At 61.5% G+C, this 55,218-nt stretch carries 60 protein-coding genes and 1 other RNA gene (1 of these 61 only partly in view); 24 read left to right on the top strand and 37 right to left on the bottom strand.

Annotated features, from left to right (window positions below):
- The 16 genes from ftsZ to rsmI form a co-directional block, all read right to left on the bottom strand.
- On the bottom strand, positions 1-593 hold the 5' portion of the coding sequence (ftsZ, locus tag G5134_RS15350; RefSeq protein WP_005305686.1) for a cell division protein FtsZ. It extends 559 nt beyond the left edge of the window; the window shows 593 of its 1,152 coding nt (coding positions 1-593); the start codon lies at positions 591-593; the stop codon falls past the left edge of the window.
- A gap of 40 nt (positions 594-633) precedes the next feature.
- Entirely contained in the window at positions 634-1,893 is a 1,260-nt protein-coding gene (ftsA, locus tag G5134_RS15345; RefSeq protein WP_005305690.1) for a cell division protein FtsA, read from the bottom strand.
- Positions 1,874-2,626: a cell division protein FtsQ/DivIB gene (locus G5134_RS15340; RefSeq protein ID WP_005305694.1), complete on the bottom strand. Its 753-nt coding sequence runs from the start codon at positions 2,624-2,626 to the stop codon at positions 1,874-1,876. The genes ftsA and G5134_RS15340 overlap by 20 nt, the downstream gene beginning before the upstream one ends.
- Positions 2,627-2,723: 97 nt before the next feature.
- Complete coding sequence (gene murC, locus G5134_RS15335; RefSeq protein WP_010635950.1) at positions 2,724-4,178, bottom strand: UDP-N-acetylmuramate--L-alanine ligase; 1,455 nt, start codon at positions 4,176-4,178, stop codon at positions 2,724-2,726.
- A gap of 2 nt (positions 4,179-4,180) precedes the next feature.
- Complete coding sequence (gene murG / locus G5134_RS15330) at positions 4,181-5,260, bottom strand: undecaprenyldiphospho-muramoylpentapeptide beta-N-acetylglucosaminyltransferase (RefSeq protein WP_010635949.1); 1,080 nt, start codon at positions 5,258-5,260, stop codon at positions 4,181-4,183.
- Positions 5,260-6,441, bottom strand: a complete 1,182-nt coding sequence (gene ftsW / locus G5134_RS15325) for a cell division protein FtsW (protein ID WP_005305703.1) — start codon at positions 6,439-6,441, stop codon at positions 5,260-5,262. Before ftsW ends, murG begins: the two co-directional genes overlap by 1 nt.
- Positions 6,438-7,721, bottom strand: a complete 1,284-nt coding sequence (murD, locus tag G5134_RS15320) for a UDP-N-acetylmuramoyl-L-alanine--D-glutamate ligase (RefSeq protein ID WP_421232075.1) — start codon at positions 7,719-7,721, stop codon at positions 6,438-6,440. Before murD ends, ftsW begins: the two co-directional genes overlap by 4 nt.
- 3 nt (positions 7,722-7,724) lie before the next feature.
- On the bottom strand, positions 7,725-8,807 hold the full coding sequence (gene mraY / locus G5134_RS15315) for a phospho-N-acetylmuramoyl-pentapeptide-transferase (protein ID WP_005305710.1): 1,083 nt from the start codon (positions 8,805-8,807) through the stop codon (positions 7,725-7,727).
- Positions 8,801-10,156 carry a UDP-N-acetylmuramoyl-tripeptide--D-alanyl-D-alanine ligase gene (gene murF, locus G5134_RS15310; protein ID WP_065017276.1) on the bottom strand — a complete coding sequence of 452 codons (1,356 nt, stop codon included), beginning with the start codon at positions 10,154-10,156 and terminating at the stop codon, positions 8,801-8,803. Before murF ends, mraY begins: the two co-directional genes overlap by 7 nt.
- Entirely contained in the window at positions 10,153-11,637 is a 1,485-nt protein-coding gene (murE, locus tag G5134_RS15305; RefSeq protein WP_065017277.1) for a UDP-N-acetylmuramoyl-L-alanyl-D-glutamate--2,6-diaminopimelate ligase, read from the bottom strand. Before murE ends, murF begins: the two co-directional genes overlap by 4 nt.
- Complete coding sequence (locus G5134_RS15300) at positions 11,618-13,372, bottom strand: peptidoglycan glycosyltransferase FtsI (RefSeq protein ID WP_005305719.1); 1,755 nt, start codon at positions 13,370-13,372, stop codon at positions 11,618-11,620. The genes murE and G5134_RS15300 overlap by 20 nt, the downstream gene beginning before the upstream one ends.
- Positions 13,369-13,683 (bottom strand): cell division protein FtsL, encoded by a 315-nt coding sequence (ftsL, locus tag G5134_RS15295; RefSeq protein WP_005305726.1) that lies wholly within the window; start codon positions 13,681-13,683, stop codon positions 13,369-13,371. The genes G5134_RS15300 and ftsL overlap by 4 nt, the downstream gene beginning before the upstream one ends.
- A gap of 3 nt (positions 13,684-13,686) precedes the next feature.
- On the bottom strand, positions 13,687-14,625 hold the full coding sequence (gene rsmH / locus G5134_RS15290) for a 16S rRNA (cytosine(1402)-N(4))-methyltransferase RsmH (RefSeq protein ID WP_010635944.1): 939 nt from the start codon (positions 14,623-14,625) through the stop codon (positions 13,687-13,689).
- Positions 14,626-15,084 carry a division/cell wall cluster transcriptional repressor MraZ gene (gene mraZ, locus G5134_RS15285; RefSeq protein WP_005305730.1) on the bottom strand — a complete coding sequence of 153 codons (459 nt, stop codon included), beginning with the start codon at positions 15,082-15,084 and terminating at the stop codon, positions 14,626-14,628. It lies immediately after the preceding gene.
- A 447-nt stretch (positions 15,085-15,531) separates the two neighbouring features.
- An RNA gene (gene rnpB, locus G5134_RS15280) (RNase P RNA component class A) lies at positions 15,532-15,918 on the bottom strand.
- Positions 15,919-15,980: 62 nt separating this feature from the next.
- Positions 15,981-16,814 (bottom strand): 16S rRNA (cytidine(1402)-2'-O)-methyltransferase, encoded by an 834-nt coding sequence (rsmI, locus tag G5134_RS15275; RefSeq protein ID WP_017779751.1) that lies wholly within the window; start codon positions 16,812-16,814, stop codon positions 15,981-15,983.
- A gap of 79 nt (positions 16,815-16,893) precedes the next feature.
- Between rsmI and G5134_RS15270 the strand changes: the two genes are divergently transcribed.
- Genes G5134_RS15270 through dolP form a run of 4 tightly spaced genes read left to right on the top strand, consistent with a single transcriptional unit; the run spans position 16,894 to position 20,297 of the window.
- Positions 16,894-18,801 (top strand): penicillin-binding protein activator, encoded by a 1,908-nt coding sequence (locus G5134_RS15270; RefSeq protein ID WP_082969960.1) that lies wholly within the window; start codon positions 16,894-16,896, stop codon positions 18,799-18,801.
- Positions 18,743-19,114: a YraN family protein gene (locus G5134_RS15265; RefSeq protein WP_026140996.1), complete on the top strand. Its 372-nt coding sequence runs from the start codon at positions 18,743-18,745 to the stop codon at positions 19,112-19,114. Before G5134_RS15270 ends, G5134_RS15265 begins: the two co-directional genes overlap by 59 nt.
- 9 nt (positions 19,115-19,123) lie before the next feature.
- Complete coding sequence (locus tag G5134_RS15260) at positions 19,124-19,714, top strand: D-sedoheptulose-7-phosphate isomerase (RefSeq protein ID WP_005305871.1); 591 nt, start codon at positions 19,124-19,126, stop codon at positions 19,712-19,714.
- Between the two features lie 4 nt (positions 19,715-19,718).
- The gene (gene dolP / locus G5134_RS15255; RefSeq protein ID WP_005305875.1) at positions 19,719-20,297 is read left to right on the top strand and encodes a division/outer membrane stress-associated lipid-binding lipoprotein; all 579 of its coding nucleotides are present in this window, start codon (positions 19,719-19,721) and stop codon (positions 20,295-20,297) included.
- A 45-nt stretch (positions 20,298-20,342) separates the two neighbouring features.
- On the opposite strand, the gene G5134_RS15250 is transcribed toward dolP, so the two are convergent.
- From G5134_RS15250 to zapE, 8 genes are all read right to left on the bottom strand, one after another.
- The gene (locus G5134_RS15250; protein ID WP_017766408.1) at positions 20,343-20,768 is read right to left on the bottom strand and encodes a ClpXP protease specificity-enhancing factor; all 426 of its coding nucleotides are present in this window, start codon (positions 20,766-20,768) and stop codon (positions 20,343-20,345) included.
- On the bottom strand, positions 20,765-21,394 hold the full coding sequence (gene sspA / locus G5134_RS15245) for a stringent starvation protein SspA (protein WP_005305881.1): 630 nt from the start codon (positions 21,392-21,394) through the stop codon (positions 20,765-20,767). Before sspA ends, G5134_RS15250 begins: the two co-directional genes overlap by 4 nt.
- A gap of 87 nt (positions 21,395-21,481) precedes the next feature.
- Positions 21,482-22,216 carry a cytochrome c1 gene (locus G5134_RS15240; protein ID WP_010635938.1) on the bottom strand — a complete coding sequence of 245 codons (735 nt, stop codon included), beginning with the start codon at positions 22,214-22,216 and terminating at the stop codon, positions 21,482-21,484.
- Positions 22,213-23,430 carry a cytochrome b gene (locus tag G5134_RS15235; protein WP_005305888.1) on the bottom strand — a complete coding sequence of 406 codons (1,218 nt, stop codon included), beginning with the start codon at positions 23,428-23,430 and terminating at the stop codon, positions 22,213-22,215. The genes G5134_RS15240 and G5134_RS15235 overlap by 4 nt, the downstream gene beginning before the upstream one ends.
- A 2-nt stretch (positions 23,431-23,432) precedes the next feature.
- Positions 23,433-24,023: a ubiquinol-cytochrome c reductase iron-sulfur subunit gene (gene petA / locus G5134_RS15230; RefSeq protein ID WP_005305890.1), complete on the bottom strand. Its 591-nt coding sequence runs from the start codon at positions 24,021-24,023 to the stop codon at positions 23,433-23,435.
- A 295-nt stretch (positions 24,024-24,318) separates the two neighbouring features.
- Positions 24,319-24,711: a 30S ribosomal protein S9 gene (gene rpsI, locus G5134_RS15225; protein ID WP_005305893.1), complete on the bottom strand. Its 393-nt coding sequence runs from the start codon at positions 24,709-24,711 to the stop codon at positions 24,319-24,321.
- A gap of 15 nt (positions 24,712-24,726) precedes the next feature.
- On the bottom strand, positions 24,727-25,155 hold the full coding sequence (gene rplM, locus G5134_RS15220; RefSeq protein WP_005305895.1) for a 50S ribosomal protein L13: 429 nt from the start codon (positions 25,153-25,155) through the stop codon (positions 24,727-24,729).
- Between the two features lie 266 nt (positions 25,156-25,421).
- A complete protein-coding gene (gene zapE, locus G5134_RS15215; protein ID WP_065017280.1) occupies positions 25,422-26,516 on the bottom strand; it encodes a cell division protein ZapE in 1,095 nt (364 codons plus the stop codon).
- 140 nt (positions 26,517-26,656) lie between these two features.
- Here zapE and G5134_RS15210 point away from each other — a divergent pair, with 140 nt between their 5' ends.
- From G5134_RS15210 to G5134_RS15155, 12 genes are all read left to right on the top strand, one after another.
- Entirely contained in the window at positions 26,657-27,037 is a 381-nt protein-coding gene (locus G5134_RS15210; protein WP_005305902.1) for a YhcB family protein, read from the top strand.
- An 81-nt stretch (positions 27,038-27,118) separates the two neighbouring features.
- Complete coding sequence (locus G5134_RS15205) at positions 27,119-28,480, top strand: Do family serine endopeptidase (protein WP_005305907.1); 1,362 nt, start codon at positions 27,119-27,121, stop codon at positions 28,478-28,480.
- Between the two features lie 89 nt (positions 28,481-28,569).
- Positions 28,570-29,691: an outer membrane-stress sensor serine endopeptidase DegS gene (gene degS, locus G5134_RS15200; RefSeq protein WP_017779755.1), complete on the top strand. Its 1,122-nt coding sequence runs from the start codon at positions 28,570-28,572 to the stop codon at positions 29,689-29,691.
- 298 nt (positions 29,692-29,989) lie between these two features.
- Positions 29,990-30,352, top strand: coding sequence for a PRD domain-containing protein (locus G5134_RS15195; RefSeq protein WP_065017281.1), 363 nt, complete (start codon positions 29,990-29,992; stop codon positions 30,350-30,352).
- The gene (locus tag G5134_RS15190; protein WP_017779756.1) at positions 30,353-30,718 is read left to right on the top strand and encodes an SFCGS family glycine-rich protein; all 366 of its coding nucleotides are present in this window, start codon (positions 30,353-30,355) and stop codon (positions 30,716-30,718) included.
- Complete coding sequence (locus tag G5134_RS15185; RefSeq protein ID WP_065017282.1) at positions 30,718-31,014, top strand: DUF4312 family protein; 297 nt, start codon at positions 30,718-30,720, stop codon at positions 31,012-31,014. Before G5134_RS15190 ends, G5134_RS15185 begins: the two co-directional genes overlap by 1 nt.
- 40 nt (positions 31,015-31,054) lie before the next feature.
- A complete protein-coding gene (locus G5134_RS15180; protein ID WP_017784945.1) occupies positions 31,055-31,831 on the top strand; it encodes a DUF4311 domain-containing protein in 777 nt (258 codons plus the stop codon).
- Positions 31,832-31,842: 11 nt separating this feature from the next.
- On the top strand, positions 31,843-32,493 hold the full coding sequence (locus G5134_RS15175; RefSeq protein ID WP_017766404.1) for a DUF4310 family protein: 651 nt from the start codon (positions 31,843-31,845) through the stop codon (positions 32,491-32,493).
- 42 nt (positions 32,494-32,535) lie between these two features.
- Positions 32,536-33,675: an amidohydrolase/deacetylase family metallohydrolase gene (locus G5134_RS15170; protein ID WP_065017283.1), complete on the top strand. Its 1,140-nt coding sequence runs from the start codon at positions 32,536-32,538 to the stop codon at positions 33,673-33,675.
- Entirely contained in the window at positions 33,659-34,774 is a 1,116-nt protein-coding gene (locus G5134_RS15165) for a DgaE family pyridoxal phosphate-dependent ammonia lyase (protein WP_065017284.1), read from the top strand. The genes G5134_RS15170 and G5134_RS15165 overlap by 17 nt, the downstream gene beginning before the upstream one ends.
- A complete protein-coding gene (gene dagF / locus G5134_RS15160; protein WP_024943095.1) occupies positions 34,774-35,514 on the top strand; it encodes a 2-dehydro-3-deoxy-phosphogluconate aldolase in 741 nt (246 codons plus the stop codon). Before G5134_RS15165 ends, dagF begins: the two co-directional genes overlap by 1 nt.
- Before the next feature lie 104 nt (positions 35,515-35,618).
- Positions 35,619-37,523, top strand: coding sequence for a BglG family transcription antiterminator (locus G5134_RS15155; RefSeq protein WP_024943094.1), 1,905 nt, complete (start codon positions 35,619-35,621; stop codon positions 37,521-37,523).
- A 15-nt stretch (positions 37,524-37,538) separates the two neighbouring features.
- On the opposite strand, the gene npr is transcribed toward G5134_RS15155, so the two are convergent.
- The 10 genes from npr to G5134_RS15105 form a co-directional block, all read right to left on the bottom strand.
- A complete protein-coding gene (gene npr, locus G5134_RS15150) occupies positions 37,539-37,811 on the bottom strand; it encodes a PTS phosphocarrier protein NPr (protein WP_005305943.1) in 273 nt (90 codons plus the stop codon).
- 20 nt (positions 37,812-37,831) lie between these two features.
- Positions 37,832-38,698, bottom strand: a complete 867-nt coding sequence (gene rapZ / locus G5134_RS15145) for an RNase adapter RapZ (RefSeq protein WP_005305946.1) — start codon at positions 38,696-38,698, stop codon at positions 37,832-37,834.
- A gap of 42 nt (positions 38,699-38,740) precedes the next feature.
- Positions 38,741-39,187: a PTS IIA-like nitrogen regulatory protein PtsN gene (gene ptsN / locus G5134_RS15140; protein ID WP_005305951.1), complete on the bottom strand. Its 447-nt coding sequence runs from the start codon at positions 39,185-39,187 to the stop codon at positions 38,741-38,743.
- 2 nt (positions 39,188-39,189) lie between these two features.
- Entirely contained in the window at positions 39,190-39,477 is a 288-nt protein-coding gene (gene hpf / locus G5134_RS15135; protein WP_005305957.1) for a ribosome hibernation promoting factor, read from the bottom strand.
- 21 nt (positions 39,478-39,498) lie between these two features.
- On the bottom strand, positions 39,499-40,938 hold the full coding sequence (locus G5134_RS15130; RefSeq protein WP_017784940.1) for an RNA polymerase factor sigma-54: 1,440 nt from the start codon (positions 40,936-40,938) through the stop codon (positions 39,499-39,501).
- A gap of 65 nt (positions 40,939-41,003) precedes the next feature.
- Entirely contained in the window at positions 41,004-41,729 is a 726-nt protein-coding gene (gene lptB / locus G5134_RS15125) for an LPS export ABC transporter ATP-binding protein (protein ID WP_005305964.1), read from the bottom strand.
- A 3-nt stretch (positions 41,730-41,732) separates the two neighbouring features.
- Complete coding sequence (gene lptA / locus G5134_RS15120) at positions 41,733-42,260, bottom strand: lipopolysaccharide transport periplasmic protein LptA (protein ID WP_010635928.1); 528 nt, start codon at positions 42,258-42,260, stop codon at positions 41,733-41,735.
- Positions 42,247-42,807: an LPS export ABC transporter periplasmic protein LptC gene (lptC, locus tag G5134_RS15115; protein WP_024943092.1), complete on the bottom strand. Its 561-nt coding sequence runs from the start codon at positions 42,805-42,807 to the stop codon at positions 42,247-42,249. Before lptC ends, lptA begins: the two co-directional genes overlap by 14 nt.
- Entirely contained in the window at positions 42,804-43,358 is a 555-nt protein-coding gene (gene kdsC / locus G5134_RS15110) for a 3-deoxy-manno-octulosonate-8-phosphatase KdsC (RefSeq protein ID WP_017766397.1), read from the bottom strand. Before kdsC ends, lptC begins: the two co-directional genes overlap by 4 nt.
- The gene (locus G5134_RS15105) at positions 43,358-44,353 is read right to left on the bottom strand and encodes a KpsF/GutQ family sugar-phosphate isomerase (RefSeq protein ID WP_024943091.1); all 996 of its coding nucleotides are present in this window, start codon (positions 44,351-44,353) and stop codon (positions 43,358-43,360) included. The genes kdsC and G5134_RS15105 overlap by 1 nt, the downstream gene beginning before the upstream one ends.
- A gap of 207 nt (positions 44,354-44,560) precedes the next feature.
- Here G5134_RS15105 and mlaF point away from each other — a divergent pair, with 207 nt between their 5' ends.
- Genes mlaF through murA form a run of 7 tightly spaced genes read left to right on the top strand, consistent with a single transcriptional unit; the run spans position 44,561 to position 49,081 of the window.
- The gene (gene mlaF / locus G5134_RS15100) at positions 44,561-45,361 is read left to right on the top strand and encodes a phospholipid ABC transporter ATP-binding protein MlaF (RefSeq protein WP_005305979.1); all 801 of its coding nucleotides are present in this window, start codon (positions 44,561-44,563) and stop codon (positions 45,359-45,361) included.
- Positions 45,361-46,140 (top strand): lipid asymmetry maintenance ABC transporter permease subunit MlaE, encoded by a 780-nt coding sequence (gene mlaE, locus G5134_RS15095; protein ID WP_005305981.1) that lies wholly within the window; start codon positions 45,361-45,363, stop codon positions 46,138-46,140. The genes mlaF and mlaE overlap by 1 nt, the downstream gene beginning before the upstream one ends.
- 7 nt (positions 46,141-46,147) lie before the next feature.
- Entirely contained in the window at positions 46,148-46,639 is a 492-nt protein-coding gene (mlaD, locus tag G5134_RS15090; protein WP_005305985.1) for an outer membrane lipid asymmetry maintenance protein MlaD, read from the top strand.
- Positions 46,640-46,648: 9 nt separating this feature from the next.
- The gene (gene mlaC, locus G5134_RS15085) at positions 46,649-47,281 is read left to right on the top strand and encodes a phospholipid-binding protein MlaC (protein ID WP_005305988.1); all 633 of its coding nucleotides are present in this window, start codon (positions 46,649-46,651) and stop codon (positions 47,279-47,281) included.
- Positions 47,278-47,550 (top strand): STAS domain-containing protein, encoded by a 273-nt coding sequence (locus tag G5134_RS15080; RefSeq protein ID WP_005305991.1) that lies wholly within the window; start codon positions 47,278-47,280, stop codon positions 47,548-47,550. The genes mlaC and G5134_RS15080 overlap by 4 nt, the downstream gene beginning before the upstream one ends.
- Positions 47,550-47,807: a BolA family iron metabolism protein IbaG gene (gene ibaG / locus G5134_RS15075; RefSeq protein ID WP_005306001.1), complete on the top strand. Its 258-nt coding sequence runs from the start codon at positions 47,550-47,552 to the stop codon at positions 47,805-47,807. The genes G5134_RS15080 and ibaG overlap by 1 nt, the downstream gene beginning before the upstream one ends.
- 17 nt (positions 47,808-47,824) lie before the next feature.
- Positions 47,825-49,081, top strand: a complete 1,257-nt coding sequence (gene murA / locus G5134_RS15070; RefSeq protein ID WP_065017285.1) for a UDP-N-acetylglucosamine 1-carboxyvinyltransferase — start codon at positions 47,825-47,827, stop codon at positions 49,079-49,081.
- 88 nt (positions 49,082-49,169) lie between these two features.
- On the opposite strand, the gene pmbA is transcribed toward murA, so the two are convergent.
- Positions 49,170-50,513, bottom strand: coding sequence for a metalloprotease PmbA (gene pmbA / locus G5134_RS15065; RefSeq protein WP_065017286.1), 1,344 nt, complete (start codon positions 50,511-50,513; stop codon positions 49,170-49,172).
- Between the two features lie 113 nt (positions 50,514-50,626).
- On the opposite strand from pmbA, the gene yjgA reads away from it, so the two are divergent.
- Positions 50,627-51,151 (top strand): ribosome biogenesis factor YjgA, encoded by a 525-nt coding sequence (gene yjgA / locus G5134_RS15060; protein ID WP_010635921.1) that lies wholly within the window; start codon positions 50,627-50,629, stop codon positions 51,149-51,151.
- Between the two features lie 85 nt (positions 51,152-51,236).
- Here yjgA and G5134_RS15055 read toward each other — a convergent pair whose 3' ends face one another.
- Both G5134_RS15055 and tmaR read right to left on the bottom strand, forming a co-directional pair.
- Positions 51,237-54,320, bottom strand: coding sequence for a transglycosylase domain-containing protein (locus G5134_RS15055; protein ID WP_065017287.1), 3,084 nt, complete (start codon positions 54,318-54,320; stop codon positions 51,237-51,239).
- A 216-nt stretch (positions 54,321-54,536) separates the two neighbouring features.
- Positions 54,537-54,854: a PTS system regulator TmaR gene (tmaR, locus tag G5134_RS15050; protein ID WP_010635919.1), complete on the bottom strand. Its 318-nt coding sequence runs from the start codon at positions 54,852-54,854 to the stop codon at positions 54,537-54,539.
- Positions 54,855-55,218 lie beyond the last annotated feature (364 nt).

Genomic DNA, 55,218 nt, shown 5'->3' with positions numbered 1-55,218 from the left:
GCAATGCCCTGTACCGCACCCAGCAGCACATCGTTGGCAGCCTTGAAGGCGTCCAGCAGGGAGATGCCACGACCCAGCACCTTCAGCAACTTGTCGTTGGGGATGGTGATCAGGGAGTCGACGTTCTTGGACAGCTCTTCGATACCGTGAGCGGCAAAGCCCATCCGTTTTTTCCCCTCGAAGGAGAACGGCTTGGTTACGACAGCAACTGTCAGGATACCCATCTCGCGGGCCACTTCGGCCACGATCGGGGCAGCACCGGTACCGGTACCACCGCCCATGCCGGCGGCGATGAACACCATGTCGGAGCCGGTCAGCAGCTCACGCAGCGCTTCCCGATCTTCCATGGCCGCGTCACGACCCACTTCCGGGTTGGCCCCGGCCCCCAGACCCTTGGTGATGCCACCACCGATCTGCAGGGTTGTGTTGGCACTGGAGTTGCGCAGCGCCTGGGCGTCGGTGTTGACGGTAATGAACTCGACACCTTCGATGTTTTGACGAACCATGTGTTCGACCGCGTTGCCGCCGCCGCCACCCACACCAATCACTTTGATGACGGCTTCGTCAGTGTGGCTATCCATAAATTCAAACATGTTGTCTCTCCGCTTTATTTGCCTGACTCAGCAAAATCTTTTAGAACTCGCCACGCAACCAGTTGCTGACCCGTTTGACCAGCCCACCTACGCTTGCCTTGGCGGCATATTCCTTGCTACTGCCGGTGGATTGATGGGTGCGGCCATACTGCAGCAACCCGACCGCAGTCGAGTACACAGGCGCCTGCACGTAATCACTCAATCCCCGGATATTCATGGGCTCCCCTACCCGGACCTGGCTCTGGAAGATCTGCTCTGCGCACTCCACAATGCCTTCGATCTGGGCAGCGCCGCCGGTCAAGACCACACCGGCTGCAAGCTGATGCTTGACCCCCTGCGCTTTCAATTCGCTTTGTACCCGCACCAGCTCATCATTCACCATGGAGAGCAACTCGGTGTAACGGGGCTCGATCACTTCGGCCAGTGTCTGCCGTTGCAGGCTGCGCGCCGGACGACCGCCGACACTGGGTACTTCAATATTGTCTTCCTTGCTGACCAGCCGGCCCAGGGCGCAGCCGTAGCGCACCTTGATCGCCTCCGCATCCAGCGGCGGAGTGCCGAAGGCGTAGGCGATGTCGCTGGTCACCGTGCTGCCGGCGTACGGGATCACCTTGGTGTGACGCAGGGCGCCGCCGGTAAACAGCGACATGTCCATGGTGCCACCACCGATGTCCACCACGCAGACACCCAGCTCCTTCTCGTCTTCGGTCAGCACGGCGTAGCTGGACGCCAGCGCGGAGAAGATCAGCTGATCCACCCGCAGACCCACCTTCTCAACGCACTTCTCGATGTTGCGAGCCATGTCGTTGTGGCAGGTGATCAGGTGCACCTTGGCGGCCATCCGCACGCCGGACAGACCGACCGGGTTCTTGATCCCTTCCTGGTAGTCGATGGCGAACTCCTGGGGCAGCACGTGCAGCACCCGCAGCTCATCGGACAACCGCACCGACTTGGCGGTGTGGATGACGTTGTCCACGTCTTCCTGGGTCACCTCTTCATCGGAGATGGGCACCATGCCGGTTTCGTTGCGACAGTCGATATGCTTGCCGGACAACCCCAGATAGACGGAGCTGATCTGGCAGTCGGCCATCATCTCGGCCTCTTCCACCGCACGGCGCAGGGACTTGACCACGGAATCGAGATCGTTGACCCCACCCTTGTCCATGCCACGAGAGGCGTGACTGCCCATGCCGATGACATTGAGCTCACCGTCTGGCAGCACTTCGCCAACCAGAACCGCCACCTTGGTTGTGCCGATATCCAGTCCGACAATCAGATTTCTATCTGCGGTTTTGGTCATTCACTTTCTCTTCGTTCTTCTTCCAGCCAACTGCCATCCCGGTGTCGTATCGAAGATCCACGTAAGCAACCCGCTCACGGGGTTCGATGACCGGAAAGGCATCGATAAACCGCTGCAATCGAAGCGCGATATCCGAGCGCCCCAAAAACAGCTGAATGTTGCCATCCAGGGTCAGTTCCCAGGCATGGCGAGGGGTCAGATTCACCCCCAGCAGCTTGTATCCTCTGGCCGCCAGCTGCGCCTCGTACTGACGGCTGGCCTCCAGCACCTTGACGGCCTGATCCTCAGGCCCGGACAGCTGCATCAGGGGGGTCTTCACCCTGTCCGGCGCACTGAACACCTCACCCTTGGTGTTGACGAAGCGGTTGCCGTTCCAGCGTGCCGCTACCGCCTGTTCGGTGAGGTAGACCTTGATCTTGTTGGGCCACTTCTTGCGTACCGAGACCTGGGCCACCCAAGGCAAGGCGTTCAACCGCGCCTGCAATTCGTTCACGTCCAACTCGAAGAAGTTGCGCAGTTCGGCGCCATCCAGCACGGCGCTGCGCAGTTCATCGGTTTGCAAATACTGGTGTTGCCCCTGCAGCAACAGCTCGCTCATGGGCAACCGATTGGCATCCGTCAGCCAATCTTTAACATCCAGCGCGGTCTGGTAGAGGCCCCACATGACCAGGAGGAAAAATCCCACCCCGGCGATGAAGCCTCCCTTGGTGCGCCCTTGTGCCCTTGCCTCCACCCGATCGATCCCCGTTTAACGCGCCATGCCGGCCCTTTGCAGGCCGGTTCGCCATTATATAGGCCCCGGCTTGGCGGTCAAAATACTCATTGGGCCCTCAGGCGCCGGATTTCATGCTCTCGATGCTCAATTTCATCTCGCCGAGACGCCGTGCCAGCGCCCCGACGTTCCCTGCCCCCTGGGTCAGCACCAGATCGCCCTCGCCGACCAGCCCGGCCAGTACCGCCGGCACATCGTCCGGCGTCGCGACAAAGATGGGTTCCAGACTGCCGCGGGAGCGGATGGAGCGGCACAGGGCGCGGCCATCGGCGCCCGGAATAGGCTCTTCACCGGCGGCATAGACCTCCAGCATCACCAGCACGTCCACCTTGGAGAGCACGTCAGCGAAATCTTCATAGAGATCACGGGTACGGGTGTAGCGGTGCGGCTGGAACACCATCACCAGTCGCTTCTCGGGCCAGCCGGCGCGGGCGGCGTTGATGGTGACCTTGACCTCGCTCGGGTGGTGACCGTAGTCGTCCACCAGCATGGCCTTGCCGCGGCCGGTCTCGAACTCGCCATATTGCTGGAAGCGGCGACCCACCCCTTCAAACTTGGCCAGCGCCCGGATGATGGCATCATCGCCGATCCCGTCCTCGGTGGCGACCGCAATCGCCGCGGCGGCATTGAGGGCGTTGTGGATGCCCGGCAGATTGAGGGTTACCTCCAGCTCGCCGGCATCCTTGCGACGGACCCGGAACCGGCTGCGGTTGCTGGTCTGCACGAAGTCCAGCACCTGCACGTCGGCATCATCACTCAGGCCATAGGTGATGGTGGGACGCGCGATCTCCGGCAGCATGCCGCGGATCACCGGGTCATCCACGCACACCACGGCCAGCCCGTAGAACGGCAGATTGTGCAGGAAGTCGATGAAGGTGGCCTTCAGCTTGGAGAAGTCGCCACCATAGGTGTCCATGTGATCCGCTTCGATGTTGGTCACGATGGAGACCATCGGCTGCAGATGCAGGAAGGAGGCGTCGCTCTCGTCCGCTTCGGCGATCAGATAGCGGCTGCTGCCCAGGCGGGCATTGGTGCCGGCACTGTTGAGCAAACCACCGATGACGAAGGTCGGATCCCGGTCCGCCTCGGCATAGATGCTCGCCACCAGGCTGGTGGTGGTGGTCTTGCCGTGGGTGCCGGCGATGGCGATGCCGTGGCGGAAACGCATCAGCTCGGCCAGCATCTCGGCGCGGCGCACCACAGGAATGCGCAGCTCGCGGGCAGCCAGCAGCTCGGGGTTGTCCTGCTTGATGGCGGTAGAGACCACCACCACGCTCGCCTCGTTCACGTGCTCGGCACTGTGGCCCACGAAGATGTGGGCACCGAGGGACTCGAGCCGCTCGGTCACCGCATTGCGGGCCAGATCCGAGCCGGTCACCTGATAGCCTTCGTTGGCAAGGACTTCAGCGATACCGCCCATCCCGGCCCCACCGATGCCGATGAAGTGAATACGACGCACCCGGCGCATTTCAGGGATAACGGTACGCAGTTTTGCCAGTTCAACCTTGGTCATAATCATCTCTCGCTCTGCCCGGTCGCCAGGCGTTTGCACTCATCGGCGACCCGCTCGGCGGCATCGATAATGGCGACGCGACGGGCGGCCTGGGCCATGTTCAATAGGGTTTCCCTGCGCCCGGCAAGCCAGGAGAGACGCGCAGCCAGCGAGGCCGTGGTCAGCTCGGATTGGGGCAGGAATTCAGCCGCACCGCCATCGACCAGAGTCAGGGCGTTGCGGGTCTGGTGATCATCCACCGCGTGGGGCAGCGGCACAAAAATGGCGGCAACCCCGGCGGCGGCGACTTCGGAGACGGTCAGCGCCCCGGCCCGGCACACCACCAGGTCTGCCCAGGCATAGGCACCGGCCATGTCCTTGATAAATTCACTCACCTCGGCCGCAACGCCCTGCTTGGCGTAGGCCTCGGCCACGGCATCGCGATTGCCCTTGCCGCACTGGTGACGCACCTCGATGGGCACCCCGGCCGCCGCCACCGCCGGCGGCACCTGCTCGTTGAGCACCCGGGCCCCCAGGCTGCCACCGACGATCAGCAGCCGCAGCGGCTCTGCACTGCTGCGCAGTTGCGGATCCGGCAGAGCCACCACCTCGGGACGCACCGGGTTGCCCACCACGGCGGTGCGACGGCTCGGCGCAAAGGCGCCCGGGAAGGCCATCAGCACCCGCTTGGCGAGGCGAGCCAGCAGCTTGTTGGTCATGCCGGCCGCAGCATTCTGCTCATGCAGCAGCAACGGGATGCCGGACAGCCAGGCGGCCACGCCACCCGGACCGGAAGCAAAGCCGCCCATGCCGAGCACCACGTCGGGGCGAATGGTCTTGAGCACCCGGCGCGCCTGCAGCACGGATTTGACGATGCGATAGGGGGCCGCCAGCAGCCGCTTGATGCCATTGCCACGCACCCCCTGGATATCGATGAAGGAGATGGGATAACCATGGGCAGGCACCAGCTCCGCCTCCATCCGGTCGGCGGTGCCGAGCCAATGAATGGTCCAGCCCTGGGCCTTGAGGCGATCGGCCACGGCCAGACCGGGGAACACGTGGCCCCCGGTACCGCCTGCCATCACCAACAGCGTCTTGCTCACTAAACCTCCCGCACGCGCGCCTGGGCACTGGCCTGACGCAACTCGAAATCGATACGAATCAACATGCTCACCGCCACCATCATGATGATGAGGCTCGAACCACCATAACTGACCAGCGGCAGGGTCAGACCCTTGGTCGGCATCATGCCGCTGGCGGCGCCGACGTTGACGAAAGTCTGGAAGCTGAACCAGATGCCGATGCCGATGGCCAGGTAGCCTTCATACAGCCGCTCCGCCACCAGCGCCTGGTGGCCCAGCTTGAGCGCCTTGACCGAGAGCGCGAAGATGAGGAAGAGCGCGCCCAGCACGCCCACATACCCCAGCTCTTCACCCAGGATCGCAAACACGAAATCGGTGTGGGCTTCCGGCAGGTACTCCATCTTCTGGATGGAGTTGCCGAGCCCCTCGCCAAACCAGCTGCCACGACCGAAGGCCATCAGCGACTGGGTCAGCTGGTAGCCGCTGCCGAACGGATCGGCCCAGGGGTCGAGGAAGGAGGTGACCCGCCGCATCCGGTAGGGCTCGGCGATGATCAGGGTCACTACCGCGCTCACCCCCACCAGGATGAGGCCGATGAACTGCACCAGGCGGGCGCCGGCCAGGAACAGCATGCCCAGCGATGTCACGAACATCACCACCACAGACCCCAGGTCAGGCTGTGCCAGCAGCAGGATGGCCACCACGAACAGCACCGCCATCGGCTTCATGAAGCCGATGAAGCGCTCACGTACCTCGCTCTGGCGGCGCACCAGGTAGCCGGCCAGATAGACAAACAGTGCCAGCTTGCCAAACTCGGCAGGCTGCAGGTTGAAGGGGCCAAGCGGCAACCAGCGCACCGAGCCGTTGACGCTGCGCCCCACCAGCAGCACCAGCACCAGCATGACGATGGCCAGCAGCAGCATGGGGCCGTTGTAGTGTTGCCAGCGGGCCATGGGCACCTGCAGTACGAACCAGGAGACCCCGAGCGCCATCAGCAAGAACAGGCCATGGCGCTTCACGAACATGAAGGGATCGTTGTTGATGGCGATCCCCTCCGGGATCGAGGCAGAGGCCACGATCACCAGACCCACCGCCATCAGCGCCAGCGCCAGCACCACCAACTGCCGGTCGTAAAGACCGGCAGGGCGTGCCGGCAACAACCAGCGCTGCAGGAAGCCCGCTACTGCGCGCAGGGCGTTCATAAGGCCATCACCAGCTCGGTGAAACGATCACCGCGCGCTTCGAAAGACTTGAACTGGTCCAGGCTGGCGCAGGCGGGTGCCAGCAGCACCCAGTCGCCGGGCATGGCATCGGCAGCCGCCTTGGCGACCGCGGCGTCGAGATCGGCAACCCGCTCGGTCTGCTCACCCAGTGCCAGCAGCACCTCGGCATCCTGGCCGAAACAGTACATGTGATCGATCTGGCTGCCGAGCAGCGCCTGCACCGAGCCGAAATCCTGCCCCTTGCCCTGGCCGCCGGCCAGCAGCAGCAGACGGCCTTTCACCGATTCACGCACCCCGGCCACGGCGGCCAGGGTAGCTCCCACGTTGGTGGCCTTGGAGTCGTTGACCCAGCGCACCCCGTTCACCTCGCGCACGAAGCGGGCGCGGTGCGGCAACCCCTCGAAGCGGCGCAGCACGGCGAGCTGGGGCTCACGCGGAATGCCCACCGCATCGCACAGGGCCATGGCGGCCAGGGCGTTGGCCTGGTTGTGGGCACCGACGATCTTCATCTCGTCCACCGCCAGCAACGGCTCACCGTGCAGGGTCAGCCACTGGCGCTCCTCCAATTCACAACGGCCGTAACCGTTGCAATCGAGGCCGAAGCTCTGCCACACCTGACCCACGTCGGGCAGGGTCTGGGCATCGTCACGATTGACCAGAATGTGCTGGGAGTGCTGATGGATCTCCATCTTGGCGGCGCGGTAGTCGGCCATGCCCTGATAGCGATCCATATGATCTTCACTGAGGTTCAATACCACGGAAGCGGCGGCGCGCAGGCTGTGGGTGGTCTCCAGCTGGAAGCTGGAGAGCTCCAGCACGCAGAGATCCATCGGCTGCTTGAGCAGCTCAAGCGCCGGCGTGCCTATGTTGCCACCAACGCCCACCTTGAGGCCGGCTTCGGCGATCATCTCGCCCACCAGGGTAGTCACAGTGCTCTTGCCGTTGGAACCGGTGATGGCGATGACCGGCACTTCGGTGTCGCGCACGAACAGCTCGATGTCACCGACGATCTGCACCCCGCACTCGGCGGCGGCTTTCAGCTCGGGGGTGGCCAGCGCGATGCCCGGGCTCGCCACTATCATGTGCGCCTGCTTGAGGCGCTCGCCGTCCAGCCCGTGAATGAGCTCCACCTCGGGCGGCAGCTGATCCTTGCCGGGCGGGTTGGCGCGGGTGTCCATCACCAGCGGCGTGACGCCACGGCCGAGGAAGTAGTCGACGCAGGAGAGTCCGGTTTTGCCGAGTCCGATGATGATGACCATGGCTTACCTCACCTTCAGGGTGGCAAGGCCGAGCAGCACCAGCATGAGGGTGATGATCCAGAAGCGCACGATGACGCGCGGCTCAGGCCAGCCCTTCTTCTCATAGTGGTGATGGATCGGCGCCATGCGGAAGATGCGCACGCCGCGCAGCTTGTAGGAACCTACCTGCAGGATCACGGAGACGGTCTCCATCACGAAGACCCCGCCCATGATCACCAGCAGGAACTCCTGACGCACCAGCACGGCGATGGTGCCGAGCGCGCCGCCCAGCGCCAGGGAACCCACGTCCCCCATGAACACCTGGGCCGGATAAGTGTTGAACCAAAGGAACCCCAGACCGGCGCCGACGATGGCGGTACAGACGATCACCAGCTCGGAGGTATAGGGCACGTAGGGAATGTGCAGGTAGCTGGCAAAATTGACGTTGCCGGTCGCCCAGGCGATGAAGGCGAAGCCCCCCGCCACCATCACGGTCGGCATGATGGCCAGACCGTCGAGGCCGTCGGTCAGGTTGACCGCGTTGGAGGTGCCGACGATGACGAAGTAGGTCAGTACGATGAACATCAGACCGAGCTGCGGCATCACGTCCTTGAGGAAGGGCACCACCAGCTGAGTCTGACCGTCGTGGGTGGCGGTGGCGTAGAGGAACACAGCCACCCCCAGCGCAACGGCGGACTGCCAGAAGTACTTCCAGCGGGCGATCAGGCCGTCGGTATTCTTGCGCACCACCTTGAGGTAGTCATCGGCGAAGCCGATGGCGCCGTAGGCACCCAGCACGAACAGCACCAGCCAGACATAAGGGTTGTCGAGACGGCACCAGAGCAGCACCGAGATGAAGATGGCAGCGATGATCATCAGGCCGCCCATGGTCGGGGTGCCTTTCTTGCTCAGGTGCGACTCGGGGCCGTCATTGCGGATCACCTGGCCGAATTTGAGGATCTGCAGGCGGCGGATGAGGCGCGGCCCCATCCAGAGCGCCACCACCAGACCGGTGATGATCGACAGGATGGCGCGAAACGTCAGGTAGGAGAAGACGTTGAAGAAGGTGAAGTGCGGGGTGAGCAGTTCCGCCAGCCAGACTAGCATGTGGCCGACTCCTGATGGTCTTTGACCATCTCGACGATATCTTCCATGCGGGAGCCGCGGGCACCCTTGACCAGAATCGAAATTTCTTGATGTGTTTTTATCATTTGCGCAAGCACTTCAAACAACGACGCCTTGTTATCGAAATGTCGGCCAGCCGCGGCATCTGCGGTGTGGCGACTCTGTTCTCCTACCGTCAGCACGGCATCCAGACCGCGCTCACGGGCGTGGCGACCGACCCGGGCATGCTGCTCGGCGGACTCCTCACCCAACTCCTTCATGTCACCGAACACCAGCACCTTGTAGCCGTTCATGGCAGTCAGGGTATCGATACCCGCCAGCACGGACTCCACGCTGGCGTTGTAGGTGTCGTCCACCAGGGTAAGACCACCCCAGCGCTGGACGCAGAAGCGGCCCTTGACCGGCGCCATCTGCTCGAGCCCGGCCTTGATCGAGGCGAGCGAGGCGCCGAGCGCCAGCGTGCCGGCGGCGGCGGCCAGCGCGTTGGCCACGTTGTGGCGACCCGGAATGGCCAGGGTCAGGCTCACCTCACCCTGCGGGGTCACCATGACGAACTCGGCACAACCCTGCTGATTGATCACCACGTTTCTGGCGTGGAACGGCTGATGCTGATCCTCGATGGAGAAGGCGCAGTGAATGCCGCGGGCCTGCCATTTGGGCCAGAACTCGTTGTCGGCGTTGACGATGGCGGTGCCACCTTCACCCAGCCCCTCAAAAATCTCGCTCTTGGCGTGGAACACCCCTTCCAGCGAGCCGAAGCCCTCCAGATGGGCGGCCGCCACGTTGTTGATGATGGCGGCATCGGGTCTGGCCAGCGAGGTGGTCCAGGCGATCTCGCCCGGGTGGTTGGCCCCCAGCTCCATCACCGCGAACTGGTGTTGCGGCTCGAGGCGCAGCAGGGTGAGCGGCACCCCCACCTCGTTGTTGAAGTTGCCGGCGGTGGCCAGTACGTCCCCTTCCTGGCGCAGAATGGCGGTCGCCATCTCCTTCACCGTGGTCTTGCCGCAGCTGCCGGTGATGGCCAGCACTTTCGGGTTGATGCGCTCGCGCACCAGCCGACCGAGGCGACCCAGCCCCTTGAGGGTATCGGCCACCACCAGCTGGGGGATCGCCAGCGGCAGTTCACGCTCCACCAGCAGGGCGGAGGCACCGGCAGCCACGGCCTGGTCGCAGAAATCGTGGGCATCGAAACGCTCGCCGCGCAGCGCCACGAACAGCGCGCCGGCGCCCAGGGTACGGGTGTCGGTACTGACAGCCGTGATCGCTTCGTCTTCACCAATCAGACGGGCATCGAGTACCTGCGCCAGCTCGGCAAGCCTGAGGGTCATCATGCGAATGACTCCAATAATGTGTGCAAGGCGGCCGCGACGGTTTCCCGGTCGCTGTAGTGCCGCTTGTCGGTTCCAATGATCTGATAATCCTCGTGGCCTTTACCGGCCACCAGGATGATGTCCTGTTTGCTCGCCTGGCTCAGTGCCAACTGGATCGCCTTGACCCTGTCGTGCTCGATCTGCACGGCGCCAGGATCGCGAAGACCCGCCACCATGTCGGCCATGATCCGGGCCGGCTCCTCGGTACGGGGGTTGTCGTCGGTCAGGATCACGCGATCCGCATGCAGCTCGGCCATGGCGGCCATCATGGGACGCTTGCCGCGATCCCTGTCGCCGCCACATCCCACCAGGCACCAGAGCCGTCCTTCACAGTGCACCCGCAGGGCCTGCAGCGCCTTCTCCAGCGCATCCGGCGTGTGGGCATAGTCGACCACGGCGAGCGGCGCCTTGCCGCCACCGAAACACTCCATGCGACCGGTCACCGGCTGCAGTTGCGGCGCGGTGGCCAGCAACTCGTCGAAGTCATAGCCGAGCACCAGCATGGCGCCCATCGCGGCCAGCACATTGCTGACGTTGAAGCGCCCGAGCAAGGGGGCGGATAATACACCATTCCCCCAACTGGAGTTAATCTGCGTGCGAAAACCTTGCTGGTGGAAATGGGGGTCTTGCGCCGTCAGCTGTCGCCCCGGGTGATTGGCCACCGGGCCGTGTACGCTGAACGCCACCGCGGCCGGATAAGCGGCCAGCCACTGGCGACCCAGGCGGTCATCGGCATTGAGCACGGCGCAAGGTTCTGCCACCAGTTTCAGCAGCTCTTCCTTGGCGGCGCCATAGGCCTCCATGGTGCCGTGATAGTCCAGGTGATCCCGGCTCAGATTGGTGAACACGGCAGCGGCAAACGGCAGGGCAGCCACGCGATGCTGCACCAGACCGTGGCTGGAAACCTCCATCGCCACCAGATCCGCCCCCTGCGCCTGCAGGGCGGCCAGATTGGCTTGTACCTGCAGCGCACTGCCGGTGGTGTTCTCAGCTTCGACAAGATCACCGAACAGGCCGTTGCCGATAGTGCCCATCACCCCGGCCTTGCCCCCCATCAGGGTGCGCCAGTTGGCGACCAGCAGTGCCGTGGTGCTCTTGCCGTTGGTGCCAGTGATGCCCACCAGCGCCAGCTTGCTGGCCGGCTGGTCGTAGAAATAGCCGGCCAGCTCGGAGAGGCGGGCCGGCAGATTGGGCACGCCGATGCAGGGCACGGCCAGCGTTGGTGCCACGAATTCCCCGTCCTCTTCAAACAGTACGGCGGTCGCTCCCTGAGCCACCGCCTGTTCGATAAACCGTCTGCCATCCACCTGATGCCCGCGAATTGCCACGAAGAGACAACCGGGCCCGACGCGCCGACTGTCCAGCTGGATGTCGGTGAGTGCGAGCGCCGGGGCAGTAATGCCAAAGGGGCGCATCAGCTGATCAAGTGCGCGGGACAACATTGGAAGCCTCCGTACGGGCAAGTTTGGTGGGTACCGCTGGCGGCACCGCGTCGGGACGAATATTGAAGAGTTGCAGCACCCCGCCCATGGCTTCGGCAAACGGCGGGGTCGCCACGGCGCCACCGTAGTAGGCATCGCCCTTGGGCTCGTTGATCACCACCACCATGACGAAGCGCGGGTTGCTGGCCGGGGCGAACCCGGCGAACCAGGCCATGTAATCCTTGCCGTAGCCGCCGGCCACGGCGACCTTGGCGGTACCACTCTTGCCGCCCACCCGGTAGCCCGGGATCTTGGCTTTCGGAATGGCATTGTCGACCACGTACTCCAGCGCCTGCAGCATGGCGGTGGCGTTGTTGTGGTCGATGACCTGCTCGCCCTTGGGCGGCTCGCTCACCTTGACGATGGAGATGGGCACCCGCTTGCCCTTGTTGGCCAAGGTGGCATAGGCGGAGGCCAGCTGCAGCGGGGTCACCCGCAGGCCATAGCCGAACGACAGGGTGGCCCGCTCGATATCGGACCAGCGCCGACGTTGAGGCAGCATGCCGCTGCTCTCGCCCATCAGGCCGCTGCCGGTATCCATCCCGAAGCCCACCATGCTGAGGGTGTTGATCATCTCCTGGGCCGGCATCCGCAGTGCGATACGCGACATGCCGATGTTGGAGGAGTAGCGCAAGATGTCGTACAGGTTGGTCGCCTTGTGAATACTCACGTCGCGGATCTGCTTGGCCCCGATGAACAGGGGGCCACCCTGGATGGTGTCCTTCCAGCTGGTGACGCCGGCCTGCAGGGCACTCAGCAGGATTAGGGGTTTGACGGTCGAACCCGGTTCATAGGTGTCGGTCACCACCCGGTTGCGCACCCGGAAACTCTGGTACTGACCGCGGTTGTTGGGGTTGTAGGAGGGGGTGTTGACCATGGCGAGCACCTCGCCGGTCTTCACGTCCAGCATCACCATGGAGCCGGAAGTCGCCTTGTTCTCGTCGGTGGCCCGCTTGAGTGCCCGGTAGGCCAGCGCCTGTACCCGCTGATCGATGCTCAGCTGCAGATCGTTGGCGTTCTTGCCCTCTTTCACCAGCCCGAGCCGCTCGATGACCCGGCCCTGACGGTCCTTGCGCACCCGCATCTCGCCCGGGGTCGCGGTCAGCCACTCGTCATAGCTGCGCTCGATCCCCTCGATGCCGTGCCCATCGATGTTGGTCACCCCCACCAGATGGGCGCTGATCTCGCCGGTCGGATAGAAACGGCGTGACTCCGGACGCAGGTAGATGCCGCCCAGCTTGAGCCCCTTGATGTACTCGGACACCGCCGGCGTCACCTGCCGCTGCAGGTAGACGAAGCGCTTGCTCGGGTTGGAGATGCGGTGTTTGAGGGTATTGATGTCGAGCTTGAGCACGGCGGAGAGCGCCATCCAGGCGCGTTCGTTGTGGATGGCACCGGATTCATGCACCGTCTTGGGATCGGCCCACACCGCTTCGACCGGTACCGACACCGCCAGCTGTTCGCCGTTGCGATCGGTGATCATGCCACGAACCGCCTGGGTGGAGGTGGTGCGCAGCGAGCGCATGTCCCCCTCCTGACGCAGCCTGTCCGGGTCGATCACCTGGATCCAGGCCAGCCGCAGGATCAAGCCGGCAAACGCAATGCCGATGAAAAACACCAGCGTGCGAAAGCGCCACGGATAGAGTGACGGGGCTTTGACCTTGGGTTGGGCCTTGGCGGATGCCTTGCGTTTCATGGTTGTGTAATTACCTTCTCGGTGGTCACCAGCGGGCGAGCCATCTGCAACTTGTCCATGGCCAGACTCGCGACCCGGGAGTGCTCTGCCAGCGTGCCCTGCTCCAGCAGCAGGTGGCGCCACTCGATGTTGAGCCGATCCTCCTCCGCCATCAGGTCATTCTGCTTGGCGGTCAGGCCGCGAGTCATGTTGGTCACCAGGATCACCGCAAAGGCGGTGATCAGCACGGCGATGGCCAGCACCACCTGTAGCTTGTGCCGCCAGAGATCGCCGAGGATCTCCCTGGCCAGATGAACACGCACCTCGCTCATGGCTTACTCCGCCAGCCGCTGGGCCACCCGCAGCACCGAGCTGCGTGACCGGCTGTTTTCGTTGACTTCATGCTCGGAAGGCTTGAGCGCCTTGCCGACCGATTTCAGTTTGCGACCGCCGGCCAGCTGGGCCTCGGTCAGCGGAATGCCGTGCGGCACTTCCGGGCCTTTCTCGTGTTTGCGGATGAAGTGCTTCACCAGCCGGTCTTCCAGCGAGTGGAAGCTGATGACGGAGAGACGCCCTTCCGGCGCCAGCACCTGCAGCGCGCCGTTGAGCGCGGTTTCGATCTCGTCCAGTTCGCTGTTGATGTAGATGCGGATGGCCTGGAAGCTGCGGGTCGCCGCGTGCTTGCCCTTCTCCTTGCTCGGATTGACCCGGGCGATCATCTCCGCCAGCTGGCGGGTGCGCACATAGGGCTCGGTGACCCGGTCGTGCACGATGGCGCGGGCAATCTTCTTGGCAAAGCGCTCCTCGCCAAAGGTCTTCAGTACCCAGGCGATGTCGTCCACGTCAGCCCTGGCCAGCCATTCGGCGGCGCTCTGACCGGAAGTGGGATCCATCCGCATGTCGAGCGGACCGTCCTTCATGAAGCTGAAACCGCGCTCGGCATCGTCCAGCTGGGGGGAAGATACACCCAGATCCAGCAGGAAGCCGTCGACCTTGCCCAGCAGGCCGCGCTCACTCAGATAGGTGGTGATGCCGGAGAAGGGGCCGTGCACGATCTCGAAACGCGGATCCTGGATCTTGGCCGCTTCGGCGATGGCCTGGGGATCCCGATCGATGGCGATCAGACGGCCATTGGGGCCCAGCTGCTGCAGGATAAGGCGCGAGTGACCGCCCCGGCCAAACGTACCGTCGACGTAGATGCCGTCCGGCTTGATGGCCAGCCCTTCGACGGCTTCGTGCAGCAGCACTGTGATGTGTTCAGCGGCTTGGGTCATTTATAAAGAGAAATCCTGTAGTCGTGGCGAGCTTGCCCAGTCATCCTCGGGCAGGCCCTGAATGTCGTCATTGACCTGTTGTTGCCAGCGGGCTTCATCCCACAGCTCAAATTTGTTGAGCTGGCCCACCAGCATGATTTTCTTGTCCAACCCCGCGTGGCTGCGCAGTGGCTGGCTGAGCAGCAGACGGCCATTGCCATCCAGCTCGCATTCGGTCGCATGCCCGAGCAACAGCCGCTGCAGGCGGCGCTCAAGGGGATTCATGCTGGAGAGGGTCTTGAGCTTGCGCTCGATCTCTTCCCATTCGTTCAGGGGGTAAAGCAGCAGACAGGGGTGAGCAATATCGATGGTGCAGACCAGCTGGCCCTCGCTCTCGTCGCGTAGCCAATCACGGTACTTGGTCGGAATCGCCAATCGCCCCTTGCTGTCCAGGCTGATGGCATGCGCACCACGCAACAAATTGCAGTCCCTGAAAATGAGTTAAAGGGGGCAAACCGCCCGATAAAAACCACTTTGATCCACTTTTCCCCACCTTGAAGTTTAAGGACGTGCTGAGGGCTTTTCAAGCGAGGATCTCGGGCATGGGGAACATATTGACGCAGCATTTTCGCAGCGAGGATTAAATGAGTTGATTTTCCACAAGTTATTTGTGTTAGCCGCAATTCGATTAATTTTCGGAAATTAAAAAACTGACGAGTTGCGCGAATAAACATCAGCCATGAAGGTCACGTTTCTCCAGCGCCATCACAATACTGACATCATGGACAAAAACTACATAACAGATTGATATAAAGCACATTTGTTAAACATGGCCAGCTCGGAAGTAAATATTCCGAGTCAACCGAGACAGTATTTTCGGTTAATAAAAAGAGCCTTGCGATAAATCGCAAGGCTCTTCAGGAAAGAGGTCGGAGTCGGCCTGTAAGCCGGGTTCTGTACCGGGTTGCCCCGGGTAGCAATCATTCCTCTAGGCCAGCAATCGCTCGCTGGCTCAAGCAACCTACCCGCCCCCAACGCGGGCCGCGCCAATAGGGGCCTATTTGGTCTTGCTTCGGGTGGAGTTTACCGTGCCACGAACTGTTGCCAGTCGCGCGGTGCGCTCTTACCGCACCCTTTCACCCTTACCTGATCCCTTGCGGGCCATCGGCGGTCTGCTCTCTGTTGCACTGGTCGTAGGCTCGCGCCCCCCAGGCGTTACCTGGCACCCTGCCCTGTGAAGCCCGGACTTTCCTCCCCTCCGCCCGTCTGTCCCGAGGGACACAACGACGAAGCAGCGATTGCCCAGCCAACTCCGAGGCGCGGATTATAGCCTCGTGATGCCGGCGGGGTAAACCGGCAATTCCCGTTTACGGCAATTAATAGTGCTCGAGGCCGTACTTGTAGAGGGCATTCTTCTTCACGCCGTGGATCTCGGCGGTCAGCGCCGCCGCTTTTTTCAGCGGCAGCTCGGCCACTAGCAGCCCCAGAGTGCGGAGAGCCTCAGCGGGCAGCTCTTCATCCAGCTTGCTGGCGCCGGCCACCACCAGCACGATCTCGCCACGGCAGCGGTTTTCATCTTCACCGAGCCAGGTCAGCATCTCGGAGGCAGGCAGACCGTGGATCGACTCGAAGGTCTTGGTCAGCTCGCGGCAAACCACCACCTGGCGCTCGCCAAGGATGCGAGCAATCGCCTCCACCGTCTCCTGCACCCGGCGCGGGGATTCGTAGAACACCAGCGAGCGGGTGTCCTCAATCACGGCCTGCAGGCGATCGTCGCGTCCCTTGGCTTTGGCCGGCAGAAAACCCTCGAAGGCAAAACGGTCGGTGGGCAACCCGGCGGCGGAGAGCGCCGTGATGGCGGCGCAGGGACCGGGCAGCGGTACTACCTTGACCCCGGCTTCGCGACAACGGGTGACCAGGTGATAACCGGGGTCGCTGATGAGCGGCGTGCCCGCGTCGGAGACCAGAGCCACGCTCTTGCCCTCCTTGATACGGCCGATCAGCACGTCGGCTTTCTGCTGTTCGTTGTGATCATGCAGCGCAAAGGTCGGTACCGAGATCTGGTAGTGGCTGAGCAGGATGCCGGTATGGCGGGTATCCTCGGCGGCCACCAGATCGACGCTGCGCAGTACATCCAGTGCTCGCTGGGTGATGTCGGCCAGATTGCCGATCGGAGTGGGGACTATATACAGGGTTGGGATGTCACTCATGGGAGCTCCGAGTGTCCCGACAATTGTGTCGCCATATTGGCCCGTTTACACTATGGAGAATTTCAACACTGGTCGGGGAATGAACTTGAACCGGGTTATAAAGCAGCTAAGTGTATCACGACTCTTCGGCATCCTACTCGCGGCAGTCCTGCTCGCCGCCTGTGCGTCGGAGCCCAATCAACCCGCTGGCCAGTCCGGCATGCCGTCGGCCTTCTCGGATCTCACCAAGAATGCCCAGTGGTATCTGGCCCAGGTGGACCCGGCCAAACCGGCCGAAGCCTTCACCTGGCAGGTGATGGCGGCGCGCAGCTATCTGGCGCTCGGTCAGGCCAAGCCGGCCGCGGCCCTGTTCCAGCAATTGCAGAAGCAGGCCCAGAGCGCCGAGCAGAAGGCCCAGCTGCAACTGCTGCAGGCTCACCTGCTGCTCGCCCAGGGCAACGCCAATCAGGCGCTGATCCTGCTGGAAGGCAAGCCCGATGTGGCGCTGGATGCCGATACCCAAAAGGATTGGTACCGCCAGCGCGTGGTGCTGCAGCTCGACATCAACAACAAGTTTGGTGCCGCCAAGTCGCTGATCCTGCTGGAGCCCTACCTGGCCCAGAATGAGCTGGCCACCAATCATCAGCAGATCTGGTCCCTGCTCAAGAGCATGACCCCTTCCACCCTGCAGGCGCTGGAAGAGGCACCGGCTCCCGATGTCACCACCGGCTGGCTGCGGCTGGCAGCGCTGGTGAATGAATTCGGTGCCCAGCCCAATCAGCTGGCTCGCCAGCTGGCCGGCTGGAAACAGGCCTTCCCGAACCACCCGGCCCAGAAAGACATGCCAGCCGGACTCGGTGATCTGGCCACCAGCAACATCAATGCCCTGCAGCAGATCGCCGTCTTCCTGCCGCTGTCCGGCAACCTGGAACCGCAGGGTGCGGCAATCCGTAACGGCATGTTGATGTCTTACAAGGAAAATCAGAGCCAGTTCACCCTGAACTTCTACGATACCCAGACCAAGTCGACGGCGGATCTCTACAAGCAGGCCATTCAGGAAGGGGCCAACATGATCATCGGCCCGCTGCTCAAAGACCGGGTCGAGGAGCTGCTCAAGGCCAATCCGACCGTGCCGGTACTGGCGCTCAACGAGCTGGACAAGCCGATCGTCAACGACACCACCTATTACTTCTCCCTCTCAGCCGCCGCCGATGCAACGCAGGCTGCCCAATACCTCTATGGCCAGGGTTATCGCAAACCCCTGCTCATCGCCGCCCAGGGGCGGATCGGCTACAGCAGCATCAAGGCGTTTGAACAGGCCTGGGCGACCGTAAGCCAGGACAAACCGGTCGTCGCCACCTTCGGTGCCCGCAACGAAGTCCAGGGTATGGTCAAGAATGCGTTGAGCGGCCGCTCCACCGCCCGGGCTGGCGAAGTGGTTCAGCTCTCCGCTGCCGCCCCGCGCAGCATCGACGTAGTCTATGTGGTCGCCAACAGCCTGGAGACCCGGATGATCAAGCCCTACGTCGACATCTCGGTCAATCCGATGGGCAGCCTGCCGATCTACAGCAGCTCGCGCAGCTACGACAGCGCCACCACCGAGGTGGCTTCCGAGCTCAACGGCATGCACGTCTCCGACATGCCGCTGCTGCTTGGCGGTTACGAGAAGCAGCGCGAGCAGATCGCCCTGCTCTGGCCGCAGACCCAGGGCGACCTGCTGCGTCTGTTTGCACTGGGTTATGACGCCGTCAGCCTGGCGGAGAACCTGCAGCAGATGCGCAAGGTCAACGCCATGCAGCAACCCGGCATGAGCGGTCAACTGAGTGTGGATGCCGGCGGCAACATAGTGCGGGTACTGGACTGGGCCACCTACCAGAATGGCAAGCTGGTCAGTGACAGCGCCATGCCCCAGCTCGAGGGAGTCCCCCATGAAGGTACTTCTGGCACGGATGCGCCGGCAGTTACAGAACCTGTTCCCGTCACCAACGAGCAAGGGACAACACTTTGAGCAGGTAGCGGAGCGCTGGTTGCAGGCCCGCGGTCTGCAACCCGTGACCCGCAACTATCGCTGTCGGGGCGGCGAGATCGATCTCGTCATGCGCCAGGGGGAGACCCTGGTGTTTGTTGAAGTCCGCTATCGCGCCCAGGCCAGCCACGGCGGTGCCGCCAGCTCCGTCACCCGACGCAAACAGCACAAGATCGTGCTGGCGGCACGCCACTATTTCAAGCAACATGCCATCAACGAGGCCAATCAGGCCTGCCGATTCGATGTGATCGCGTTCGAAGGCGACCAGCCGGACTGGATCCAGAACGCATTTTAAGAGGACCCCATGACTGACCGCATCAAAGAAAACTACACCGAGAGCATCCAGACCAAGATAGCCGCCGCTGAGGCGCTGCCGGATGCCATCCATACTGCAGCCCAGATGCTGACCATCTGTCTGCTCAATGGCCACAAGGTGATGGCATGCGGCAATGGTCCCTCCGCAGCACTGGCCCAGCTGTTCATCTCTGAGCTGGTCAACTGCTACGAAACCGAGCGCCCCTCCCTGCCCGGCATGGCGCTGACCCCGGACATGGCAACCATCAGTGCCATCGCCACCGACCACGGCTTTGAAGAGGTGTATGCCAAGCAGATCCGTGCGCTCGGTCAGCCCGGCGACATCCTGGTGGTCATCACCACTACGGGTAACAGCCGCAGCCTGATCAAGGCCGCCGAGGCCGCCCTCTCCCGCGACATGACCATAGTGGTGCTGGGGGGCGGTGATGGCGGCGAGATCGCCGGTCTGCTCGGTCCCAACGATGTGGAGATCCGGGTGCCGTCTGCCCGTCGCCCCCGCATTCTGGAAGTGAACCTGTTGACCCTGCACTGCCTGTGTGATCTCATCGACCAGACTCTTTTCCCGCAACAGGAAGATTGAAACCATGAAGAAGCAAACGCTCCTGCTCGGCCTGCTGGCCGGCACCCTGCTGCTGCAAGGTTGTGCGGCCGTGGTGGTCGGTGGTGCCGCCGGTACTGCCAAGGCTTCCGGCGATCGCCGCACCCTGGGCGCCCAATGGGACGATCAGGCCATCGAACTGAAAGCGGCCAACCTGCTGGCCGACAACAAGCCGCTGAGCGCGGCCAGCAAGATCAGCGTCTACAGCAACAATGGCCGGGTACTGCTGGTCGGTCAGACACCTTCTGACGCTTACAAGCTCGAGGCTGGCAAGATAGTGGCCCGTATCGAGGGGGTGCGCCACGTCTACAACGAGCTGCGCCTCGGACAGCCGGTCAGCATAGGGGTACGCAGCAACGACACCTGGATCACCTCCAAGGTGCGGGCTGACATGCTGGGCGCCAAGAACTTCGACAGCGCCAAGGTCAAGGTGGTCACCGAGAATGGCGAGGTGTTCCTGATCGGCCTGGTGACCCGCCAGGAGGGGGATCAAGCCGTCGAGATCGCCCGCCACGTCAGCGGTGTGAAACGCGTGATCAAGGCCTTCGAGTTTGCCCAGAACTGACCCTGTTGATCGCCATAAAAAAACGCAGCCAATTGGCTGCGTTTTTTATTTGATGACCTTCAGGGTCGGACGACCGCTCGGGCGCGGCGGTTCCGGCTCGGGCTCCACCGGCGCTTCGGCCTGCTCCAGCCAGAGATCATAGCCAGGCTCGGGTGGGAACAGGGTGCCCACGCCGTTTTCCCGGGCATGAATGGCCAACACGGCCGCCATCGGGATGTAGACCTGCTGGGAAACTCCACCAAAACGGGCACTGAAGCTGATGGCATCATTGTCCATGTGGAACTGCCCAACCGCACGAGGTGCGATGTTCAGCACAATCTGCCCATCCTGGACGAACTGCATCGGCACCATCACATGGGGGATGTTGACGTTGACCACCAGGTGAGGGGTCAGGTCATTGTCCAGCAACCAGTCAAAGAACGCCCGCAACAGATACGGGCGACTGGGCGTCATCGTCGGTTCCATGCTCATACGCCGGCACGGATCTCGCGCTCGGCTTCGGTCAGGGAAGCCTGGAAGGATTCACGTTCGAACAGACGAACCATGTAGGCCTTCAGCTCTTTGGCACCACGACCGGTGAAGTCGATGCCCAGGCTTGGCAGACGCCACAGCAGCGGGGCCATGTAGCAGTCGACCAGACCGAACTCTTCGCTCATGAAATAGGGCATTTCACCGAAGATGGGGGCGATGGCCAGCAGGTTGTCCCGCAGCTCGGCACGCGCCGCATCCACGTCGTTACCCGCCATGATCTTGTCGGCCAGGGAGTACCAGTCCAGCTCGATGCGATGCATCATCAGACGGCTGTTGCCGCGCGCCACCGGGTATACCGGCATTAGCGGCGGGTGCGGGAAACGCTCGTCCAGATATTCCATGATGATGCGCGAGGTGTAGAGCGCCAACTCCCGATCAACCAGGGTCGGTACAGTGTTGTACGGGTTCAGCTCGGCCAGCTCATCCGGCAGGTTGGCAGGGTCTACCTGGCAAATATCTACGCTAACACCCTTCTCCGCCAGGACAATGCGCACCTGATGGCTGAACATGTCGTTGGCACCGGAAAACAGCGTCATTACCGAACGCTTATTGGCAGCTACAGCCATTGAACCCTCCCGTCATTAAAAAGCAGAAACGGCAATGAAGCATCTTGGACTTCATTGCCGTGCATTATATTACCCGGATCTGGTCGCTTAGTGAACGTCGCGCCAGAATTCCTTCTTCAACAGCACAGTGAAGATGAAGAAGATCACGATGAAACCCAGCACCCAGAAGCCCATGCGTTCGCGCTCCTGTTGTACCGGTTCAGCCGAGTAGACCAAGAAGTTTACCAGATCCAGCACCGTCTGATCATACTCTTCGTTATTCATTTCACCGTTGCCGTCAGATTTGATGCTGACAACCTGCTGAACGTCGACGCCATCGACCTGGTGGGTCGCAAACTCGGCGCGGGGCGTCCCCTGCAACGGCTCCAGCACGTGAGGCATGCCCACGGACGGGAACACGGCGTTGTTCACCCCGAATGGACGGGTCTCGTCCACGTAGAAGGAACGCAGGTAGGTGTAGATCCAGTCCGCACCACGTACCCGGGCGACCAGCGTCAGATCGGGGGGCGGTGCACCGAACCACTTGGCCGCATCCTTGTCCGGCACCGAGTTTTCCATCAGATCACCGATCTTGGCGCCATTGACGATCAGGTTGGCTGCCATCAGGTCTTCCGGGATGCCGATATCTGCTGCTACCCGGTTGTAACGCTGGTACTGGGTGCTGTGACAGCCAAAGCAGTAGTTCATGAAGGTGGCGGCACCACGCTGCAGCGACGCCTTGTCGTTCAGATCATAGTGAGCCTTGTCCAGATGCACGGCCCCGGTGTTGGCAAACACCAGTGACGGCAGCAGGGTCAGCACTGCAAATATTATTTTTTTCATTTGAATGTCACCCTTTCCGGCAGCGGCTTGGTGCTTTCATTCTTGCTGTAGAAGAACAACAGGACGAAGAACCCGAAATAACCCAGGGTACAGATCTGGGCGATCAGCGTCAGGGTCGGAGTCGATGGCAGTACGCCGAGCACCCCGAGAATGATGAAGCAGACCACGAACTGGGCGATGTTCAGCTTGTGCAGGGTGCTGCGATAGCGCACCGAACGCACCTTGCAGCGATCCAGCCAGGGCAGCAGGAACAGCACCACGATGGAGAGGCCCATCATGATGACGCCCAGCAGCTTGTCCGGTACCGCCCGCAGAATGGCGTAGAAGGGGGTGAAGTACCATACGGGGGCGATGTGAGCCGGGGTCTTCAGGCCGTTGGCCACTTCAAAGTTCGGCTTCTCGAGGAAGTAACCCCACATGTCCGGCTTGAAGAAGATGATGGCGCAGAAGAAGAACAGGAAACCGGCTACGCCAATCATGTCCTTGACGGTGAAGTAGGGGTGGAATGCCACCGCATCCAGCGGCCAGCCGTTCTCATCCTTGTGCTTCTTGATGTCGATGCCGTCCGGGTTGTTCGAACCCACTTCGTGCAGCGCCAGGATGTGCATGGCAACCAGCATCACCAGCACCAGCGGCAGGGCGATGACGTGCAGCGCGAAGAAGCGGTTGAGGGTAGCGCCGGAGATGACGTAGTCACCGCGGATCCACAGGGTCAGATCATCGCCGATGACCGGAATGGCACCGAACAGCGAGATGATGACCTGTGCGCCCCAGAAGGACATCTGGCCCCACGGCAGCAGGTAGCCCATGAAGGCTTCCGCCATCAGGCAGAGGAAGATCAGCATGCCGAAGATCCACAGCAGCTCGCGCGGCTTCTGGTAGGAACCGTAGATCATGCCGCGGAACATGTGCAGGTAGACCACGATGAAGAAGGCGGACGCGCCGGTGGAGTGCATGTAGCGCAGCAGCCAGCCGTAATCCACATCCCGCATGATGTACTCCACGGAGGCGAAGGCACCTTCGGCGGAGGGGTTGTAGTTCATGGTCAGCCAGATGCCCGTGATGATCTGGTTGACCAGCACCAGCATGGCGAGCGAGCCGAAGAAGTACCAGAAGTTCAGGTTCTTGGGCGCCGGATACTTGGCCATGTGGTCGTTGTACATGGCGGTGAGCGGAAAGCGATAGTCAATCCAGCCCATCAGTTTGGCAAACATGGTCAGGCCTCCTTGCCATCGGCACCGACCAGGATGGTGGTGTCGCTAAGATATTGGTACGGCGGAATGACCAGGTTCAAGGGCGCAGGCACCCCCTGGAACACTCGACCAGCCATGTCGAACTTGGAGCCATGGCACGGGCAGAAGAAACCGGAAGTCACCCCCTGCACCTGTTCGCCGAAGTTGTCCGGCAGGTAGGAGGGAGAGCAGCCCAAGTGGGTACAGATACCGACGGCCACGAAGATCTCCGGCTTGATGGATCTGTAGCCATTGTGGGCATAGTCGGGTTGTTGGGGTTCGTCAGAAGCCGGGTCGCGCAGCTTGTCGTCATGCGCGGCCAGGGCATCCAGCGTCTGTTTGGTGCGTTTCACCACCCAGACCGGCTTGCCTCGCCACTCAACACGGATGAGCTGGCCTGGTTCCAACTTACTGATATCCACTTCAACCGGAGCACCCGCCGCTTTGGCTTTGGCACTCGGGTTCCATGACTTAATAAACGGCACTGCGGTAAAAGCAGCTCCTACCCCACCAACGGCGACCGTTGACCAGGTAAGAAATCTGCGGCGACCGGTATCAACTGGCGCATTGCTCATCCAAAAACTCTCCCATGTGGACTCCGCACATTCTTATTGTGTCCCTGTTCCCCTTTCTTCCGTGACAACAGCGGCGGAAGCGGAGTTACAATTGTCACAGAAAAACCGAGGGAATTTTAAAGAAAAGATAACAACTTGACAAGAAAGAGAAGCGAAGGTCAAAAACAATAAATACACAATTTTTTGTCTTTTGTGACGTGGTGTTAGCAATGCGGTTCGTAATATTACCAATAAAAAAAGCCTGGCACGTGGCCAGGCTTTTTTGACACTCGCGAGAGTGCGTACAAAAAGCGAATTAACGCTTGGAGTACTGCGGACGCTTACGAGCTTTGTGCAGACCGACTTTCTTACGCTCAACCTTACGGGCATCACGAGTAACAAAGCCAGCTTTACGCAGTTCGGAACGCAGGGTTTCATCGTACTGCATCAGAGCACGAGTGATACCGTGACGGATCGCACCAGCTTGACCGGAGATGCCGCCACCGTTAACGGTGATGAACAGATCCAGTTTCTCGGTCATCTCAACCAGTTCCAGCGGCTGACGAACTACCATGCGGGCAGTCGGACGGCCGAAGTACTGCTCCAGGGAGCGCTGGTTGATTACGATTTTACCGCTACCCGCTTTGATGAATACGCGAGCAGTGGAGCTTTTGCGACGGCCAGTACCGTAGTATTGATTTTCTGCCATGTTGCCAGTTCCCGATTAGATATCCAGTACTTGAGGTTGCTGAGCAGCATGAGCGTGCTCGGCGCCTGCGTAAACTTTCAGTTTACGGAACATGGCACGGCCCAGCGGACCCTTCGGCAGCATGCCTTTGACGGCAGCTTCGATTACCATTTCCGGTTTACGCTGAATCAGCTTGTCGAAGCTGATGGACTTGATACCACCCGGGAAACCGGAGTGAGCGTGGTACATTTTATCGGTAGATTTCTTACCGGTTACGTGTACCTTCTCGGCGTTTACAACGATGATGTAATCACCGGTGTCAACGTGCGGAGTGTACTCGGCTTTGTGCTTACCACGCAGACGAGCAGCGATCTCGGTTGCGATACGACCCAGAGTTTTACCTTCTGCGTCCACAATGTACCAGTCACGTTTTACGGTTTCTGGCTTGGCAACGAAAGTTTTCATTAAGTTAAACCCAATTACCTGTTACAGACCCAATTGCTTATGGGGGCTCTCCCACAAACAACAAACGATGGCCTACCTGTACCCCTTCGAATACAAGTAAAGCTTAAAGTGTTGCTGTCTTATCGACAGCTGTAACGTGGGCCGGGCGATTATAAGTGAAGTTGCCTTAAATATCACCTGCTAATTTCACTGCCATGAAGCTAGCAAATGTCGCCCGGCCCTACCTGCCGCAGATGCCCATCCGACTGGCAGGCGCGGTATTGTGACTAAGGAAGGTGCACTCTGGCAAGGTATTCGTGCGATTGCATTTCCTGAAGCCGTGAAAGACAACGTTGGAATTCGAAATCCAACAGCCCGTGACCATAGAGTTCCTGCATGGGCACCGCCGCCGACATGATGAGCTTGACGTGCCGCTCATAGAACTCGTCCACCATGGCGATGAAGCGGCGCGCCGCGTCATCCGTGCCTGCCCCCATGGGCTGTACATTGGCCAGTAGGACGGTGTGAAACAGCCGCGCCAGCTCGATATAGTCGCTCTGGGAACGGGGCGTGCAGCAAAGTTGCTCGAACTCCATATAGAGCACACCTTCCCCCATCCCCAGCGACACCAGCTGACGATGATTGATCTCGACCTGGCCCGGCAGGGCCTGTTGCAGCCCGGTTAATTGTTGAAAATAGAGCTCGAGATTGGATTTTGCCTGCCGGTCCAGCGGGAAGTGATAAATCTCCGCCTGTTCCAGCGTGCGCAGGCGATAATCGGTACCGCCATCCACGTTAAGTATCTCGCAATGACGCTCTATGAGAGCAATGGCCGGTAGAAAACGGGCACGTTGCAAGCCGTTTCTATACAAATCCTGCGGCGGTATGTTCGAGGTCGCTACCAGCACGACCCCATGGCCGAACAGCTCCTGGAACAGGGTCCCCAGCAGCATAGCATCGGTAATGTCGGAGACGAAAAATTCGTCGAAGCAGATGACGTCGGTCTCGTCGGCCAGCTTGCGGGCAATCAGCTTGAGCGGATCGGCCTGACCGGTCAGTCCCTTGAGCTCATCGTGCACCCGGTGCATGAAACGGTGGAAGTGGATACGCAGTTTGCGCTCCCCGGGCAGGCTGTCGAAAAAAGTATCCATCAGCCAGGTCTTGCCTCTGCCCACGCCACCCCACATATATAACCCCAGGATGGGCGTACGGGGTTTCGGCTTTTGCAGCCAGCCCAGCAGACCGCGGGATCTGGTCGGAGTCGGGGTTTGGCACAAATCCTGATAGAGTCGCTCCAGACGGGCCACGGCCATCGCCTGAGCGGGGTCGGCCACGAAGCCGGGGCGCTGCAAATCCTGCTGATATTTTTGCTGCGGGGTCATCCTGTCAATTGCCTTCAAGTCCCTGAATGAAGGACAAAATGGTATCACGCCCTCGGGGTGCACGGTATAGTGCCATCAAGGCGTAGCGGCCGTTCAGGCCGCATTAACATACATTGGTTTAGCTGTAACAAGGAGCATCTATGAGTCTGTTAAACGGGATCCTGCTGGCTGTCGCCGCCTTGATTATCGGTATCATCATCGGTCGCTTCACAGTGCGCAGCCGGGATGCCGGCCGTCTGGAACAAGAACTGAAGAAGGCTCACAAGGAACTGGAAAGCTACCAGGGTCAGATCAATACCCACTTCGCCGACAGTGCCGCCCTGATGGAGCAGTTGGCCGAGCAGTACCAGACCCTTTATCGCCATATGGCGGAGCAGAGCAAATTCCTGGCCAAGGCCCAGGAGCCGCTGTTCCGTGAAACCCTGCTCGACGAGAGCAGCGATGTCCCGGCCAATGAAGAACCGGGTGTACCGCCCCGTGACTATGCAGGGGCCTCCGGTCTGCTCAAGCAGTCCAGTTAGTTCCCCGCGGAACTAATTGCACTGTATCGTGGTCAGACCTTGACGATTGCATTGCAACTTTTTCTGGGAGCTGTTTTTCATATGCGTAAACCTCTTTCTGTGCTCAGTGTGTTAGCCCTCAGTGTCGGTATCGCCATGTCTGCGGCCCCCGTGCAGGCTGCACTGCCCTCCCTTTTGGCGAACAATCAGGAGATGCCGAGCCTGGCGCCGGTACTCGAACAAGTCACCCCTGCCGTGGTCAACATTTCCGTCTCCGGCAAGAAGATCACCCGCCAGCGTCTGCCGGAACAGTTCCGCTTCTTCTTCGGACCCAACATGCCTGACGAACAGGTGAGCGAGCAGCCCTTCCAGGCGCTCGGGTCCGGCGTCATCATCGACGCCAAGAAGGGCTACGTGATCACCAACGCCCACGTGGTGCACGAGGCGGACGAGATCAAGGTCAACCTGAAGGATGGCCGTGAATACGCCGCCAAGAAGATCGGCGAAGACAAGCAGTCCGACATCGCCCTGCTGCAAATCAAGGCCGAGGATCTGGTTCAAATCAAATTCGCCGACTCTGACGAGCTGCGGGTCGGTGACTATGCGCTGGCCATCGGCAACCCGTTCGGCCTCGGCCAGACCGTCACCTCCGGCATCGTCAGTGCGCTCGGTCGCAGCGGCCTCAACATCGAGAACCTGGAAAACTTCATCCAGACCGATGCGGCCATCAACTCGGGTAACTCGGGTGGTGCCCTGCTCAACCTGCGTGGCGAGCTGATCGGCATCAACACCGCCATCCTGGGCCCCAACGGCGGCAACATCGGCATCGGCTTTGCCATTCCGTCCAACATGGTGCGCGACCTGTCCGAACAGATCGTGAAATACGGTGAAGTCCGCCGTGGCCAGCTGGGCATCATAGGGACCGAGCTCACCTCCGAAGTGGCCAAGACTTTCGGCTACAACAAGAAGGACGGTGCCTTCGTCAACCAGGTCATGCCTGACTCCGCGGCCGCCAAGGCCGGCATCAAGCCGGGCGACATCATTGTCAGCATCGACGGCAAGGCCATCCGCTCCTTCGGCGAGCTGCGGGCCAAGATTGCCACCATGGGTGCCGACAAGCAGGTGGCACTGGGCCTGATCCGCGATGGCAAGGAGCAGACCGTCAAGGTCACCCTGAAGAAGGCGGATGACAGCGAAATCCTGGCCAGCGCGCTGCACCCGGCACTGGAAGGGGCCAAGCTGAGCACCACCAGCGAGCCGGTGAGCGGCGTGGCCGTCTCCGAGATCGATCCGCGCTCCCCTGCCGCCGCCTCCGGTCTGCAGAAGGGCGACGTCATCATCGGCGTCAACCGCCTGCGCATCAACTCGCTGGAAGAGCTGAGCAAGGCGTTGAAGAACAAGCCGGATGTGCTGGCCCTCAACATCCAGCGCGGCGACTCTTCGCTCTACCTGGTAATTCGTTAATCTCCTCTCACCCGCGGCGCCTGCCGCGGGTGATTTTTATCCACCGATAGTGTTATTCTCTGCCCGCTCTATGTACGGATGAGAATGACATGAAAATCCCCCCTATAGTCAGTTACTTGGGCAAGTCTGTCGGCTTCGGTCTCACCGTGGCGGCGCTACTGTTGCTGCTGTTTCCCAATTTTCGAGGCGGGGCCCAACTGCCCGGCCTCATCACCAATGCCCGTGAACTGAGCTTCTCCTACGCGGCGCACCGCGCCGGCCCTGCCGTCGTCAACATCTATACCCGCAGCTTCGCCCGCAATCAGGGCAACCAGACCGAACTCAGGCCGCAGGGGCTGGGCTCCGGCGTCATCATGAACCAGCGCGGCCACGTGCTGACCAACTACCACGTCATCGCCGATGCGGACCAGATCATAGTCGCGCTGCAGGACGGACGGGTGTTCAGTGCCGAACTGGTCGGCACCGACCAGCTCACCGACCTGGCGGTGCTCTACATAGAGTCGGACAACCTGCCGGTGATCCCGCAGGATCCGGAGCGGCTGCCCGACGTGGGCGACGTGGTGCTCGCCATCGGCAACCCCTACAACGTCGGCCAGACCATCACCCAGGGCATCATCAGCGCCACCGGCCGCATCGGCCTCTCCAGCATGGGGCCGGACAGCAACGGCCGGCAGGATCTGCTGCAGACCGACGCCGCCATCAACGAGGGCAACTCGGGGGGCGCCCTGGTCAATGCCCGCGGCGATCTGGTGGGCATCAACACCGCCGCCTACCACCTCAACGGCAACCAGGAGAGCTACGGCATCAGCTTCGCTATTCCCTACAAGCTGGCCAAGCGCATCATGGACGAGCTGATCGCCAACGGCCGGGTGATCCGCGGCTACCTCGGCATCTCCAGCGTCGAGATCAATCCCATCGTCGCCCGCATGATGAATCTGGGTGACCTGCGCGGTCTGGTGGTGGAGAGCCTGGATCCCAACGGGCCGGCCACCAAGGGCGGACTGCGACGGGGCGACGTGCTGCTCAAGATCAATGGCGAGGCCATCAGCGGCGTGCGGGCCGCCATGGACAAGATCGTCGAGAGCCGGCCCGGCACCAAACTCACCATCTCGGTGATCCGCGACGGCAAACCGCTGGAGGTGGAGGTCACCATCGAAGAGGATCTGCGCTACCAGAACCGGGCCAGCGCGAGTGCGGCCACCGCCAGCTGACATCCCCATGGTCGGGGCGACGAGTCGCCCCTTCTCCTCCTTTTCCTCCTCCCGGCCGTGAGACGACTCACAGTTTCAGCCAAGGGCCAGCAGCCCCTCATCCAACGCCAAGTGCGCGCCTGATCACACAAAACAGGCGCCAATGAGCACTCTTTTCCGCTTGATGCCGCAAAAGCGGCTTCAATTGGCCAGCTGACGCGCGAATTTCCGCTTCGAATCGGAAAAACGGTGCCTCCTCTCCCGAACATGACCGGCTTAGGGTAACGCTATCCCTTCTGCCAGCCTTGGAGAGCAGACATTGCACACAGAGACCCATGACCAGCCCCTGACCCCGGACAGCCCGACCCTGCTGCGCCAAACCGACCAGATCCTGGCGCGTATCCATATCCTGCTGGCCGAACAGGGCATCCGCCCCAACGAGGTACAGCAGCAGATGCTGGCCTCTCACGTCAAAGCCATGGTGTGGCGCTCCCACAGTGGCGAACCGCTGCCGGAGGTCGACCTCAGCCTGTTCGAGGAGATCTCCCCCCTCTCCCTGCGTCTGGCCGAACAGGTCGTCAGCTGGCTGGAGCGGCTCGCCTATGAAGAGGCACACCTCTTGTCCGTCCATTTCGAAGTAGCCAAAGAAAACGAACTCAGTTCAGTCAAAGGAGAATGCTAAATGACAGCCATCAAACTCGTGATCGGTGATCGCCTCGGCAAGGGCCAGAAAGTGGGGGCAGGCGCGGAAGCCGCCGGCGCCAGCGTGACCGTCATCCCCGGCATGGCCGCCGACATGAAGCTCGGCGACGTGATGAACAAGGAGCAGGCGGATCTCGGCATCTCCTTCTGCGGCAGCGGCGGTGCCGGCGCCATCACAGCCCAGACCAAGTACGGCTACAAGTGCCGCTACGGCATGCGCTCCATCGAGGAGGGCGTGACCGCCATCAACGAGGGGTGCGTGGTGCTGGGCTTCGGCTTCATGGACAAGGAAGAACTGGGCCAGAAGCTGATCGAAGCCTTCGCCAAGAAACACGGACGCGCATGATGAAAGAGGACTTCACCACCCGGGTCACCGTCAACGGCAAGGGCGCGACCCGTCAGCAGGCATTCGCCGCCGCCCTCAGCCAGGTGCAATCCACGCTGCTCAAGGACAACCCGCGGGTGCTGCTGCGCATCGAACCGGTCGAGGTGCAGGTGCTCAAGGCCGAGGAGTCGGTCCGGGTGGAGAAGTTCCTGTTCTTCTTCCTGCCGCGCCAACGCCACGAATACCGGGTTCGGCTCGCCATCACGGTCAGGGTCACCAGCCTGGACACCGACAAGGTGACCTTTACCCAGGTGTGACGCCGCCCGCGGCAACACCGCCACCAGAAGGATACATGGGATGTTTCTAATCATATTTATCAAGTCACTCATCATTGGCGGCCTGGTTGGCGTCGGGGTGGGGGCCGGAGCGGCACGGATGTTCCACGCCCCGACCGTGCAGGGGATGGGCGCCTTCCGAACCCTGGGCGAGCTCAACTCCTGCGAAGGGGATCCCGCCTCCCACTTCTCGTTTGGTCTGGGCTTCTTCTTCAACGCCTGGGCCTCCACGGTCGCGGCAGGCGCCTTCACCCAGGACGTGGATCACCGCATCCTGCCGAACTGGGGCGCGGCAGCCCTGATGATCAAGAACCGGGATCTCGCCACCACCCTGCATGACCCGAAGAAGATGGCCATCGCCTGCGGCATCATAGGTGCCATCGTGGTCGCCTTCCTCAACAGCACCGCCGCCGCCGTGCCGGCCGCCCTGCAGGTCACCGCGGTCAAGGTACTGGTGCCGGCTGCCAACCTGCTGGTCAACACCGTCATGCCGGTGATTTTCTGGCTGGCCGCCATCGAGGCGGGCAAGAAGTCCGGCTTCTGGGCCACCATCTTCGGCGGTCTGGCCCAGCTCATCATGGGCAACGCGGTACCGGGTCTGGTGCTCGGCATCCTGATCGGCAAGGGGGTGGAAGAGAGCGGCTGGAACCACGTCACCAAGGTAATGATGGCGGCCATCGTCCTGCTGTTCGTGCTGAGTGGCTTCTTCCGCGGCTTCGACATGAAACTCATCGAGTCCTTCCATCTGGGTGTTCCCCTGTGGCTGGAAAACGTCCATAACCTGCTGAGCGGCAAATAAGGGGTCACGCCATGGATGAGAAACTGAAAAACAACTTCTGGTATGCCGACTGGTCCTTCCCCATCTTCGTCGGCCTGCTCTCGGCCGGGGTCTTTGCCGGTACCCACATGTTCTACCTGTACGGGGTCGGCGCCTTCAACGAGGTGGCCTTCGTCGCCATGCTCAAGGCCGGGATGGACACCGGCGCCTACGGCGCGGTGGCGGCCTTCGGCGCCAGCTTCCTGTTTGCCCGCATCATCGAGGGCTCTCTGGTGGGGATCCTGGACATCGGCGGCGCCATCCAGACCGGGGTGGGCCTCGGCGTGCCCGCCCTGCTGCTGGGGGCCGGCATCATCTATCCGGTGGAGAACTTCCCCGCTTCGCTGGTGACCGGCATGGTGATTGGCCTGGCCATCGGCTATGTGATCATCCTGGCGCGCAAGTTCACCATCAACCAAAGCAACTCCACCTACGGGGCAGACGTCATGATGGGGGCCGGCAACAGCTCGGGCCGCTTCCTCGGCCCCCTCATCATCCTCTCCGCCATGGGCGCTTCCATTCCCATCGGCATCGGTTCCCTGCTGGGTGCGCTGCTGTTCTACGTGTGGGGCAAGCCCATCACTGGTGGCGCCATCCTGGGGGCCATGCTGCTGGGTACCTTCTTCCCGGTTGCGCTTGCATAACCATCCGCCGCCCTGCGGGGCGGCACGCTAGAGGCCATCAACATGTACGACATCATCATCAGAGCGGGGCGCCAGGGAGATGGCCAGCTCGTCGATATCGCCATCCAGCAGGGCAAAATCGCCGCCCTTGGCACCCTGCCGGAGACGGCCATGGCGCAGCAGACCCTGGATCTCGGCGGCCGGGTGCATGTGAGCGCCGGCTGGATCGACGGCCACACCCACTGCTACCCCGCCTCCCCCCTCTATCACGATGAGCCGGACAAGGTGGGCGTGGAGTCCGGCGTCACCACCGTCATCGACGCCGGCAGCACCGGGGCCGACGACGTGGATGACTTCCAGCGTCTCGCCGCCGGCTGCAAGACCCGGGTGCACGCCCTGCTCAACATCTCCCGCATCGGCCTGCGGCGCCAGAACGAGCTGGCCGACAGCCGGGACCTCGACATGGATCTCGCCTCGGCGGCCATTGCCCGCCATCCCGGCTTCATCGTCGGCATCAAGGCGCGGATGAGCGGCAGCGTGGTGGGTGAGAACGGCCTGCAGCCGCTGCGCATGGCCAAGGCACTGCAACAGGCCCACGGCCAGCTGCCGCTGATGGTACACGTGGGCAACACGCCGCCGGATCTGGACGAGATCGTCGCCCTGCTGGGGGATGGCGATCTGCTGACCCACTGCTTCAACGGCAAGCCCAACCGCATCCTGACCCCGGCTGGCAAACTGCGCCAGGCGGTGCGTGAGGCGATGCGGCGGGGCCTCTTGCTCGACATCGGCCACGGCGGTGCCAGCTTCAGCTTCGAGGTGGCGGAGCTGGCCATTGCCCAGGGGATCCTGCCCCGCACCATCAGCTCCGATATCTACTGCAAGAACCGCATCAAGGGGCCTGTCTATAGCCTGGCCCACGTGATGTCGAAGTTTCTCGCCATCGGCATGACCCTGGAGCAGGTGCTGGCCTGCGTCACCCACCATGCCGCCGATGCCCTGCGCCTGTCCGGCAAGGGGCGACTCGAGGTGGGTGCCGATGCCGACCTGACCCTGTTCGAGGTGATTAGCGGCCCCACCCTCTTTACCGATACCGAAGCCGGTGCCCGCAATGGCGATCGGCAGTTGCTGCCGCTCGCCGCCCTGGTCGGTGGCGAACTGGTTCTGACTCACTATGGGAAATCACACCATGCCTTCTGTGTATGAGAAATATCAGCTCAAACCGGTGATCAACGCCTCCGGGCGCATGACCATTCTCGGCGTCTCCACCCCCGAACAGGAGGTAGTCGATGCGGTCAACTTCGGCCTTGGCCACTACTTCGAGGTAAAGGATCTGGTCAACAAGACCGGCGCCTACCTGGCGGGCTTGCTGGGTGTGGAAGATGCGGTGGTGGTCTCCTGCGCCAGCGCCGGCATCGCCCAGTCGGTAGCCGCCGTGATCGTGCGCGGCGACCCCTACCGCCTCGAGCAGTTGCACGCCCATGCCCACCATGTGCCGAGCGAAATCGTGCTGCCCAAGGGACACAACGTCAACTTCGGCGCCCCGGTCGGCACCATGGTCAACCTGGGTGGCGGCAAAGTGGTGGAGGCAGGCTACGCCAACGAGTGCTCTGCCGCCCAGCTGGCCGCCGCCATCAATGCCAATACCGCCGCCATCCTCTACATCAAGTCCCACCACTGCGTGCAGAAGAGCATTCTGTCGGTGGCCGAGGCAGCCGAGGTGGCCAAGGCCCACGGGCTCCCGCTCATCGTCGATGCGGCGGCCGAGGAGGATCTGCGTCTCTACTACAACCTGGGGGCCGACCTGGTCATCTACAGCGGCGCCAAGGCCATCGAAGGGCCCACCAGCGGGCTGGTACTCGGCAAGCGTCAGTACGTGGAGTGGGTCAAGCAGCAGGCCAACGGCATCGGCCGTGCCATGAAGGTGGGCAAAGAGGGGATCCTCGGCCTCACCCACGCCATCGAGCGCTACCTGATCAAAGAGAAGGAGAGCGGCGCCGCCATGGTCGCCAAGATGACCCCCTTCATCGAGCGCCTCAACCAGCTGCCCGGCGTCAGCGCCAAGGTGGTGTGGGACAGCGCGGGGCGCGACATCGCCCGCACCGATATCGCCTTCGATCACCAGCAGATCGGCATGACCACGGTGCAGGTAGTTGCCCGTCTCCAGCAGGGCACGCCGGCCATCTACTGCCGCGGCTACAAGGCCAACGAGGGGCACATCGAGATCGACGTGCGCAGCGTCACCCCGCCCCAGCTGGACCAGATCCATGCCGCCATTGCCCACCTCGTTCAGGAGAACAACTGATGTCTTTGACTCCCAACTACTACCGCGATCGGGTCTGCCTCAACGTGCTGGCCGGCTCCCGACAAAATGCCGTCGACATTTATGAGGCCGCCGAGGGCCATGTGCTGGTCGGTGTGCTCTCCAAGAACTACACGGATGTGCCCTCCGCCGTCGCTGACATGCAGGCCTACGCCCAGCTTATCGACAACGCCCTCTCCATCGGGCTGGGGGCCGGCGATCCGCGCCAGTCAGCCATGGTGGCCGAGCTGGCTCGCCAGCTGCAGCCCCAGCACGTCAACCAGGTGTTCACCGGGGTCGGCGCCAGCAGGGCGCTGCTCGGCCAGTCTGACACCCTCGTCAATGGCCTTGTCTCCCCCACCGGCACCCCGGGGATGGTGAAGATCTCCACCGGTCCCCTGAGTAGCCAGCAACCGGACGGCATAGTACCTATCGACACCGCCATCGCCCTGCTCAAGGACATGGGCGGCAGTTCGGTCAAGTTCTTCCCCATGGGCGGGCTGACCTGCCGCGCCGAGTATCAGGCGGTGGCCGAGGCCTGTGCACGCCACGGCTTCTGGCTGGAGCCCACCGGCGGCATCGATCTCGACAACTTCGAGGAGATAGTGCGAATCGCGCTGGATGCCGGCGTCGAGAAGGTGATCCCCCACGTCTACAGCTCCATCATCGACAGCGCAAGCGGTCAGACCCGTCCCGAGGACGTGCGTACCCTGCTGACCAGGGTGAAGCGGCTGTTGGCCTGATCCCCCTCAGGCACCGGTCCGATCACTGGCCGGTGCCTGGCTTGTCATTGACTCGCTTGTTAACATCGATTTTCTATTCTGCGACAGGAGTCCGATCCCCCCTCATGACCAAGCTGCCCCACCCCAGACTCCAGCAACTGCTCACCCTGCTCCACGCCGAGCCGCTGCCGCAGGAGGAGCTGGCCCGCCGCCTCAATGTCTCCACCCGCACGGTGCGCACCGACGTGGCGACCCTCAACGAGATCATCGCCACCCGGGGCGCCCACCTGATCCACCAGCGCGGCAGCGGCTATCAGCTCAAGATCTACAATCAGGAGCTGTTCGCTGCGCTGCTGGCGGCCCAGGAGCAGGAGAGCGGATTGCCTCGCACCAGCCGCGAGCGGGTGTTGCACCTGCAGATCCTGTTGTTGACGGCGGAGCAGGGCATCAAGCTCGACGAGCTGGCGGACACCTGGTATCTGAGCCGGGCGGCACTGCAGGGGGACATGGCGGAGGTGCGGGAGCGGCTCGCTCACTTCGACCTTGCCATCGACAGCAAGCCCAGGCAGGGGATGCGGATCCAGGGGGGGGAGACGGCCATTCGCGCCTGCCTCACCCAGCTGCTCTATCAGGAGCTGCTGCACAGCAACCCGCTGCAGAGCCTGCTGCCCAACCTCTGCCCCAGCAAGACGCTGGAGGTAGTGGGCAATCACATCCACGAGCAACTCGGCCGCCACCAGCTGCGCCTGGCCGACGAGAGCCTGCAGCAGCTCGCCATCTACTGCGCCGTCGCCCTGCTGCGCCAGGCGGCCGGCCACGAGCTGAGCCAATTCACCGGCGAGGATCTCACGGCGCCACTGCTGGCGGTCGCCCGCGACATCTATGGCGAGCTGCCGACCCTGACCCCGCCGGGGGAAGAGGAGATAGCCTGCCTCGCCATCCAGATCCAGGCCCGCCTCACCGCCGATGCCCCCCAGCTCAGCCCGGCCATGGCGGCCGAGAGCGAGCAGCTGGTGGAGCACCTGCTGGCCTACATCCACCAGCACTACCCTTATGACCTGCGCGGCGACCTGCAACTGCGGGCCGACCTGCAGACCCATATCAGTGCCATGCTGCTACGGGTCAAATACCAGATCGGCAGCCACAATCCGCTGGCAGACCACATCAAGCAGTACTACCCCCTCGCCTACGACATCACACTGGCGGCCATCTCGGAGTGGATCAAGCAGACCCCTTACCGGCTGACCCACCACGAGATAGGCTATCTGGTGATCCACATAGGGGTTGGACTGGAGCGTCACTACGACATCGGCTACACCCGCCGTCCCCAGGCGCTGCTGTTGTGCGATGCGGGCAACGCCACCTTCCGGGTGCTGGAGGCTCGCATCAAGCGGGAATATCCCCAGCTGCAGTTGACCACGCTGGAGTCGGTGCGGGATTACGAAGGGCTGGCGCGAGTCGAGCAGGATTTCGTCATCAGCACCGTCAAGGTGAGCGACAAGAACGTGCCCGTGGTGCAGGTCGCCCCCTTCCCCACCCAGTACCAGCTGGAGCAGCTCGGCAAGCTGGTGCTGGTCGATCGCACCCGCCCCTACCTGCTCGACAAGTACTTCGATGCCGACCACTTCATGGTGGTCAGCGAACCGCTCAGCCAGGGGACACTGTTTGATCGCATCTGCAGCCAGCTGGAGGCGGAGGATCTGGTGGAGAGCGGCTTTCGGGGATCCTTGCAGGAGCGGGAGCGGATCGTCTCCACCCTGCTGGGAGACGGCATCGCTCTGCCCCACTCCCTCGGCCTACTGGCGCGCCGCACTCTGGTCTATACCGTGCTGGCCCCGCAGGGGATCGACTGGGGCAACGGCGAGAGCGCCACCCTCATCTTCGTGCTGGCCATCGCCAAGGCCGACTACGAAGAGGCGATGGGGCTCTACGACCTGTTCCTGGCGCTGATGAACGAAAAAGCCAGCAGGAACCTGCTGGCTTGTCGAGACTTTACCACCTTCAAGGCGCTGGCACGCAGCGCACCTTGAGCATGCCGAGGCGCGTTACTCCTCGTTGAAGCCCGAGGTGAACAGCGCCACCACGGCGGCCAGGGCCTCCACTTCCTCAGGCCCCTCCACCTGAACTTCTACCTGCTTGCCCTGGGCGGAGTCCAGCATCAACAGGCCGATCACGCTGTCCGCGTCGGCCTCGACCCCCTCTTCGTTGCGCAGCAACACGTGAGCATCGAACCCCTGCACCAGCTCGAACAGCATCATGGCCGGTCTGGCATGCATGCCCAGTTTGTTTTTCACTTCCACCGAGGCTGAGACGGTCATCTGATCTTCCTATTGGTCCATCAAAATTGCGGCGCACTCTTGTCGAGGGTGCGGTGGCGGATCTGGACGTTCTTGCCCAGCAGGCGAAAGGCGCCGGCCAGCTGCTCGGCAATGAATACCGATCTGTGCTGGCCACCGGTACAGCCAATGCCGACCGTCACATAGCTGCGATTGTTGCGCTCCAGGTGGGGCAGCCAGGTCGCCAGCATGTTCTCGATCTGCAGGATGAACTGCATCACATCGGGCTGGCTGGAGAGGTAGCGGGCCACCGGCTCATCCTTGCCGGTGAAGGGCTTGAGCTCCGGGATCCAGTGCGGATTGGGCAGGAAGCGGGCGTCGAACACGAAGTCGGCATCCTTGGGGATACCGTACTTGAAGCCGAACGACTCGAACACCAGCACCAGCTCGTTCTCCTTCTTGCCGAGCACCCGGGTCTTGATGAGCTCGCTCAGGTCGTGGATGCTGAGGTTGGTGGTGTCGATGCGCAGATCGGCCGTCGAGGAGAGCGGCGCCAGCAGGTGGGTCTCTTCCCGGATCGCCTCGTCGAGCGACAGCTTATTGCGCGACAGGGGGTGCAGCCGGCGGCTCTCGCCGTAGCGCTTGAGCAGGGTGGAGTTTTCCGCATCGAAGAAGAAGCTCGTGAACTCCACTCGACCCTCGTTGCGAACCTGGGCCAGCAGGGTTTCCAGCTTGTCGGAACTCGCCGGCAGGTTGCGCACGTCGATGCTGACCGCCAGCTTGTCATACTGGCTCTCGACCGAGACGATCAGCTGGGGCAGCAGGTTGACCGGCAGGTTATCCACGCAGTAATAACCGAGATCCTCCAGCACACGCAGGGCAACTGTCTTGCCCGAGCCGGAGCGCCCACTCACCACTATTAATTGCATCTTGTTCCCTCACCGCTTGGCGTCATTGCAAGGGCCTGCATCTCAGGCCGATGTCATGATCTGATAGAGTTCTTCGTCGCTGGTTGCCTGGCGCAACTGGCGGCATACCGCCTTGTCGCCCAGTTTGGATGCCATCAGGGAAAGGGTCTTGAGGTGCTGCTTGCACTCGCTTTCCGGCACCAGCAGGGCGAACAGCAGGTCAACCGGTTGATTGTCGATGGAATCGAAGGGGATAGGCTCTGCAAAGGTCATCAGGATCGCGGTCGGCGGAAATTCGTCGCCGATCCGACCGTGGGGAATGGCGATACCGGCACCGATCCCGGTACTGCCCATCTTTTCTCGCGCCAGCAGGCACTCGAAGAGCACCTGACGAGAGGTCCCCAGGCGCTCAGCGGCTAACTCGCTGATGATCTCCAGGGCGCGTTTCTTGCTGGTACAAGGGACCGCACTTTTGGTGCAGTCCCGACTCAGTATGTGTTCAAGTTGCATGGTTATTTTTGGTTTAACTTATCTTTGTGCTTGATGATCTGCCGATCCAGCTTGTCCAGCAGGGTATCAATCGCCGCATACATGTCAGCATGCTGCGAGTTGGCGAACACCTCACCCCCGCTGACATGCAGCTTGGCTTCGGCGATCTGGTTCAGTTTTTCTACGCTCAACACCACATGAACATTGTTGATGTGGTCAAAGTGACGCTCGAGTTTGGCAAATTTGTTGTTCACATAATCACGCAGAGCTTCGGTGATCTCGACATGGTGTCCGGTCAGGTTGATTTGCATAACGTCTTCCTTTTGTTTTGCCTAAACCAGGCGTTTGCGCTGATTGGATGGCGGGATCAACAAGGATTCACGGTACTTTGCGATCGTGCGTCTCGCCACCATAATACCCTGTTCGGCCAGCAAATCCGCGATCTTGCTATCACTTAGCGGCTTGGCGGGATTCTCCGCCGTGACCAGCTTCTTGATGAGCGCGCGAATTGCGGTCGATGAGCACTCTCCTCCTCCCTCGGTGTTCACATGGCTGGAGAAAAAAAACTTCAGTTCGAAGATGCCGCGCGGCGTGTGCATGTACTTCTGGGTGGTCACCCGCGAGATGGTCGACTCGTGCATCTCCACCGCTTCGGCGATGTCGTTGAGCACCATGGGTTTCATGGCCTCTTCACCGTATTCGAAGAAGCCCTGCTGCTGCTCGACGATGCAGCTGGCCACCTTGAGCAGGGTGTCGTTGCGGCTCTCCAGACTCTTGATGAACCACTTGGCTTCCTGCAGGTGGGAGCGGATGAACTGGGTATCCTGACTGGTGCGGGCCTGTCTGGCCATGGCAGCATAGGTCTCATTGACCCGGATGCGCGGGGCCGAGTCCGGGTTGAGCTCGACCACCCACTTGTTGCCCTTCTTGACCACGGAAACATCCGGGATCACGTACTGGGATTCGCTCTGGATGACGCCATTACCGGGCCGCGGCTCCAGCTGCTGGATGAGATCCAGCACCTCCTTGAGGTCGTTTTCTCTCAGCTTGGTCTTGCGGGCCAGGGTGCGGTAATCGCGGTTGCCGAGCAGATCCATGTGCTCGAGGATCACCTCCCTGGCCTCGTTGAGCCAGGGCAAGTCAGGGGAGTATTGGCCCAGCTGGATCAGCAGGCACTCCTGCACCGAGCGGGCGGCGATGCCGACCGGATCGAAATGCTGCACCCGCTTGAGCACGGCCTCCACTTCATCGAGTTCCACCTCGACATCCTCGCTGCTCACCGCCGCCTGAATATCCTCAAGCGACACCGTCAGGTAACCGGATTCGTCGATGGCATCTATGATGGCGAGGGCGATGGCGGCATCCACGTCACTGAACGGGGTCAGGCGCATCTGCCACAACAGGTAGTCCTGCAGGTTCTCGGTAGTCTCACCCTGATAGATGCTGTCTTCCCCGTCATGGATGGGGCCTGCGCTCTGGGCCGTGCCGGCCGAGTAGACCTCTTCCCAGGTAGTATCCACCGGCAGTTCGTCCGGCATCTGGTCCTGGGCCATGGCATCGCTGGAATCGAGCTGGCTGACGTCCACCTGGTCGACCGGGCTGGTCTCCTGAACGTCGTTTTCCTCTTGCTCCAGCAAGGGGTTGTTGTCGAGCGCTTGCTGAATTTCCTGCTGGAGTTCCAGAGTGGAGAGCTGGAGCAGACGAATCGCTTGTTGTAATTGCGGCGTCATGGTCAGGGACTGACCGAGACGCAACTGTAATGTCGGCTTCATCTACGTCGGGATATCCTTATGGTCAGCGAGGCAGTCGTCACAGGAAATGAAGAGATGCCCCCTTACTATAGACTGAATTGATCGCCCAAATAGACGCGCTTGACCTGCTCATCGGCGAGTATTTCCGCCGGTGCACCTTCGGCAATCATCTTGCCGTGGCTGACGATATAGGCCTTCTCACATACGTCCAGAGTCTCTCTGACGTTGTGGTCGGTGATCAAGACGCCCAGGCCTCTATCTTTGAGGTGCTGGATGATCTTCTTGATGTCTATCACAGAAATGGGGTCTACCCCGGCAAAAGGTTCATCCAGCAGGATAAAACGCGGCTCTGCCGCCAGTGCACGGGCGATCTCGACCCGGCGCCGCTCACCGCCCGACAGGCTCTGCCCTAGGCTGTCGCGGATATGGGTGATGTTGAACTCTTCCAGCAGCTGCTGGACCTTGTCCTCCCGCTCCTCGCGGCTCAGTCCCTTGCGGGTCTGCATGACCCCCATCAGGTTGTCGAACACCGACAGGCGCCGGAAGATGGAGGCCTCCTGCGGCAGATAGCCGATGCCGTTGCGAGCACGGATATGCATGGGTTGCAGGCTGATGTCCTGATCATCGATGGTGATGAGACCGGCATCGCTCTGCACCAGCCCCACTATCATGTAGAAGGAGGTGGTCTTGCCGGCGCCGTTCGGGCCGAGCAGGCCGACGATCTGGCCGGTGCCCACTTCCAGGCTCACATCGCTGACCACCATGCGGCGCTTGTAGCTCTTCTGCAGGCCGGCTGCTTTCAACACTGCCATGGCTTATTTTCCCTGCTTCTTCTGATCGGCCGGCTTGTCGAAACTCTCGACCTGATCCGGCAGGAACACCGTCTTGACCCGCTGGTTCGGGGTCTTGCTCTCGGCAACCATCTTCTGTTTGACAATGTCGTAGCGAATGAGATCGCCATTGACCTGGCTGTCTTCCTGCTTGAGCTGACCATCGCCGGTAATGGTTACCAGCCGGTTCTTCAGCTCATAGCGGATGCTGTTGCCGTGGGCATTGACCGGCTTACCGTTGTCCAGGATCTGGAAGAAGGTGGCTGGCTTGCCATAGGCCGTCATCACCTCGGCCCCCTTCTCACCGGAGCGGATTACCACCACCTTGTCGGCCTTGATCTTGATGGAACCCTGGGTGATGGTCACATCCTGTTCGAAGGTGATGCGGTTGTCCTGCAGCTCGGCCACCTGCTTGACCGCGTCCACATAGACCTTCTCGGCAAAGTCGGACTCTTTGGCGCTCACGGTGCCGCACAGCAGCAGGGCCGCGAGGGCCAGATTAGCGTTTTTCATTGAAATAGATGGCATGGCCCTGATCCAGTAATTCGAAATATTTGCGTTCCAGATGACCCTTCAGGCCAACGCCCTCGGTCTGGAAGTCCTTACCCACTATGCTGACCTGCTGATTGCTTCTCACGTTCTGGGTCACCAGATCCAGCTCCAGATAGGGGGTATCCAGCGCGGAGATGAAGGAGGTCGGCAGCAGACCGTCCAGATGCACCTTGTCCCGCAGGATCACGTTGTCATCGGTGTTGAGCACCCCGGTCTCGGCGTTGACCTTCCACTCGGCTTCGCCCTGCTTGTCGAACATGTAGACCACCGGCTTGTCGAAGGTGGCCTGTTCCAGGATCTGGTAATACTCCGCATAGCGGGACTCGAGTCGCTCGGTGCGCAGCCCCTCGGCATTGAAGCGGGTCGTCACCAGATTCTTGGCGGTGAAGTCCGGCTGATAATTTTCCACCTTGGTGGTCGGCTCCGGCGCCAGCTCGATATCGCCGAGCTGCCAGGCCGCCAGCGCCACCAGAAACAGCAGGGCGAACAACAGGGTCTGTCTGCTCATACCGAGGCCTCAGGCTGATAATCACCCAGCCCCTGGGCCTGCAGGATGAGATCGCACACCTCGCGCACCGCCCCCACACCACCGGCCAGCCGGGTCACCATGTCGGCTCGCGCCAGCACCAGCGGATGGGCGTCGGCCACGGCAATGCCGAGGCCGCAGGCCTGCATCACCGGCAGATCGATGGTGTCATCCCCCATATAGGCTGCTTGCGATGCATCCAGTCCCAGCTTGGCCAGCAGCGCCTCGAAGTGGGGCAGCTTCTGATCTGCCCCCTGCACCAGGTGCTGCACCCCCAGGCTCTTCATCCGATCGCTGACGATGCGGGAGTTGCGCCCGGTAATGATGGCAATCTCGATCCCGGCATTGAGCAGCGCCCGCATACCGGCACCGTCGCGGGTACAGAAGGTTTTCAGCTCTTCGCCGTCATTTCCCATGTAGATGAGGCCGTTGGAGAGCACCCCGTCCACATCGCACACCAGCAGGCGGATCTGCGCCGCCTGATCAAACTGGCTGCGCGTCACCGGACCATAGAGGGTCGGTACGTTTTGCATCAAATTACTCCGGCTTTCAGCAAGTCGTGCATGTTGAAGGCCCCCAGCGGGCGCTTGTCGCCATCCACGACCAGTAATCCGTTGATCTTTCTGGTTTCCATCAGCTTGACGGCCTCGGCCGCCATCATCTCTGGTCCCACGGTAACACAGTTCACCGTCATGACGCGGCTGATCGGGGTGTGATGGATATCCACCTGCAGATCCAGAATGCGGCGCAGGTCGCCATCGGTGAACAGGCCGGCCAGCACGCCGTTGCTATCAACCACCGCCGTCATACCGAGTCCCTTCCGGCTCACTTCCAGCAGTGCCTGGCTGATGGTGGCATCTATCCCCACCTGGGGCAACAGCTCGCCGCTGTGCATCAGATCGCCGACTCGCAGCAGCAAGCGCTTGCCGAGCGACCCGCCCGGGTGAGAGAGCGCGAAATCGTCGGCGGTAAAACCGCGGGCTTCCAGCAGGGCCACCGCCAGCGCATCGCCCATCACCAGGGTCGCGGTAGTACTGGAGGTCGGCGCCAGCCCCAGCGGGCAGGCTTCCTTCTCCACCTTGATGCACAGGTGCACGTTGGCTTCTTTTGCCATGGTGGAGGCCGGGTTGCCGGTCATGCAGATGAGCGGAATGCCGCGGCGCTTGAGTACCGGCAGCAGGGCCAGGATCTCGTCGCTCTCACCGGAGTTGGAGATGGCGATGATGAGATCGCCGCCGGAGATCATCCCCAGATCGCCGTGGCTGGCTTCACCCGGATGGAGGAAGAAGGCGGGAGTGCCGGTGCTGGCCAGGGTCGCAGCTATCTTGCTTCCGACATGACCTGACTTGCCCATGCCGGTGACCACTATCTTGCCACTACAGCGCAGTATCATCTCGCACGCCTGATCGAAGGCATCGTTCAGGTACTGGTAGAGTCCATCAATCGCTTGTTTCTCGATGTCCAGCACGGTACGGGCGCTGCGACGAAAATCGAACAGTTCAGACACTTTTTCAGACTTTACAGACATAAAGGCACAGCTCCGGGCTGAAATTTGCTGCGGGATTATAAAAAAGTCTGTCGAGATAAGCGAATCGGATACTTCTTGGGCGTAAAAGAGAGACAATTGGTTACAAAAAACTGTCGCGCGTCTGGATGGGCAGACTGTTCAATAGTTGTTCCTTGCTGTTGCTTAGACCTAGACTAGCCCATAAAATTCGCTCTTCATTTACACCGGATGGACAATTGTTTGAACGATGACCTGATCACCATCTCCGACCTGACCTTCAGTCACGGAGATCGGCTGTTATACGACGGGATAAACCTGACCATTCCCCGTGGCAAGGTCACTGCGGTCATGGGCCCCAGCGGCATCGGCAAGACCACCTTGCTGCGGTTGATCGGCGGCCAGCTCAAGCCCGAGTCCGGTCATATCCTGTTTGACGGGGAAGATATCCCCACCCTCTCCCGCTCGCGCCTGTACGAAGTGCGCAAGCGGATGAGCATGCTGTTCCAGAGCGGCGCCCTGTTTACAGGCATGACGGTGTACGACAACGTGGCCTTCCCGCTGCGCGAGCACTCCGGCCTGCCAGAAGAGCTGATCCACACCATCGTCATGATGAAGCTGCAGGCGGTGGGCCTGCGCGGCGCGGCAAAGCTGATGCCCTCCGAGCTCTCCGGCGGTATGGCCAGACGCGCAGCGCTGGCCCGCTCCATCGCGCTGGATCCGGACCTCATCATGTATGACGAGCCGTTCGTCGGCCAGGATCCCATCACCATGGCGGTGCTGGTGAAGCTCATCAAGGATATGAACGATGCCCTCGGTATCACCTCCGTCATCGTCACCCACGACGTGAAGGAGGTGCTGAGCATCGCCGACTACGCCTATATCATCGCCAACCGCAAGGTTGTGGCGCACGGCACGCCGGCCCAGCTGCGCGAGGAGCACAATCCCGAGGTCGAGCAGTTCCTGAAGGGACTGCCCGACGGTCCTGTTCCGTTTCATTTTCCGGCAGGCGAGCTGCTACAGGATCTCTGATGTTGACAAGCCAGGTAAGCAAACTGGGGCGAAGCGGGGTGCGGTTCATCAGCGCCATCGGCCGCGCCACCATCATGTTGTTTCACGCGTTGGCGGGCAAACCCGCGCCGCGCAAGCACTTTCCGCTGTTGGTACAGCAGCTCTATGTGGTCGGGGTGCAGTCAGTCGCCATCATTCTGGTGTCGGGCCTGTTCATCGGCATGGTGCTCTCGCTGCAGGGCTACAACGTCCTGAAGGACTTTGGCGCCGAGCAGAGCCTGGGCCCGCTGGTCTCCCTCTCCCTGCTGCGGGAGCTGGGCCCGGTGGTGACCGCCCTGCTGTTTGCCGGTCGTGCGGGCTCCGCCCTCACCGCCGAGATCGGTCTGATGAAGGCCACCGAGCAGCTTTCGAGCCTCGAGATGATGGCGGTGGATCCGCTGCGTCGGGTGGTGGCACCGCGCTTCTGGGCCGGGGTCATCAGCATGCCGCTGCTGGCCTTCATGTTCAGCCTGATCGGCATCTTTGGCGGCAAGCTGGTCGGTGTGGACTGGCTGGGGGTCGATGAGGGGGGCTTCTGGTCCGCCATGCAGGCCTCCGTCGACTGGCAGGATGACATCATGCAGGGCGCCATCAAGAGCCTGATCTTTGCTCTGGTGGTCACCTGGATTGCGCTCTTTAACGGTTATGATGCCAAGCCGACCTCGGCCGGGATCAGTCAGGCCACGACCCGTACCGTGGTCCACTCCTCCCTGGCCGTGCTCGGCCTGGATTTTATACTCACCGCAGTCATGTTTGGATAAGGTAAAGATGAAGTTCAGCAAAGTAGAATTCCTGGTTGGCACCTTCATGCTGGCCGGCATCGGTGCCATTCTGGCATTGGCACTGCAAGTGGCCGGTTTGAGTTTCAAACCGGAAGGAGAAACCTATACCCTGCGCGCCCATTTCGATAATATCGGCGGCCTGAAAGTACGCTCTCCGGTCAAGGTGGGCGGCGTGGTGGTCGGTCGGGTCAGCGACATCAGCCTGGACGCCAAGAGCCAGGTTCCGGTCGTCTCCCTGCAGATGCAGAAGAGCGCTGGCGAGTTCTCCGAGACCAGCACCCTCTCCATCCTGACCTCAGGCCTGCTGGGTGAGCAGTACATCGGCCTGGTACCCGGTTTTACCGATGAGGAGATGGGCACTAGCATGCTCAAGGATGGCGACATGATTGAAGACACCAAATCCGCCATTGTGCTGGAAGACCTGATTGGCAAGTTCCTCTACAGCCAGTCTTCCGACACCAAGTCAGACAGCAAGTAAGGAGTAACCATGTTCAAGAAGATCGCCCTGTTGCTGGGCCTGATGACCAGCATGCTGTTTTCCCTGACCGCGCAAGCCACCGACGCCACCGACCCCTACGCCCTGGTGGATCAGGCGGCCAAGCAGACCTTCGCCCGCCTGAAATCCGATCAGGCCCAGGTGAAGAGCAACCCGGACCACCTGCGGGTGATCATCCGCGAAGAGCTGCTGCCTTACGTGGACAACCGCTTCGCCGCCTACAAGGTGCTCGGCAACCAGATCAAGCAGACCACCCCGGCCCAGCGTGACGCCTTCGTCGAGGTGTTCACCGAGTACATGGTGAGCTCCTACGCCGACGCCCTGGCCCATTTCGACAAGCAGACCGTCAAGGTCGAGCCGGGCAAGGCCGCCGGTGACAGCAACATCACCGCCGTCAACGTCAGCGTGAAAGAGGCCGGCAAGCCGGACATCTTCCTCGAGTTCAAGCTGCGCAAGAACAACAAGACCGGCGAATGGAAAGCCTTCGACATGGTCGCCGAGGGGATCAGCCTGCTCTCTGCCAAACAGAACGAGCTGGGTGGCCTCATTCGCCAGAACGGCATCGATGCGGTGATCGCCCAGCTGCGCGCTCACAATGCCAAGCCGCTGGTGCTCAAGTCATGAGACTGAGCGGCGAGCTGCAGGCGGCTCAGGTGATTGAGCTGTGGCAACGGCGGGCTGACTGGTGGCAGGAAGATCTGCTCGAGCTCGGCGACGTGACCACGCTGGATTCCGCCGGGCTGGCCCTGCTGGTCAAATGGGCCAAAGCCGCTCTGGCACGAGGCGCCACACCGCAACTGGTGGGCGCCTCCGCTGATTTCTATACCCTGGCCAACCTCTACGGGGTGGCCGGATTGTTTCAATCAACCCCGCTCACAACTGAGGACGCATAATGCAAGTCTCTGAAATTGAAGCGATACTCCTCGAGGCTCTGCCATTGTCCGAAGTCCATGTCAAAGGGGATGGCAGTCACTACCAAGTGATCGCCGTCGGTGACATGTTTGACGGCATGAGCCGGGTCAAGAAGCAGCAGGCCATCTATGCCCCGCTGATGGACAAGATCGCCAGCAACGCCATTCACGCACTCTCCATCAAGGCCTTTACCGATGCCGAGTGGAAACGCGAACGTAAATTTCTACTGCCCTCCTGATTTGGTATCAAACGTAAATGGACAAATTCAAGATCGATGGTCGTTGTACTCTCAACGGCGAAGTGACCATCTCTGGCGCCAAGAACGCCGCTCTGCCGATCCTGTTCGCCACCCTGCTGTGTGACGAGGAGATCCACCTCTCCAACGTGCCGCGTCTGAAAGACGTAGGGACCACCATCAAGCTGCTGGAGATGCTGGGCGCCACCACCAAGGTGAACGGCAACGTGACCGTACTGACCGGCGCCGTGAACAACCACGTCGCCCCCTACGAGCTGGTGAAAACCATGCGCGCCTCCATCCTGGCGCTGGGCCCGCTGGCCGCCCGTTTTGGCGCGGCTGATGTCTCCCTGCCCGGCGGCTGCGCCATCGGTGCCCGTCCGGTCAACCTGCACGTGCACGGTCTGGAGCTGATGGGCGCGAAGATCGTCATCGAGGAGGGTTACATCAAGGCCCGCGTCGACGGTCGCCTGAAGGGTGCCCACATCCTGATGGACATGGTCTCCGTCACCGGTACCGAAAACCTGATGATGGCCGCCACCCTGGCTGACGGCCGTACCGTGATCGAAAACGCCGCGCGCGAGCCGGAAGTGGTCGATCTGGCCAACTTCCTCAACGCGCTGGGCGCCAAGATCCAGGGCGCTGGCACCGACACCCTGATCATCGACGGCGTCGAGCGTCTGCACGGTGGCAGTTACAGCGTCCAGCCTGACCGTATCGAAACCGGTACCTTCCTGGTGGGCGCCGCGGTCACCGGCGGCAAGATCACCTGCCGCAATACCGACCCGACCCTGCTGGAAGCGGTTCTGGTCAAGCTGGAAGAGGCTGGCGCCCTGATTGAGAAGGGTGAAGACTGGATTACCCTCGACATGACCGGTCGCACCCTCAAGCCGGTCACCATCAAGACTGCTCCCTACCCGGCCTTCCCGACCGACATGCAGGCCCAGTTCACCGTGCTGAACGCGGTGGCCAAGGGCACCGGCATGGTCACCGAGACCATCTTCGAGAACCGCTTCATGCACGTGCCCGAGCTGGTACGGATGGGTGCCGACATCGAACTGCAGGGCAACGTGGCCATCTGCCGCGACACCGAGCAGCTCAAGGGTGCCCAGGTGATGGCAACCGATCTGCGCGCCTCCGCCAGTCTGGTGCTGGCCGGCTTCGTGGCCGAAGGCTCCACCATAGTCGACCGCATCTACCACATCGACCGTGGCTACGAAGACATCGAGCAGAAGCTGCAAGGCCTCGGCGGCCGCATCGAGCGCATCAAGGGCTGATTGCCGCCCCTGAGCAAAGCCGATACAAAAAGGCCCCTCGCACAGCGAGGGGCCTTTTTCATGAGCGCGGATCGGCGGGATGGCGGGGTCAGTGTCCCGCCAGCTTCATGTTCTCGACCAGCACAGAGCCCGTCTTGAGGCTGGAGCGCTCATCTTCGTCGCTGCCCACCGCCACTATGTGGCTGAACATCTCGGCCAGGTTGCCGGCGATGGTGATCTCCTCGACCGGATAGGCTATCTCGCCGTTCTCCACCCAGAAACCGGCGGCGCCGCGGGAGTAGTCACCATTGACGATGTTGACCCCCTGCCCCATCAGTTCGGTCACCAGCAGGCCGGTGCCCATCTCCTTGAGCATGCCATTGAAATCCTGACCGGTGCTGGAGACCTGCCAGTTGTGGATGCCGCCGGCGTGGCCTGTGCTGGTCAGCCCCAGCTTGCGGGCGGAGTAGGAGGTCAGCAGCCAGCTCATCAGCTCGCCATTGCGCACTATGTCCATGTCGCGGGTGAGCACCCCTTCCCCATCGAACGGGGTGCTGGCGAGCCCTCCCAGCAGGTGGGGGAATTCCTGGATGGTGAGCCATTCGGGCAGGATCTGCTTGCCCAGCTTGTCCAGCAGGAAGCTCGACTTGCGATAGAGATTGCCGCCGCTGATGGCCATCACCAGATGGCCCCAGAGCCCGGCCGCCGTATCGGGATGGAACAGCACGGGGGCATGGCGGGTGGCGATCTTGCGGGCACCGAGGCGGGAGACGGTGCGCTCCACCGCCTCATCGGCAATGCGCTGCGGGCTCCAGAGCCCCTCCAGGGTACGGCTGGAGGAGTAGCCGTAATCGCGCTGCATGTCGCCGTCCTGCTCGCCGATCAGCACGCAGCTCAGGGAGTTGCGCGAGGCGGCATAGCCTTTGACGAAGCCGTGACTGTTGCCATAGACCTTGATGCCGAGGTGGCTGGAGAAACCAGCGCCATCGGAGTGTTTGATACGGGCATCGCGCCCCAGCGCCAACCGTTCACACTCGGTGGCCAGCTCGATGCCATATTGGGGATCCAGCGCGACCGGGTGGCACAGCTGCAGATCCGGGGCGTTCCAGGCCAGCAGATCTGCATCCGCCAGACCGGCACACTCGTCAGGGGAGGTATGGCGAGCAATCTCCATGGCCGCGTCCACGGCGGCACGAATGGCTGACGGGCTCAGATCCGTGGTGGACGAGGATCCCTTGCAGCCATCGCGATAGACGGCAATGCCGAGCGCGCCATCCTTGTTGAATTCGATGCTTTCCAGTTCACAACCGCGGGTGTTGACCGACAACCCGGTCTGTTTGCTGATGGAGACTTCGGCCAGCGAGGCGCCCAGTCCCTTGGCGATATCCAGGGCCTCGGCAACCACGGCCTCGAGATGGGCTTGATCCTGGCGGATTTGGTCTTGCTGATCCATAACTCACATCTGTATGAAGGAAGGAAAGGGGCTAAGCATATCAGACCCCTGCGCCCAGCGGGAGAAGCTGGTAACATATCCGCCAAACGTGAATGACAGGAATCAAGAGACCGATGAGTCAATATCAAGACGACAACGAGTGGGAAGACTGGGGCCCCAGCAAGAGCCAGCTCAAGCGTGATGCCGAGGCGCTGCAGAAGATGGGGGAAGAGATCGTCTCCCTCAGCCACAGCGAACTGGAGAAGATCCCGCTGGATGAGGAGCTGGCCGAAGCGGTCGAGCTGGGCCGCAAGCTCAAGCCGAAGAAGGACGAGTCTTTCCGCCGCCACCTGCAGTTCATCGGCCGGTTGATGCGCAGCCGCGATGTGGAGCCCATCGTCGAGGCGCTCTCCATCATCAAGAATCGCCACTCCACCGTCAACGCCCGCCTGCACCGGCTGGAACAGTGGCGCGAGCGGCTGATCAACGAAGGCGACAGCGCCCTCAACGAGCTGATGTCCCAGTTCCACGAGCTGGACCGCCAGAAGCTGCGCCAGCTGATCCGCACCGCCAACAAGGAGCGGGAGCTGAACAAGCCGCCGGTGGCCTATCGCGAGATGTACCAGTATCTGCGCGGCGAGATCGAAGATCTGCTGTAAGTGATGACTCACGTTCGCCGACAGGCAGCGGTCAACACAAAATGAAACGGGGCCTATACGGCCCCGTTTTTCATGGCGTGAAGGGTCAGTTACCCGCTACGCACTGGGTGTGGGTTTCCGGTTGCAGATAGGGCATCAGCAGCGGCGCCATCCCCTTGAGCACCTGTACCGGCAGAGCCGAGGTGAAGCGGAACTTGTCGGACTGGCTGCCAGGCACATAGGCCGTCAGGGTGCCGAAGTGATCATCCCCGATGTAGAAGACGAAGGTCGCGGTCCGGTTGCGGGCCAGCGAACTGGTCACGTTGCCGTAGCGGCCCACCGTCTCGATCCTGTTGTCACCGGTCCCCGTCTTGCCCCCCATCTGCAGCACTGTGCCGTCCGGCAGGGCAAAGGCACCGGCGATGCGCCTAGCGGTGCCCCCTTCCACCACCTTCGACAACGCGTTGCGCAGGGCGGTGGCCACCTCTACCGGCAATACCCGGGTCCCCTCGGTCTGCGCCGGCGTGAACTCTGTCTCGAACGGCGTGCCCTTGGCAAACGAGAGGTGCTCGATACGCAGGGTCGGCGCGCGGATGCCGCCATTCTGGATGATCCCCATCAGCTCGGCCAACGCGGCAGGACGGTCGCCCGAGCTGCCCAGCGCGGTCGCCAGCGACGGCACCAGGTGATCGAACGGATAGCCCAGTCTGGCCCAGCGCTGATGGATATCGAGGAAGGCCTCGACCTCCAGCATGGTGCGGATCCGGCTGTCGCGGGCGCTGCGGTGCCGGGTCTTGAATAGCCAGCTGTAGACCTCTTGGCGCTCGTCCCGGCTCGCCTCAACGGCATCGGCGAAGGTCGCCTTGTCAAACTCCTTGAGATAGGAGAGCAACCACAGCTCCAGCGGGTGTACCCGGGCGATATAGCCCTGATCCGGCAGCGAATACTTGCCGGGACCATAGCTGGTGTAGAGTTGTTCGATGCGCCGCTCACTCAGCTTCTCCCGCGGCAGACGCTTGGCCAGGAAGGCCGCGAAGGTCTCCTGCGAGGCATCCGGCATCAGGTAGCGGTGCACGGCGGCAAGGCGCACAGCGCTGGGTTTGAGGCCATCCAGGAAGGTGTCGAGCTGCTCCTCTGGAGTCTTGCCACGGTATTTGCGCCAGAAGCGCAGCAGATAGGTCTGTCCCTCCTTGTCTGCAAACTTGGCCAGATATTCGGTGCGACGCGGATCCTTGTCATCCTTGAGCAGCTGGGCGCGGTTGCCCTCCCGGTAGAGGCTGTAGCGAACGATATCGCGCATCAAGCGTACGAACGGCAGGTTGATGGACTCACGCAGGGCATCGCGAATGGCCGGAATGCGGCCGTTGTCTTCGCGCCGGAAGTTGTTGAAGGTGTGCATGCCGCCACCGGTGAAGAACCCCTCGTTCGGGCTGGCGGAATACTTGCGATCCAGCGCAGCCTCCAGCATCAGGGGCAGGCTCTTGTCCTTGACAGTCATCAGGTAAGAGACGGCCCAGCGGCTGATGTTGTCCTGATCCGACACCTCAATCTTGCGCAGGCTCTCGGCCGACATGCCGGCATAACTGTCGTGCAGCTCGGAGACGATCTCCAGATAGGTGGTCAGCACCCGCAGCTTGGCGGTAGAGCCCAACTCCAGCTTGCTGCCCTCGTTGATGTCAAACGGCTGATCCGTGTTGTCGGTCTGCACCCGCACCTTGAAGCCCTGCGGCGATTTCTCGAACAGGGTGAAGCTGTACTTCACATCCCCCGTCTTCTCCGGCGAGAGCAGGCGCTCACCAAACAGGCCGACCTGAGCGGCAAACGTCGGATCAGCCAACTGTTGCAGGTAATGGGAAACCTCGTTTTGCAGCGGCATGTTGAGGCTGGTGTCGGCCGTCAGATCGAGCCGGTCCAGATCGTAGAGCTGCACCCCGAGCTGACGGCTGAGACGGGTACGGGCAACCTGCAACCCCTTGTTGTTGTTGACCTTGGTCACCGCCGGAGACTGCAGGAAGTCACGGAAGGCGATCTTGGCCTTCAGCGCAGCCTCCATCAGCGGCGGCGTGATCATCCCTTCCTGCACGAACAGGCGCAGATAGCTGTCGGTCAGAGTGGCCAGAGCCTCTCGTCCCTGAGCCAGGTAATAGGAGGGGCGGCGATGGGCAATCATCAACGAGACTACCTGACGCAGCGCCAGCCCCTGCTCCGCCAGCGAGGCATCCTGGTTGCGAGCGGGATCCAGCAGCCGGTTCACCTCGTCAACATTGGCACCGAACCAGACCCAGAGGCCATCACCCAGACCGTGCACCTCGCCATAACCGGGGGCCGCCGAGAGTGGCACCGAGTTGAGATAAGCCCAGGCAACCAGCTTGCGCGCCTCCAGGGTCTCCGGCCCAAGCCGGTAAGCCCGCACGCTGGCGGACGCCATTTGGCGGATCTTCTCGGTGGGGGAGAGCGTCAGGCCATCCGGCGAGTGGCGGTACTTCTCGACCTGGGTCGCCAGGGTACTGCCGCCAGCCGACTGATCCTGCATATCGAGCGCCTTGCCCACCTGGGACATGGCGGCCTTGGCAAAACGGGGCCAGTCCACGGCCGGGTTGGCCAGCGGATGTTCATTGCTGAGCAGATCGCGGTTCTCGATGAACAGCAGCGACTGGATCACCAGCGGCGGGATGGAGGCAAAGTCCGGATAATAGTGGGTCGGATACTTGAACTGATAGAAGGGTTCCGCCCGGCAATCATGCAGGGTCAGACCGGCCTGGACCTTCTCGGTATAGGGGACGAAGAAGCCGCGGCTGGCGTAGTCATACAAGGCATCGGAGAAATGCACCTGCTCGCTGACCTGATAGCCGCGCTGCAGCAGACGCTCCTGCATCATGGGCAGCAGCACATAACCCAGCCGCTTGTCGAAGGGGCCATCCTCGGGGAAGGCAATCTGCTTGCTAAGACCGGGCTCGACCTGATAGGTCAGCTTGGCGGCATAGCGGGAGATCTCCTGCGACTGCAGGCGCGATGTCTGCATCTCATAGCCCACCAGAGCAATCACGGCGGCCAGGCACAGCAAAAAGAGAAAGCAGAACAACCAGCGCCACCAGGGTCGATGCTTGCGCTTGTACTTGCCGTCCGCGCTTGGGACAGATGAATCCTGATATGCCACTTTGTTCAAATCCGTCTGTTCTGATGCGCCCATATCAGCCCCACCATGGTTGCGCAATTTATTGTGTTTCACTCAAGCTTAGTCGTTTCAAGTCAATGGCTTGAAATCTATTGACCGCTTTGTAGTGATGGTAACAGGGCGATCATGAAAAGGGGAGCCGATTGTTGCAGAGCGGCGAGAGATCCGAGCTGATGGCAGAAAGCAAAACACCGGCCATGGGCCGGTGTTTTGGGAGAATAATGAGCGAGCTTACTTGCTGGAGCTCATCGCCTTGAGCTTGGTGCCCAGGTCTTTACGCTCCTTGGAGAGCTCGGCGTTTTTGATGATGTGATCATCCACCCGCTCTTCATAGTCAGCACGCATGTTGGCGATGATGGCCTGAACCTCATCGATGCTCATGCCAGGCTTGATGTAATCACTCAGGTTGTCAAGCAGCAGCACCCGCTTCTGGTTGTCACGGATCTTCTTCTCATTGTCTGCGATTTCACGCTTGAGCTTGTTCTGACGACGGGACATACGCACATATTCCAGTACATCGCTGAAGGTGGACTTGTTTACTTGTTCCATATCGATACCACTGACGTAAGGTTGATAAAAGCAGGCCAAGTTGCATCCGTACCAGAGAAACGAGCATGAGAGAGTACGGGCCAACCCAAGATGCCCTTTACTCTACCGAGTTATGAAGCAGATACAACCCTAATTGCAGCTCTGGTGCCGGGTTTCGGCAGAGGAGAGCCGAGTGGAGAATAAGGAGTGAGGCAGGCACGGCTCATGCATCGAAGAACCGCGGTCAAATACGAATCAAGCTTAATTTCAGGCAATAAAAAAGCCCGCTCAGATGAGCGGGCTTCTTCAATTGGGTGCCTGGCAGTGTCCTACTCTCGCATGGCGAATGCCACACTACCATCGGCGCTACAGCGTTTCACTTCTG

The sequence above is a fragment of the Aeromonas sp. 600276 genome (assembly GCF_049175815.1).
Classification (GTDB): domain Bacteria; phylum Pseudomonadota; class Gammaproteobacteria; order Enterobacterales; family Aeromonadaceae; genus Aeromonas; species Aeromonas dhakensis.
This window is presented reverse-complemented; position numbering and strand designations above follow the sequence as displayed.

Bases quoted from the DNA above. Each gene is read 5' to 3' on its own strand.
- G5134_RS15235 (WP_005305888.1), bottom strand. From the start codon at position 23,430: ATGTTTGCCAAACTGATGGGCTGGATTGACTATCGCTTTCCGCTCACC.
- G5134_RS15205 (WP_005305907.1), top strand. From the start codon at position 27,119: ATGCGTAAACCTCTTTCTGTGCTCAGTGTGTTAGCCCTCAGTGTCGGT.
- mlaF (WP_005305979.1), top strand. From the start codon at position 44,561: ATGGACAATTGTTTGAACGATGACCTGATCACCATCTCCGACCTGACC.
- zapE (WP_065017280.1), bottom strand. From the start codon at position 26,516: ATGACCCCGCAGCAAAAATATCAGCAGGATTTGCAGCGCCCCGGCTTC.
- lptA (WP_010635928.1), bottom strand. From the start codon at position 42,260: ATGAAAAACGCTAATCTGGCCCTCGCGGCCCTGCTGCTGTGCGGCACC.
- mlaE (WP_005305981.1), top strand. From the start codon at position 45,361: ATGTTGACAAGCCAGGTAAGCAAACTGGGGCGAAGCGGGGTGCGGTTC.
- dolP (WP_005305875.1), top strand. From the start codon at position 19,719: ATGAAGAAGCAAACGCTCCTGCTCGGCCTGCTGGCCGGCACCCTGCTG.
- rapZ (WP_005305946.1), bottom strand. From the start codon at position 38,698: ATGCAATTAATAGTGGTGAGTGGGCGCTCCGGCTCGGGCAAGACAGTT.
- G5134_RS15260 (WP_005305871.1), top strand. From the start codon at position 19,124: ATGACTGACCGCATCAAAGAAAACTACACCGAGAGCATCCAGACCAAG.
- G5134_RS15165 (WP_065017284.1), top strand. From the start codon at position 33,659: ATGCCTTCTGTGTATGAGAAATATCAGCTCAAACCGGTGATCAACGCC.
- murC (WP_010635950.1), bottom strand. From the start codon at position 4,178: ATGACCAAGGTTGAACTGGCAAAACTGCGTACCGTTATCCCTGAAATG.
- dagF (WP_024943095.1), top strand. From the start codon at position 34,774: ATGTCTTTGACTCCCAACTACTACCGCGATCGGGTCTGCCTCAACGTG.
- G5134_RS15210 (WP_005305902.1), top strand. From the start codon at position 26,657: ATGAGTCTGTTAAACGGGATCCTGCTGGCTGTCGCCGCCTTGATTATC.
- G5134_RS15185 (WP_065017282.1), top strand. From the start codon at position 30,718: ATGAAAGAGGACTTCACCACCCGGGTCACCGTCAACGGCAAGGGCGCG.
- murF (WP_065017276.1), bottom strand. From the start codon at position 10,156: ATGATGACCCTCAGGCTTGCCGAGCTGGCGCAGGTACTCGATGCCCGT.
- tmaR (WP_010635919.1), bottom strand. From the start codon at position 54,854: ATGGAACAAGTAAACAAGTCCACCTTCAGCGATGTACTGGAATATGTG.
- ftsW (WP_005305703.1), bottom strand. From the start codon at position 6,441: ATGAACGCCCTGCGCGCAGTAGCGGGCTTCCTGCAGCGCTGGTTGTTG.
- degS (WP_017779755.1), top strand. From the start codon at position 28,570: ATGAAAATCCCCCCTATAGTCAGTTACTTGGGCAAGTCTGTCGGCTTC.
- G5134_RS15240 (WP_010635938.1), bottom strand. From the start codon at position 22,216: ATGAAAAAAATAATATTTGCAGTGCTGACCCTGCTGCCGTCACTGGTG.
- yjgA (WP_010635921.1), top strand. From the start codon at position 50,627: ATGAGTCAATATCAAGACGACAACGAGTGGGAAGACTGGGGCCCCAGC.
- rplM (WP_005305895.1), bottom strand. From the start codon at position 25,155: ATGAAAACTTTCGTTGCCAAGCCAGAAACCGTAAAACGTGACTGGTAC.
- G5134_RS15270 (WP_082969960.1), top strand. From the start codon at position 16,894: ATGAACTTGAACCGGGTTATAAAGCAGCTAAGTGTATCACGACTCTTC.
- ptsN (WP_005305951.1), bottom strand. From the start codon at position 39,187: ATGCAACTTGAACACATACTGAGTCGGGACTGCACCAAAAGTGCGGTC.
- pmbA (WP_065017286.1), bottom strand. From the start codon at position 50,513: ATGGATCAGCAAGACCAAATCCGCCAGGATCAAGCCCATCTCGAGGCC.
- G5134_RS15300 (WP_005305719.1), bottom strand. From the start codon at position 13,372: ATGAAACGCAAGGCATCCGCCAAGGCCCAACCCAAGGTCAAAGCCCCG.
- rsmI (WP_017779751.1), bottom strand. From the start codon at position 16,814: ATGAGTGACATCCCAACCCTGTATATAGTCCCCACTCCGATCGGCAAT.
- mraY (WP_005305710.1), bottom strand. From the start codon at position 8,807: ATGCTAGTCTGGCTGGCGGAACTGCTCACCCCGCACTTCACCTTCTTC.
- hpf (WP_005305957.1), bottom strand. From the start codon at position 39,477: ATGCAAATCAACCTGACCGGACACCATGTCGAGATCACCGAAGCTCTG.
- npr (WP_005305943.1), bottom strand. From the start codon at position 37,811: ATGACCGTCTCAGCCTCGGTGGAAGTGAAAAACAAACTGGGCATGCAT.
- lptC (WP_024943092.1), bottom strand. From the start codon at position 42,807: ATGAGCAGACAGACCCTGTTGTTCGCCCTGCTGTTTCTGGTGGCGCTG.
- murD (WP_421232075.1), bottom strand. From the start codon at position 7,721: ATGGTCATCATCATCGGACTCGGCAAAACCGGACTCTCCTGCGTCGAC.
- G5134_RS15105 (WP_024943091.1), bottom strand. From the start codon at position 44,353: ATGTCTGTAAAGTCTGAAAAAGTGTCTGAACTGTTCGATTTTCGTCGC.
- lptB (WP_005305964.1), bottom strand. From the start codon at position 41,729: ATGGCAGTGTTGAAAGCAGCCGGCCTGCAGAAGAGCTACAAGCGCCGC.
- murE (WP_065017277.1), bottom strand. From the start codon at position 11,637: ATGTTGTCCCGCGCACTTGATCAGCTGATGCGCCCCTTTGGCATTACT.
- G5134_RS15250 (WP_017766408.1), bottom strand. From the start codon at position 20,768: ATGAGCATGGAACCGACGATGACGCCCAGTCGCCCGTATCTGTTGCGG.
- ftsA (WP_005305690.1), bottom strand. From the start codon at position 1,893: ATGACCAAAACCGCAGATAGAAATCTGATTGTCGGACTGGATATCGGC.
- mlaC (WP_005305988.1), top strand. From the start codon at position 46,649: ATGTTCAAGAAGATCGCCCTGTTGCTGGGCCTGATGACCAGCATGCTG.
- G5134_RS15155 (WP_024943094.1), top strand. From the start codon at position 35,619: ATGACCAAGCTGCCCCACCCCAGACTCCAGCAACTGCTCACCCTGCTC.
- sspA (WP_005305881.1), bottom strand. From the start codon at position 21,394: ATGGCTGTAGCTGCCAATAAGCGTTCGGTAATGACGCTGTTTTCCGGT.
- ftsL (WP_005305726.1), bottom strand. From the start codon at position 13,683: ATGAGCGAGGTGCGTGTTCATCTGGCCAGGGAGATCCTCGGCGATCTC.
- ibaG (WP_005306001.1), top strand. From the start codon at position 47,550: ATGCAAGTCTCTGAAATTGAAGCGATACTCCTCGAGGCTCTGCCATTG.
- G5134_RS15180 (WP_017784945.1), top strand. From the start codon at position 31,055: ATGTTTCTAATCATATTTATCAAGTCACTCATCATTGGCGGCCTGGTT.
- rsmH (WP_010635944.1), bottom strand. From the start codon at position 14,625: ATGACCCAAGCCGCTGAACACATCACAGTGCTGCTGCACGAAGCCGTC.
- mlaD (WP_005305985.1), top strand. From the start codon at position 46,148: ATGAAGTTCAGCAAAGTAGAATTCCTGGTTGGCACCTTCATGCTGGCC.
- G5134_RS15175 (WP_017766404.1), top strand. From the start codon at position 31,843: ATGGATGAGAAACTGAAAAACAACTTCTGGTATGCCGACTGGTCCTTC.
- G5134_RS15130 (WP_017784940.1), bottom strand. From the start codon at position 40,938: ATGAAGCCGACATTACAGTTGCGTCTCGGTCAGTCCCTGACCATGACG.
- kdsC (WP_017766397.1), bottom strand. From the start codon at position 43,358: ATGCAAAACGTACCGACCCTCTATGGTCCGGTGACGCGCAGCCAGTTT.
- G5134_RS15265 (WP_026140996.1), top strand. From the start codon at position 18,743: ATGCGCCGGCAGTTACAGAACCTGTTCCCGTCACCAACGAGCAAGGGA.
- rpsI (WP_005305893.1), bottom strand. From the start codon at position 24,711: ATGGCAGAAAATCAATACTACGGTACTGGCCGTCGCAAAAGCTCCACT.
- murA (WP_065017285.1), top strand. From the start codon at position 47,825: ATGGACAAATTCAAGATCGATGGTCGTTGTACTCTCAACGGCGAAGTG.
- petA (WP_005305890.1), bottom strand. From the start codon at position 24,023: ATGAGCAATGCGCCAGTTGATACCGGTCGCCGCAGATTTCTTACCTGG.
- G5134_RS15190 (WP_017779756.1), top strand. From the start codon at position 30,353: ATGACAGCCATCAAACTCGTGATCGGTGATCGCCTCGGCAAGGGCCAG.
- G5134_RS15170 (WP_065017283.1), top strand. From the start codon at position 32,536: ATGTACGACATCATCATCAGAGCGGGGCGCCAGGGAGATGGCCAGCTC.
- G5134_RS15055 (WP_065017287.1), bottom strand. From the start codon at position 54,320: ATGGGCGCATCAGAACAGACGGATTTGAACAAAGTGGCATATCAGGAT.
- G5134_RS15080 (WP_005305991.1), top strand. From the start codon at position 47,278: ATGAGACTGAGCGGCGAGCTGCAGGCGGCTCAGGTGATTGAGCTGTGG.